Raw genomic sequence first — 53,526 nt, forward strand, 5'->3', positions numbered from 1 at the left:
GAGGGCAATCGAAGCGCTCTATCGCCGCCCAGACGAGGTGGAAGTAGTAGTTGAAGACGACGGCCGGTCCAAAGTCCTTGCTCTCCAGACAGCATAGCCTGCAGGATTCGCCCTCAACAACGCCCACCATTGCTGCCTTAAGCCTGCAGAGGTCACACTGCTGGAAGTTTTCATCCTGAATCTCGGAGGAGACCTTTGACATGGGTCCGACGGGATAGGTTCCAGGGTGCATGGAGGCGAGGGGTGCGCTTCCAATCGATGCCGAAAAGCCCGAGTAACCGGGACCGTTGCGGAGGAGTGCGTTCACCCCGGGGAAGAAGGGGACAGTCATGTCCCTGTCCTCCGCCATGGCTATCTCAAACCTGGTCTCGACGCCCCCGGATTGAAGCCTAACTTCGTGAAGCCCGTAATCAACGGGAATCTCAATCCTGCCCCTTTTGTCGGTTTTTCCAGCCTCCTCCCCGTCAAGAACAACAGTCACGTTGGCGGCGTAAAAACCTGGAGGCGTGACAACCGTCAGCGACAGGCGGAGTGGTTTTTCTCCCTCGGAACCCTCGGGCGGCGTCGGAGCCGTGAGGTAAAGTGCGAGCAGGATCAGGGCAATTGCCACCATCGCATAGCCCTTTCTCTCCTTTCTCAGGAGGAGTATCACGCCAGCCGCCCCGAGCGGAAGGGCAAGTATCAGCAACGCGGCCCCCCAGGGGACTGATCCTTCCCCTTCCACGGCCGGTGTTCCTGTTTCGGAGGTGTTTTCAACGAAGAATGAGAAGTAGCCCCTGCCGTCTGTCCACACTATTTTTTCGGACACGTTTACAGGCGCCCCCGGGACGCTGGCCATCCCATAGATGACCGTTCCGCCATCAACCTTTACCGACCGGCTCCAGAGAACTTCAGGCCTTAAATCACTCACGACGGTAGTTGTGTTCAGGTAAACATCCTCACCATCGAAGTAGACCGCGGTGAGGTTGTATCTCCCCTCAAGAAAGGTTGCGTTCCATGTTATCCTGTTCCCCCACCTCACAAGCTTCTCGTTGACGTAAAGAAAAACCGGGCCGGTGAACAGTTCCTCCGGAGTTACCCATGCTATCACGGTACCGTTTTCGTAAAGAATATGAACTTTTGGCCGAAGTTCCTCCACGAGAACCAGCACACCTCCCGAGCCAACGTAACCACCGCCAAAATCATGGGTGATGTCGATTTCATAGAAGGCGATTCCGTCAAGGTCTTCCCTGCGAACGTCCACGTATTCCGGAGCTATTTCCAGCTCCTCCCGGGTGAGGTTCTCGGTGCGGGTGGGAGGTCCAAGGAACTTCTCGTCGAAGGTATACTCTTCAGGCTTCAGAACGGCCTCGAACGTCCACACTACGCTTGAAGCGTTTATCAGGGTCAGAAAACCCATTGAATCCATCAGGAGGAGTTTATTTCCAAAAGCCTTCACGTGTAGGGGCCTCTCACCGAGCTCCAAGAAGAAGAAGCTGCCGTTTTCAGGGGAGAACCGCACCAGCCCCACCGCTTCACCGTCCATTACAGCCGCGTAGAGAAAGCCGTCGTGGGCAAGGACGATACCATCGGGTATGAGCTTCGAGTAGTTGGCCGGAAACATCCACAGGAGGAAGGTCCCATTTTTCGGGTGAAGAAGGCCGATGGTCCCGTGGGGCCTCTCCTTCAGCTCGGCGGTAAAGTATACTCCCTCGGTGGTTGCATAAGTGTCGTAGACCTTCACTATTCCGGCGGAAGAAAGGTCGTAGAACGTGAGGAGGTTCCCTTCAAGAAAGCCTATCCCGCCGCTTTCGTTCACGCTTCCAGCGTAATAGGCGCTTCCCTTCACGGCAAAGACGTGGATGAACGAAACCCCTTCGTAGTCCCAGATGTAGAGGACGTTTTTGCCCGGATCGAGAACTGCCGGCGGGCCCAAGTCTGCCGAAATGTAGACCCTATCGCTCACGGACATGCCGTTTGGGAGAAAGGGGAGCCTCCAGAATATGAAGTGCGTTTCGTTGGTTTTCAGGCCAATTCTACCGCTGTAATCAGTGAAATAAAGCCCATCCGGAGAGAGTCTCGGGTGGAGTATTGAGCCCCCCGCGTGCCACACGGCAACCTTCGAAGAGGACGCAATCGGCAGGGAAAATATCACCAGAAGGAGCACCCAGAGAAAGGCTTTCCTGCTGGCGGACATATTCTCACCATCCCGCATTTAAGACCTTTGGATTTTGAAGTTTATATGGGTTTTTATTCAACTTTTGTCAATCCTGGGACCAAAGTAAGTTTGCCTGTACCAACAAAGACCACCAAAAGCCTAATGTATGAAAAAGGCATCAGAAGTTGCGGTGGTAGAAATGAGGATTGCCCTTCCGGCCCCAAAGCGCAGGGGGGAGATAAGCCTCGAAGAGGCGATAGACCTTAGGAAGAGTGTAAGACTCTACACCGACGAGCCGCTGACCCTTGAGGAGGTTTCACAGATCCTTTGGGCGGCATACGGGATTAACAGGTGGGGGAGGAGGACCTCTCCGAGTGCAGGCGCCTGCTATCCATTCGAGGTTTACGTGGTTGCAGAGAACGTCCACGGCCTGGCCCCGGGCATATACCACTACCACGAGGAGGACCATTCGCTGGAGCTGATCAAAAGGGGACACTTCGGAAAGACTCTCGCAGAAGCCTGCCTAAACCAGCGGTGCGTTGCCACCGCGCCGGTGAACGTAGTCATCGTCGCCCACTACGAGAGAACCACGAGGCGGTACGGCGAGAGGGGAATAAGGTACGTCCACATCGATGCCGGCCACATGGGTCAGAACATTTACCTTCAGGCAACGGCCCTCGGCCTCGGCACCGTTGCGGTTGGTGCCTTCAGGGATGAGGAGGTAAAAAGGGCAATGAACGTGCCCGGAGAACCGCTCTACGTCTTCCCCCTTGGCGTCCCCGGGGAGTAGTCAGAGCCTCCTGAGCTCCTCAAACCTTATGAGAACCTCCTCCTTTTTCCTGATTAGGTTCTGCCTCGCTATTTCCTTTCCGTTCTTAAGGTAAATCAGCGTCGGGACGTTGAGGACATCGAAGCGGTTCACAAGGTCGTTCCATTCCTCGGCGTTGATGTGAACGATCTTTATCTCGGGAAATTCCCTGCCGAGATCCTTCATGAAGCTTTCGACTATCCTGCAGGGCGGACAGCCCGGAATGGAAAACCACAGGACGGTTTTTCCAGACTCAAACTCAAACTTTCCGTCGTATTCGACTATCATATCCGCACCTCCGGGAAATAAAAATGGTGGTCAGATCCTAGCCCTCTTGAGCAGGAGCGAGTTTGTGACGACGCTGACGCTGCTTATGCTCATCGCTCCGGCCGCCCACTCCGGCTGGAACTCCACGCCGAATAGCACGAAGGCAAGCCCCGCCGCGAAGGGAATCAGCATCGTGTTGTAGAACATTGCCCAGAAGATGTTCTGCTTTATCTTCGCCAGCGTCTTCTGGCTCAGCTTTATTGCCTTGACCACGTCCCTTGGGTCGTTCTTTATGAGAACCATGTCCCCGCTCTCCATCGCTATGTCCGTCGCGTTGCCGACAGCGATCCCAACATCCGCCTGTGCCAAGGCCGGAGCGTCGTTTATTCCGTCGCCAACGAAGATAACGACTTCACCCTTCTCCTGGAGCTTCTTGACCTCGTTGGCCTTGTCCCCCGGCAGAACCTCGGCGAGGACGTAGTCCACCTTGAGCCGCCTTGCTATCGCGTTTGCAGTTCTCCTGTTGTCGCCGGTTATCATGCCGACCTTCTTGCCCATCCTGTGGAGCTCCTCGATGGCTTCTTTTGCTCCTTCCTTTATCGTGTCGGCTATGCCTATTACTCCCACTATTCTGCCGTCTATGGCGACGGTTATGGCAGTCTTCGCCTCGTCCTCAAGTCTGTGGAGTGTTTCCTCAACCTCATTCACAGAGTAGCCGTTCTCCACCATGAGCTTCCTGTTGCCTGCCAAGATCTCCCTTCCACCCACGACTGCTCTAACACCTTTGCCGGTTATTGCCTCGAACTCCCCCGGCTCCTCAAGCTCAAGGCCGAGTTCCTGGGCCTTCCTCACGATAGCATCTCCAAGCGGGTGTTCAGAGCGCTTCTCCGCCGAGGCAACGAGCTTTATGAGCTCCTTCTCATCCATGCCAAAGGATATAACATCAGTAACCTCGGGCTTTCCTTTTGTGAGCGTTCCGGTCTTGTCGAAGAGCACAACCGTCGCCTTCCTTGCTATCTCAAGCACTTCACCGTTCTTGATGAGTATTCCCATCTCTGCACCTTTGCCCATTCCAACCGTCAATGCCGTTGGCGTTGCAAGGCCGAAGGCACAGGGGCAGGCTATAACGAGGACGCTGAGGAGGGTTGTAAAGGCAAAAAGCAGGGGTTCGCCCGCTACAAAGTACCAGTATGCAAAGGACAGGAGTGCTATAGTGAGAACCGTGGGTATGAAGTATGCAACTATTGTATCCGCCAGCCTCTGTATCGGCGGCTTTGTATTCTGAGCTTCTTCCACGAGTCTAATTATCTGGGCCAGAACGGTGTCCCTTCCGACGCGCCTCGCCTCTATCCTGAGCACGGAGTTCTTGTTTATGGTGCCCCCTATAACCTCGTCTCCTTCCCCTTTGAGGTTCGGAACGGGCTCGCCTGTTATCATGGACTCGTCCACGTAGCTCTCGCCCTCAAGCACAATACCATCGACGGGAATCCTCTCACCGGGTCTCACTATCACGACGTCCCCGACCCTGACCTCACCTATCGGAACCTCGACCTCTTTTCCGTCCCTTATTACCGTAGCTTTCTTTGCCTGAAGCCCCATAAGCTTCTTAATGGCCTCGCTGGTTCTTCCCTTGGCCCTCGTTTCAAGGTATCTGCCAAGCAGGAGGAAGGCCATCAGCAGGACGCTGGCCTCGTAGAAGTTGAAGTCCTCCGGAATGACCCCTACCGTTGCGAGGACGCTCGCCAGGTAGGCCGAACCTATGCCGAGGGAGTACATGACCTCCATGTTGAGGGTTTTATGCTTGAGCGAGCCCCAAGCTTTGTCGAATATCTCCCTGCCAGCGTAGGCTATGGCTACCGTCGCAAGAACGAACTGAATTGGAAAGATGTAAGGTATATCCACGCCAAAGCGATGGGCCTGCATGGAGGCGAAGAGGGCTATTCCAATACCCCACGCAACGGCGAGCTTTCTCTTCATGTCGCGAAGGTGCCTCTCCCTTAGTTCTCTCTCGAGATCGTGGGTCTCCTCCCCCTCAACCCCGATGAACTGGTAGCCAACTTCTTCAATGGCTTTTTTGATGTCGTCAGTGGTTACGAGGCTAGGATCGTAGCTCACCCTGGCGCTTTCAGTCCCCAAGTTGACGCTGACATCCAGAATGCCGGACACTTCCCCGAGTGTGGCCTCTATGGTTCTGGCACACATCGCGCACGTCATTCCGCCTATCTTAATTACCGCGTCTCTCCTCTCTCTGACGACCCCATAGCCCAGCTCCTCGATGGCGGCTATAATTCTGTTCAGTCCAATCCGAGACTCATAGAACTCGACGTAAACGTTCTCTGAGTTCAAATTAGCCCTGGCTTCCTTCACTCCAGGAAGTTCTTTCAGGGCCCTCTCTATGGTTTTAACACACATGGCACAGGTCATACCGTTAACCTTCAGCGTGAGCTTCATTTCTTCCACCGTTACTTACTACGTTTGAGGATTTATGGGGATTATTTTTTACAATCTGGAAAGCCTAACCAGAGAATTTTTATAGTTTGAAGGCCGAATTTGGATGGTGAAAGAAATGAGGCTTGACGAACTGGACTTGAAGCTTATATACCTCCTCATGGACAACTCCCGGCTGAGCATCTCGGAGCTTGCGGAAAGGCTAGGCGTCAGCAGGCCGACCGTTAAGTCCCGCCTCGAAAAGCTGGAAAAGGAAGGAGTCATCCTCGGCTACACCGTAAAGCTCAACCCGGACCTTTTGAGGGCCCACAACGTAGTGGCACTCATAGTTAAGACAGACAAACCCGAGAAGATGGAGGAGTTCAAGGAGATCATTGAGATAAACCGCTTCACGAGCAGGAAGTACCTCATAAAAATCGCCGTTGACAACATGGAAGAGCTCAGAAACGTCATCGAAGGGGCTGGCTTCGAGGTCATCGAGATAATGCCAATCCTTGAAAGCATTGAAATTACAAGACCACCCAAGGTCAAGGTTCCCTTCAAGTGCGACTACTGCGGGAAAGAGATAGTTGGAGAACCCATCGTATACAAGTACCACAACAGGGTTTACTTCCTCTGCTGCCCCACCTGCCTGAGGGAGTTCAAGAAGACGAGGGAGAACATAGAGAAGGTCAGGCTAAAAGAAGAAAAAGCGACCCATGCCCACGAACACAGTTGAGGGCTTACTCCTCGCCTTCCTCCTCAATCCCCATGGCTTCCTCACAGGCTTCGTGCATTTCCTTCCAGCCCTCACCCATGTACTTCTCCATGAGAGGTTCCATCTCCTCCATTTCCTCGTGCATCTCAATGTAGGCTCCCTCGTCCATCATCCCCTGGCCGTGCATGTAGCCGCCCATGGGACCGAAGCCCCAGTGGGGGTCTTTATCTTCCCCAGAGACGTTGAACCCTCCGGTGTGGGCCAGTCCAAGGGGAACCGCCACGAGCACTCCGATAAGCAGACCTATGAACAGGGATTTCCAGTCCATCTCTCATCACCCCCACCTTTTGTTTCCGTGTACTCCTATGCCCGAAGAGATAATAGGCTTATTATTCACAAAGTGAGAACTGCCAAATAGGAAATTTCCAGAAATGAAAATTCCCAGCGGGCCAAAAAATAGGAAAATGAAATGCATCTTCAGCCCCCAAGAAGCTTCCTCTTTCTTCTCTCATACTCCTCGTCGTCTATCTCTCCCCTCGCGTACTTCTCATCGAGTATCTCAAGGGCACGCCTTTTCGAAGTACCGGCGCTTCCACCTGAGCCCTGCTCGACGAGCCACTTGACAAACCAGACAACGCCGGCTATTATCAGCACCCAGAACAGGAGCATGAATATTGCCCCAAAGATTCCAAAGTAGCCGAATCCCATCATCTCATGCCACCCCCATTCTCCTTCTCCAGCATGGGCCAGGAACCGGCCTCCCAAACTTTCGAACATCATTTTGATCTCCTTAAACACTACTCAGTGGTAAGGGATATAGGGCTTATTATTGGCAAAAAGGAAAGAAATACGCGAAGATTTTCACAAAAGATAAAGTAAGAAGCCTCAGACCTTCAAAAACCTCGCGTTGATGGCAACTATCACCGTGCTCAGGCTCATGAGCAGGGCACCGAGGGCGGGGCTCAGGAGTATCCCGTAGCCGTAGAGAACGCCTGCCGCCAGGGGAATCGCGAAGGTGTTATAGCCAGTCGCCCATGCTAAATTCTGCACCATCTTTCTGTAGGTGGCCCTAGCGAGGTGTATGGCGGTTATGACGTCTCCAGGGTCGTTCTTGACGAGGATTATGTCCGCGCTCTCTATTGCCACGTCCGTTCCAGCTCCGATGGCTATCCCAACATCGGCCTGAATCAAAGCCGGAGCGTCGTTTATGCCGTCGCCAACCATTGCAACGACGAACCCCTGCTCCTGAAGCTCCTTGACCTTTTCAGACTTCTGATGGGGCAGAACTTCGGCGAAGAAACCGTCTAGACCGAGCTCTTCGGCAACCCATTTGGCAACTTTGGTGTTGTCGCCGGTGAGCATGTAGGCCTTTATCCCCATCTCGTGGAGCTTTTCAACGGCCTCCCTCGATTCCGGCCTTATCTTATCTGCCAAAGCCAGAGCACCCACGAGCTTTCCATCGATGACCAGGAACACCACCGTCTTGCCCTGCTCTGAGACCTCCTTAACGCGCTCGTCCTCTCTCCACAGCCCGTTCTCCTTCAGGAAGCCGGGACTGACCACGAGGACTTCTTTACCGTTAATAACTCCCCGGACGCCCTTGCCCGGAAGGACCTTCGATTCACTGACCTCATAAACCTCAAGGCTGAGCTCTTTGGCCTTTTCCACTATTCCCTGGGCTATCGGGTGGCTGGAGTGAGCTTCGAGGGCGGCGGCGTACTTCAGAATCTCCTCCTCGCTCAGCTTGCCCAGCGGGATTACCTCAGTAACCTCAAACTTACCCTCGGTCAGCGTTCCCGTCTTGTCGAAGACAACGACCTGCACGTCTTTGGCCCTCTCAAAGGCTTCCCTGTTCCTGATGAGTATGCCCTTCTTGGCCGAAATTGATGTCGAGACCGAAACTACCAGCGGGACTGCCAGGCCAAGAGCGTGGGGACACGTTATGACCATGACGGTTACCATTCTCTCAAGGGCAAAGACGAAGGGCTTGCCGAGGTAGAGCCACGCCCCGAGCGTTACCGTTCCGGCCGTTATGGCTATGAGCGTGAGGTAGAAGGCCGCCCTGTTCGCCAGATCCTGCGTTCTTGAACGCGTTTCCTGCGCCTGTCTGACGAGCTCAACGACCTGCATGAGGTAGGTGTCCTTTCCAGTCTTCTCTATCCTGACCTTTATTGCTCCCTCAAGGTTTATCGAACCGCCGATGACGGTGTCGCCGGGCTTCTTGTAAACGGGCTTCGATTCGCCGGTGAGCATCGCCTCGTTGACGCTCGTTTCACCCTCGACTATGACGCCATCGGAGGGCACCTTTTCGCCGGGCTTGACTAAAACTATGTCGCCCTTCTTCAGCTCGCTCACAGGGACGTCCTTTATCCCTTCGGGCGTTACCAGGTGGGCATCGGTGGGCATGAGCTTTATGAGTTCCTCAAGGGCCCGCGATGCTCCAAGGACGGAGCGCATCTCTATATAGTGCCCTATAAGCATGATGTCGATAAGCGTCGCGAGTTCCCAGTAGAAGGTTTTCCCAGAGAGGCCGAAGGTGACGGCGGCGCTGTAGAAGAAGGCAACCGTGATTGCCAGAGCTATGAGCGTCATCATTCCTGGGAGTCTCTTCCTCAGCTCGTCAGCCATCCCCTTGAGGAAAGGCCAGCCGCCGTAGAAGTACACCACCGCTGAGAGCGCAAACAGGACGTAGTGGTCGCCCGGAAAAGTCAGCTCAAAGCCGAAGAAGTTCTGTATCAGCGGCGAGAGGAGAAGTATCGGAACGGTGAGTATCGCAGAAACTATGAACCTCCTCTTGAAGTCCTCCATCATCATTTCATGGTGCTTTGCATGAGAATGTCCCCCGTTATGGGTGGAGTGCCCTTCATGGGGGTGTTTTTTATGGGTTTTCTCCTCAGTCACGGCATTCACCTGAGCCAGTCTAAGCGTGAAACGTTAATAGACTTCTTATTTCCAAAATGGAAAATTCTCCCGGATAGAGCTTGGAAATGTAACAAGTCCATGCAAGGATCGTCCAACAACCCGGAGCACCGAGTTTCAACAGGACGTTTCCGACCGATAAGGTTTTTACCCAATGGAAAGAACCCACAATATTGGAGTGAGAAAAATGGGTGACGTCGTTGTTGAGCCAGCCAGGGGGACACCCGAAGAGGCGGAACATTTCGCAGAGCTCATGGAAATGTCCGCCCCCGAGTATTTTCCCGATTTGCTCGGAAGAAAGTTCAAGGAGCTCTTCAGGGCACTTTTCCTCGAAGAAGAAAACCTCTTCAGCCACGAGCACGTGATTTTTGCGGTCTATGAGAACCGAATAGCTGGAATGCTCCTGGGCTACGACTGGAAGGCCAAGGAAAGGGAGGAAAAGAGAACCGGCTGGCTGATGCTGAAAGCCCTCGGCTTCGACTTTTTAAGGCAGCTTCCAGCTTTCATAAGCGCCGCTTCCGGTTCAGGAAAGCTTGAGGAAGGGGACTATTACATCAGCAACGTCGCCGTTTACCCGGAATTCAGGGGAAAGGGCATCGGAAAGGTCCTCATGCTGAAGGCCGAAGAACTCGCCGAACAAAGCGGGGCGAGGAGAGTCGCACTGGACGTTGAAAAGGACAACGAGAACGCGATAAGGATATACAAACGGCTCGGCTACTCCATTGAGAGGGAACACTCCATAGAGCTCGGTGGGAAGAAGTACAGGTTCTACAGAATGGTTAAAGAACTCCGAGCTACCTCAGAATCCTCATCGCGTTAAAGACCGCTATCAAGGCCACGCCGACGTCGGCAAAGACCGCCTCCCACATCGTAGCCTCCCCAAGGATTCCGAGGCCGATAAAGGCGAGCTTAACGCCGAGGGCGAAGACTATGTTCTGCCACACTATCCGCTGGGTCTTTCTGGCTATCCTGATGCCCCGGGGGAGCTTCGAGGGCTTGTCGTCCATTATGACGATGTCTGCCGTTTCTATGGCAGCATCGCTTCCGAGCGCTCCCATGGCAACGCCAACGTCCGCCCTAGCCAGTACGGGAGCGTCGTTTATCCCGTCGCCGACAAAGACCACCTTTCCGTCCCCCTTCTCCTTCTCAAGCTCCTCTATGGCCCCCACCTTGTCCTCCGGCAGAAGCTCGGCGTAGAAACCGTCGAGGCCAAGCTGCTTCGCTATCTCCTCCGCGACTTCCCTGCTGTCGCCGGTGACCATCACGACCTTCTTGACTCCAAGGCGCTTGAGCTCCTTTACAGCAAGCGGGGCGTCATCTTTTATCTCGTCCGAGATTATTATGTACCCGGCGTACTTCCCGTCGATAACGACGTGTGCCACGGTTCCCTTAACCCTGCACGTATCGTGTTCGATGTTGAAGCGGTGTAACAGCCTGTCGTTGCCCACGAGAACCTCGATTCCGTCAATCCTCGCCCTGACGCCGTGGCCGGCTATCTCTTCGTACTCGACTATCTCTGCCTCGTTGATTTCCTTGCCGTATGCCTCGCGTATGGCCTTCGCTATCGGGTGGTTCGAGTGAGCCTCGGCAAGGGCCGCGAACCTGATGATCTCCTCCTCGCTAAATCCGTTTCTCGTTTCCACCTTCGTGACCTTGAAAACGCCCTTTGTCAGCGTGCCGGTTTTGTCGAAGGCGACGATGCTTGCGTCCTTGAGTGCATCGAGGTAGTTGGAGCCCTTGACGAGTATCCCCTCCCTGGCGGCCTTCCCAATGCCCCCGAAGTAGCCGAGCGGGATCGAGAGCACGAGGGCGCAGGGGCACGAAATCACGAGAAGGACCAGCGCCCTGTAAACCCACGTTGAAAACGGGTCTCCCGTAATCAGCGGCGGAACCGTGGCTATGAGCGCCGCTATTCCGACCACCGCTGGAGTGTAGTAGTGGGCGAAGCGGGTTATGAACTTCTCGGTCTTGGCCTTTCTGGCGCTCGCGTTTTCGACTAGTTCCAGAATTCTCGATATCGTTGACTCGCTAAGCTCCCTGGTAACCCGGACCTTGAGGACGCCGCTTAGATTGACCATGCCGGAGAGGATTTCCTCCCCTTCCCTTACCGTCCTGGGAACGCTTTCGCCCGTCAGGGCGGAGGTATCTACGGTTGATTCACCCTCTATGACAACGCCATCAACGGGAACCTTTTCCCCCGGCTTTACCAGGATTGTATCGCCGACCTTCAGCTCCTCCGGCTTCACCCTAACGACCTCGCCGTTCCTGAGCAGGTTAGCGTGCTCGGCCTTGAGCGCAAGCAGTGCCTTTATGGAGCGCCGTGACCTGTCCACAGCTAGGTCCTGGAAGAACTCCCCTACAACGTAGAAGAGCATGACCGCCACTCCCTCTGGATACTCCCTGATGGCAAAGGCTCCCAGCGTGGCCACCGCGATGAGGAAGTTCTCGTCGAAGACGTTGCCGTGCAGGGAGTTGATGATGGCACTTCTAAGAACCTTCCAGCCAACGAGGAGGTAGCTCGCAACAAAGACCCCGAAGACGAAGGCGTTGTCCATGCCGTAGTAATAGCGGAGTACCACCCCGATGCCAAAGAGCATGAGCGACGGGATCATGAAGTAGAGAGCCTTTTTGGGGTCCTCTTCACCGTGCTCGTGGTGGTGGCCGTGGTGTGAGTGACCGTGCTCGTCCGCTTCTATGACCTCAACGTCCGGCTCGACCTTCTTGATTATCTCCTTGGCCTTCTCAACGTCGCCCTCTATAACCGCCTCCTTGGTGGCGAAGTTGACCAGTGCGAACTCAAAGCCCTCCTTTTTGAGGGCCTCCTCTATCTCGTAGGCACAGCTCGCGCAGTCGAGGCCCTTAAGGACGAGCTTTTTTGCCATCATTTCACCTCCGAAAGGTGCTCAATGGCCGTCCTCAGTATCTCCCTGATGTGCTCGTCGTCCAGGCGGTAGAAGACGTTCTTGCCGTCCTTGCGGTAGGCTACTATCTTCCTGTCCTTGAGAATGCGTAGCTGGTGGGAGATTGCCGAAACGGAAAGCTTGGTTATCGCCGAGAGGTCACAGGTGCACAGCTCCCCAGCCTCCATGAGAGCGAGGAGTATTTTGAGCCTGGTTGGGTTGCCCAATGCGTCGAAGAAGTCCGCCATTTCAAGTATGCGCTCCTCCTCGGGGAGTTTTGCCTGGGCCTCCAGGATTTTATCCAGATGCTCCTCGTAGACCTTACACACCTCAGTCATTCTCCATCACCTCTACATTTGAGCAGTTGTGCAAATGTTCTTATAAACCTTCCCATTTCGAAACCGGTCGAAAAATCAGAGCAGGATTATCAGAATCGAAACCCCGAGGGCGAGCAGAAAGTACGGAATCGAAAACCTGTGGAAGTCTGCCATACCAATTCCGGAGATGCGGAGGGCTATGAGGTTCGCAAGGGAGCCGACTATAATCCCCGTTCCCCCGATGTTCACACCGAGGGCAAGGGGGAGCCAGTCGGGCCTGCCCGATGAGACCAAAACAACTGTGGCAGGGACGTTGCTTATCACCTGGCTCATCCCGGCGGAAGCGAAGAGGAGCCCCACGCCATCCACCGGAAACTCCATCCCGGAGAGGGAAATCAGACGGGCAACCTCTCCGAAGTCCACGAAGATGAGGGCGAAGGTGAGAACCAGCGCCCAGTCAAAGCCGAGCAGGGCTTCCCTTCCGGCTATGAGGAGCACAACCAGGGTCAGAGGAAGCGTCCACAGCCCCCTGCCGGCCTCGGCGAGAATCACGTCCGAAACCAGAAGGCCGAATGAAGCAACGAAGAGCCTCCTTTTAACCGCCACGGGAGGCAGCCTCCCAATGGATACAGGCCCTTCCCGTATCGTGAGTGTAAAGAGCAGCAGGACAGCGAGCCAGATGCCCACCGGGAGGAGCATCGCCCGGACAAATCCCAGAAAGGAGATGCCATAGGCGTTCCAGATTATGATGTTCTGGGGATTGCCGATTGGCGTCAGGGCAGAACCGACGTTCGCCGCTATGGCCGAAAGCGTAACGGCGCGGGCGGTGTTTATCCCGGCCAGACGGGCGGTGATGACGACGAGGGGGATGAACACGAGCATCGCGGTGTCGTTCATTATCACTGCGGAGGAGAGGGCTATGATGGGGATAAGGAGAAGCATCAGCTTCCTCTCCGAGCCGCCGGAGAGCGAGATGAGCCGTATGGAAAGGCGGGTGAAGACCCCCGACAGCTCAAGGCCCTTCGAGACCAGTATGAGCGACGTTATCAGGGCCAGGCTCCTCCAGTCCACCCGCCCCGGGGTTCTGCCGGGAAGGGTGGGGTCGTGGAGAACCAGGACTAGGTAGAGCAGCAGTAGCGCTGTAAGGAACCACTCCCGCCTGGCGAAGTCCTTCAGTCTTTCAACCGCCGTGTCTCCTAACCTCCTCTGTAAGGCCGTAGTCCGGGATGAGCTCCCTGCCATCAGCCGAGACGCGGACATGCAGGATTATAAAGCTTTTCCAGGCCACCGGGACAACCCAGCAGTCCTCCGGCCCGCGGAACTCGCAGGCATCGAGAACGTGGAGCTCCTTCAGGAGTTTCTGAGTCCTCTCCCTCACTCTGCCCGGGCTGACCTCCCCGCCCGAAGAAACCGCTGGCATTCCCTTGGGAGAGGGCATTCCCGTTTTGGGGTCGTAGTGAACCCTGTCAACGGCAAAGTTCAGGTACATCACAGGGACGTCCACGTGAACATCCCCTCCTGGTGCGCGGTGAATAATCGGCATTCCCGCGGTGAAGAAGGGAAGGGCGTTTCTCACGGTCTCTATTGCCCTCTCTGCAAGTTCGGGGGTGAGTTCCCTTCGCTCGGGTCTTCCCCTTATGGGTGGCGGTACGGGTGACATGGCGAGACCACCTCAATGAATACCTGCCTACATATTGGGTGTGAAAAAAGGCCGTATAACTTTTTGGGAGCTCAGCCGTTCCTTCGATGGGCCTTGAAGAACTCCCAGATGATTTCGCTGGCGTCCATGTCCCTGCTCGTCCTTCCAATGATGCTTCTGGGAAGATACTGGTATCCACCGGGCCACGTGTGACCTCCGCCCTCTACACCGTAAAGGACTACCTCCGCGCCGTCGGTACAGTTTGAGTACCTCTCGACCCAGACCCGCGTTCCATCTTCAGGATCGGCGTCCGGAAGGTATTCCCTCCCATGCCTCACTGTACAGCCGTTTCTGGCCGCCCAGTACTCAACGGTCTCTCCGATGGAAACAGCCTCTCCAAGTTCAACCGGCCCAAAGTGGAGCTTTCCCCCATTCCACGGAACTATGGGGTCGTCAGTTCCAAGAATTATTAGAATCGGCAGGGGTGTTGCGGATGAGCAGTTTCCGTACAGGTTCTCGGACATGGAGACGCCGACAATGGCCACCGCGGCCAGCCTTTCAGGAATCTCACAGGCGAGTCTGTAGGCCATCAGCCCGCCGTTTGACATTCCGGTGATGTAAACCCTGCTTCTGTTCACGCCGTATTCATTCACAAAGAAGTCAATGAGGGCCAAGATAAAGGCCACATCGTCTATGTTCTCCCGCTGGGCGCGGTAACGTGAGAGGTTCCGGCCGTCGTTCCAGTGCCTTTCTATTCCGTCGGGATAAACCACGACGAAGCGATCCCTATCGGCGAGCTCGTTAAAACCGCCCCTGGTGAGGCGCTCCATGTCAAAACCCGTCCCTCCGCCGCCGTGGAGTGCTATTATAAGGGGCAGGTGCTCGTCCTCCGAGAAGTTCGCTGGGAGGTGGAGGATGAAAGTCCTCTCCAGCCCGTCCACCACAATCGAACCCCTAACATCACCCGGATATAGGCGGTTTTCCCTGAGAACCCGGTTGTAGCTGAACAACGCCAGAAGGAGCAGGATGAGCACTGCAAGGAGGATTATTTCCCGCTTATGTTTTCGTTCCATCGCCGCTTCCTCATTATTCTTTTGGGATTAGTGCTATATGAGGCTTTGGGGGAACTACTCCGCGGACAGCAGGTAGACGCCGGAGAGCATGAGGACGCCGAAGAACGCTTTAAGGGCGGTGAAGCTCTCACCGAGAACAAGAAAAGCGAAGAAAGCACCAATCAACGAGGACGTCGAGAAAATTGCCCCCGTTCTCATCGCCCCGATCTCCCTAAGGGCAAACAGGAACAGCACGATGGAAAAGCCAATGCTGAAGGCCCCGACCGTCAGTACATAAGGAAGGCTCCCGAGCGGAACACTCATGGGAATTCCCAGGAGAAACGCCAGGCCCAGGAGGGCGGTTCCCCCAAGTAGCCCCTTCAGGGACGTCACGAGCAGCAGGTCCCGCTTGAGGCTCAGGAGCTTGCTCAGGTTGTTGTCCACAGCCCAGAAAAATCCGGCCAGAACGACCAGAATGTTGCCTATGAGGTTTTCTGCCAGCTGGACGGCCCCCAAATTTTCCGTTGAAACCACGACCGCCCCAATCAGGATGAGCAGAATGCCTGCAACGCCCCGTCTGTGTGCCTTCTCCTTGAAAACAGCTATGGCAATCAGCACGGTGAAGAGCGTTTCCGTGTTAAGGAGCAGGGAAGCGTTGACCGCGGTGGTCCTCTCAAGGCCGAACATGAAGAAAATCGGGGCCAGGAATGAGCCGAAGAGAACCACCAGCGCCAGTATCTGAAGGTCGCGTCTTGAAAATGACCCCTGTGTTTTGACCTTGAACTCGAGCCTCCTGAGGAGCCTCTCTTTAATCGGGGTGAAGCGGAGGAGCATGAGGACGACTCCCGCCGTCAGATAGATGCTCCCGGCGACCACCATCGGGTGAACATCCCTGAGGGCGATCTTGTTCAGGGTGGAGCTTACCCCAAAGAGAACCGCAGCTAAGAGGGCCCCCACGTAACCGTAGTGATGTGTCATGCATTACTGTTGAAAAAGGAGCTTTATAAGGTTGATTCACACGAAGAGAAAGAAGATAACACCGAATCACACGATCCGAAGATTTTTCACATCACACAGCACGGCATTTTTGAGACGTCGCCTTTGAATGAAAGTGCCACAAGCTTTATCGCCTCGCTCATTGTCGGAAAGACGTGAAGCGTGTCTACAACATCACCCACTGTCATTCTGTTTCTTACTATCATCACCGCCTCGTGAATCATCTCCGCGGCATTATGGGCAAGGATATGAACCCCGAGGATTTCTTTTGTTTCCGCATTGATTACCATCTTTATCAGCCCTCTCTCCTCGCCGGTTATGAGGGCTTTCGGGACGTTTGAGAACTCCACTGTGCTGCACAGGCACTTCGTGAGCTTTTGTGCTTCTCCATCGGTTAAACCGACGCTGGCAAGCTGTGGATCCGTGAAGACGACCCTCGGCACTATTCTGTAGTCCAGCTCAATATTCCTATCCTCCAGAGCATTTGTCGCCGCAGTAAACCCCTCCTTGGCGGCGACGGTTTCAAGCATCGGTTCACCCACAACATCTCCCGCGGCATAGATATTTTCGCCCGCCCTCAGCGTTTTATCGACTACCACAAATCCCTTTTCGTTGGTTTTAACATCCGTGTTTTCAAGGCCAAGATCAGGAGTGTTGGGCTCCCTTCCTGTTGCGAAGAAAAGGTACTGCCCCTCAAACACCTTTACCCTTCCCATGACTTCGGCATGAACTTTAACCCCATCCTCCGTCCTCCCAAGGGAGTTTATTTTCACGGAAGTGGCCACATCGACACCTTCTTCGCTTAGGATGTTCTCAAGCTCTATTGCCAGCTCGGGCTCCGCCTGTGGCATTATCCTGACACTCCTCTGTAAAAGGGTTACCTCAGCTCCAGCTCTCGCAAAGATCTGGGCAAATTCCAGCGCCTGAGTCCTTCCCCCAATAATTATAACGGACTCTGGAAGTTCTCCAAGCTCAAGGGCCTCAACGTGCGTTAAAATCCTTTCTCTCACTTCTTCCACTCCTTTTATGGGGAGGATTTTCGCTTTTGCCCCCGTCGCAATGAGAGCCCTCTTAAACCCAACTTTCTCCCCATTCACCAAGACTTCATGGTTTGATTTGAACTTTGCGAAACCGTTGATGTAGTCGACGTTTTCCAGACTTCCCAACACCTTCTCATATTTTTCTCTTCTGAGCTTCTTTACGAGGTCATTTTTTCCCTTTAACAGTTTGCTAAAATCAAATTCATCAACTTTGAAGCTCAGGCCCGGGTAGTGGTTCATCAAAGCTTTTTTCTTGAGCCCCAGGGCGGTTAAAAGATACTTCGTTGGAACACAGCCAACGTTTACGCATGTGCCCCCGATTGGGCCATGATTAACCATGAGGGTTTTTACACCGAGTCCATCAGCTTTTAGAGCCGCGGCAAAACCCGCTGCACCTCCGCCGATAATAAGAAAATCATACTCATCCATTATACACACCCTGCATCAGAACTCTCAAAAATGGGAAAGACGAGTCAGTGACAACATCCGTGTCTTTTGTGGCCGTGTTCATGTCCATGGGAGTGCATCCCGTGTCCTTGCCTCATACCCTCGTCCTTAACGTATTTTTCGGGATTTGCTTCAAACTGGGCTTCGCAGTGGGGGGAGCAGAAGTAGTAGACCTTCCCGCCGTATTCGACCTTGAGCCCGGTGTCCTCACTTACCTCCATTCCACAGACGGGGTCAATCGGCATTCAGGCCACCTCCACTTCGTAGCCGTACCTCTCTATAGCCTTGATTATCTCCTCTAGGCGAACCCTTCCCGGGTCGAACTGGACAACGGCCTTCTTTTCCTCAAGACTGACTTCACCCTTTGCCCCGACGCTCTCTATGGCCTTGGTTATCCTCATAACGCAGTGCTTGCAGCTCATGTTCGGTATCTTCAATACAACCTCGGTCATCTACATCACCAATAGGAGCTAAGAAGGAAAGCTTATTGCGCTTATTGTTGGCAAGATAGAAAGAAGACAGAGGCCAAAGTTCAATCATTGAAAACTATAACGAATCAATAATCTCCTTCACCTGCTCCTCCATCGGGCGCATCAGCTCGACGACCCTCTCGCCGGCGATCTTCCAGGCAACGCTCGGAAGGGTAACGCCGAGGTAGTTCCCGTCCTCCCTGCGGTAGCCGAAGCCGGTGCAGGGAAGGAGAGCGCCGATGTTGGGGTCTATCTTGACCAGCTCCTCAACCAGCTCACTGTGGCAGATGAAGAGAAGGTGGTAGTCCGCTATTATTCCACCCTTACCCTCAGTTATCGCAATGGGGATACGTTCGCCAATGAGCAAAAAGCCCGCTTCCTCCAGCTTTTTCTTAAAACGCTCCCAGAGGAAATCCAGATCCTCGTCAAAACGTCTGACGTAGTAAAACTCCATCCCATCACCCCCAAACATTTACATGGTCTCGACCATTATGCACCTTCCAAAGCTGTACTCCACACCTTCCCCATCGAGAAAACTGGCTATTTCATCGCTTTCGGCTCCAGGCTGAAACCACAGTCTCCTGAATCCCGCTTCAACAGCCTCCCTTGCCACATCTAGGCCCGCCCGGGAAGGAACCACGAAGACTATAACGTCCACGTCTCCGGGAAGTTCCCTGACGGAGTGGTAGCATTTAAGGCCTTCAATTTCGTCGTACTTTGGATTCACGGGAAGGACTTCAAAGTCCTTCTGCAGGAGGTCTTTCAGTATTACGTTTCCGTACTTGTCCGGATTGGGGGTTGCCCCCACAAGGGCTATCTTTCCGAAGGTTCTCACGTCCATCCTCTCCACCAAAGATGAATCCCCCTTCATACTTTTTATGCATTTCTGGACAAAAATGCATAATGATGTTGCCAGGGGAGTTAAAGACGCCTCTTAACCAAAACCGCCAGAGGGACTAAAAGCAACAGGCCCGGTCCGCACACTGAATTTGATGGAGTACTGGAGGTTCTCTCGGGGGATTGAGCCGCGTTCTCACCCCCGGAATGGCCACTGAGGAATATCTCCTCCAGCCTTTTGGCATCTTCTCCTTTGACAAGGTAAGCCTTACCACCCATGAAGAGAAGAACACCATCGCTGTGTTCTGCCTCAACTATTATCTCTTCTGTCTTTGACACATCAAAGGCTCCCTCGATCACGGCGTAGAGTTTTTCCTCGTGGAAGATACCGGTTACAGGAATGCCGCTTATTCCCGTCATTTCATGGAGTTCAGAGAAGAGCCGTCTGTTGTGTTCGTTTCCTTCAAGCTCATAGTAAACCATGCTACCCGAACCAAAGTTCTCCAAGATTCCTTCCTTCACTTTCTTGCAGCTCGGACACCAGTATGCCCCGTAAACGTAGAATGAGAGCCTGGAATCGTCCACCTCTTCGAGAGACAGAGCCCCCGTATTTGGAACCAGCGGGCCCACCAGCATCAGGAGCAACAAAACACCGGCTTCAGCCTTCATGTTCATCAAGATGGAATTCATAGCAAATCCAATAAGGGTTATCCCTCCGAAAATCAAAAAAATTGTGGAGGAAGGCTTCAAAATGAAAGCCTAATGGGGCTCACGAGCTTTACATTTTCTCTTGAAAGTCTCGCCCCTCACTGCGGGGAGGAGGTCAGGTCACACTCCTTCTGCCATCCGCCCTGCGCCCCACTATGAGCTCCCGGTTATATGCTTTAATCACGAAATAGAGGGCCAATAAAAGATAACCAAACTGTACAATCACCCTGCCCCACTCCATGCTGGTGGAATAGCCGAAGAGCACGGCAAAGACCGAGCCGACAGCCCCTTTGTGGTGCCAGATGCTACCGCTCGGAATCCCGAGGTCGTAGGCTTCAGCAGAGAAAACCCCGAGGGAATAACCCTCCTCCTCTGCCCATTCTATCAGCTCGTGCGTGCCGTATCCGGCAAGTCCCGCGGCAACGAATACCAGCAGGATGGAGCTGTAGTAAAAGAACCTCTTCAGGTCTATGCGCATCCCCACGCCGTATATCAGATAAGCCAGCACGAGTGCCCCCGTCAGCCCCCCGATAAGGCCGAGGAGCGTCCCCGTCAGATTCTGGGTCATGAAGGGCGTAAGGAACAGGACTGTCTCAAGCCCCTCCCTGAAAACCACGATGAAAGTGAAGCCTATCAGGGCGAGCGGGGATATTGACCTCCTTACCCTGCTCTCTATCTCCACCCTGATGTCCTTCCCCTTTGTGGCCATCCAGTAGATCATGCTTGTGAGGACTATCACGGCGAGGTAAGAGGCCACCCCTTCAAAGAGCTCCTTCTCGGCCAAACCGCCGTAGAACTTTAGTATGCCAGCTCCAAGGAGGACGCTGACGCCAACCGACAGAGCGGTGCCTATCCACACGTCCCTTATCTGGTTCGCCCTGTTTGTCCTTCGCAGGTAGGCTATTATTATCGCCACGATTATGGCCGCCTCAAGGGCCTCCCTGAAGGTTATGAGGAAAGCGCCAACACTCATTGGGTTCACCCCCGATTTTTTAGGCCAATCTAAAATCACTCGGCCAATTTATGAATTTTATTTTTACCAAATTGAAATCTATCGAAACGAACGCAGTACTTCTCCCCTTGTCACCGGAATATACCACGTGTCAAACTCAAGAGGTTCGAACTCAGCATTCCAAGAAATAAAATTCGGCTGAACTACCCAAATCTGTGAAAAAGAGGAAAAGTTTGAGTCTATGCTGGCAAAAATGGGATAGAAAAATTTACAGAATGGAAAGGCTCATCATATCTTTCCTACCAGATCGAGACTGACTTCGAGTGTCTCCTTACCGGGTTCCCAGCTCGCCGGACAGACCTGACCTGGATGCTCCCTTACGTATTTCGAAGCCCTAAGCCTTCTCAAAATTTCCTTCGCACTCCTGCCTATGCTCAAATCGTGCATCTCCATGTGGACGACCTTTCCATCGGGGTCTATTATGAAGGTCGCCCTCCATGAAACACCCTCGTCCTCTATGTAGGTGCCGAAGAGCCTGCTCACTTTTCCGGCCGGGTCGGCGAGCATGGGATAGCGTATCTTCTTTATTGCAGGAGAGGTGTCGTGCCAGGCCTTGTGGACGTAGGCGGTATCGGTGGAAACGCTCAGGATTTCAGCCCCTTCTTTCTTGAACTCTTCGTAATACTCAGCCAGCTCCTCAAGCTCCGTCGGGCAGACAAAGGTAAAGTCCGCAGGGTAAAACGCCAGAACAACCCACCTGCCCCTGTAGTCCGAAAGCTTAACCTTCCCGATGTCGTCCTTCTCCGGGAAGTAGGCATCGGCCTCAAAGTCGGGAACGATTTCTCCAACCTTCACCATTTCTGCATCACCGTCTTCTATTAGGCATCCCTAATTTAAAAAGGTTGCTTTTACAAAGTGAAAAGTTCAAAAATCAAAGATATTCAATTCTGAAAGACAAATTTAAATATCTTAAAAACGAACCAAGTCAGGTGATGAGATGAAGCTCAAGATACTTCTCGGAACGGCAAGGGAGGGGCGGAAGAGCGAGAAGGTAGCGAGGTACATCACCGCAAAAGCCCGGGAGCTCGGCTGGGAAGCGGAGCTGATAGATGTCAGGGATTACCTCCTAGCCTATACGCACCGCTGGAAGATAACACCGGAGACGGAGCGGTATCGGAAAAAGATTCTCGAAGCGGATGCGCTCATCATAGTCGCACCCGAGTACAACGGAAGCTATCCCGGCGAGCTTAAGATACTTCTTGACACAATATACGAGGAGTACGAAGCCCTGCCACTTGGCATTGTTACGGTATCAAGCGTTACCGGAGGGGTGAGGCTCCTGCAGGAGCTCAGGCTGGCAAGCGTGAACTACCGCATGCTCCCGGTGGGACAGGTTCTTTTCTACAACGTTGATGACCTGTTCAAGGATGGAGAGCTGAGGGACGGAAAATACAAAGAAAGGGTTGAACGGCTTTTGGGAGCCCTTGAGAAGTACGCCAGAGCTCTGAGGCCGATAAGGAATGAAGTACGAAGGGAACTTGGAGAGGAAATTGGAAAATGAAGTAAAATCCAAGGGTACTGCCAAGAAAGACAAAAGACAGGGAAAATTAGCCCCTGCCGCATAGCCTTTTCAGTCAGTTCTCTTCCACACTTTCCGGTGCAAAGACGCCGATTCTGACGGGTTTGTCTTTAACAACGGCCATTGTCCTGATGGAGACCTTTCCATCCTCATCGAGAACCTTGAGGGCAATTACGGATATCTCCCTGCCGGTCTGAGGGTTTCTGCCCGTCCACACCTCAAGGAACGTACTCCCCATGTAGGCTGGGGGTGTTTTGGAGTTTACTGCGGGACCAGTTACCGCCACGAGAACCTCTCCGCCCGAATCCACGACCGTCAGCTCGACGGGCGGAATGAACGGGCCCGTTCCAAAGTCCGTTACGTTGATGTACCTGAACTCAGGCAGGGGCGTCGGATCAAAGGGCCCCGTGCCGAAACCTTCAAGGACGCCGCTGAGGAACGGACCGGTGCTCCCACGCTCCGCGAGGAAGGCTGTGTACTCGCCGGCTCTCATCCGGGTAATCCCCCTGACGCCATCCATTACTTCACTCATGAGGGTATCCTTCACCCATCCCATGCCGGCCGCTCCCCCTGCAAGTCTTCCCGTTTCGGCCCTGAAGTTTACGAGCTGTTCCGCCAGCTGTTTAAGGTCCGCCCTCTGGTTTGAAACTGGTTCAAAGGTGCTGTTGGAAGAGGGCTCGAAGATGATGGGCATCATCGTGAACTCTTCCTCGCAGACCTCCATGGGCTCCAGAGTCGTGTCGATGTTGAGCTCAAGCGGCCTGTAGCAGAACCCCCCATTCGGCGGATCTGCTTCCGCGACTATGCCGATGACCTCTTTGTCGAATCCGGGTATGCTGTAAACCCTCTTCCTGTCGGAGGTTAGAGTTCCTATCTCCTTTCCCGTCTCCGGGTCGATGAGAACCATAGCGCCGGGCATCGAATCGCTGCCGGTGACCTGTATCTTCGTCCCTCCCTCAGGGACGCCGACCATCAGCATTTCGGACGTAGCGAGTGGGGCCACTGCGAACTTAAAGGTCACTCCCGTGAGGTCATTCCCTTCAAAGTAAACCTCTTCAAACGGAACGGGCTCAGGAGTAGTGTTTCCAGTGTCCGGTTCAAATATAAACGGCGCCAATCCGGGTGAAGGGCATATGAGAGGATCCTCTGGCTCCTCCGGAATTGTGTTCATAGTGTTGCTGTCGAGGGGAAGCGGCCGGTAGCAGAAGCCCTCATCGTCAGCCATCCCAATGAGGGTGGTGTTTACGGGCGGAACCTGATAGACTCCGTTTCCATCGGGCTTGACCCGCAAAACGGTTTTCCCGGTGTTGGGATCAACGAGGCGCATGACCCCCGGCGAGTCTCCGGTGGCCTGAATCATGAAACCCTCCTTCGGGACCCCGATTCTAACAGCAATTAGCTGGCCCGCTCCAACGGTTCTTCCTCCCTCCCGGATTCTCAGGAGTGAGCCGCTTGAGATGTGGTATATCTCAATGCTCTGGGTCTCATAGCCCCTGGTGAGCTCCATCATTCTTGCCACCATCCTCTCTCTGCTTAGGGGTCTCATCTTTCCGTTATCCACAATGAAGAGCTTCCCGTCCGGCCTGTAAAAGGCCTCTATCGGTTCGCCCGTGGTGGCGTTCTCCCAGTATGCGTTTTCAACCGCCGCTATAACCATCAGGTTTCTGAGCTCGGCCAGCTGAAGGAACTTTAAATGAGCCAGCCTTTCGAGGTTGATGGTCTTTTCTCTCCCTGTGGAGTGCACTGCGTCGCGCTCAAGGTTTTCGGCTTCAATCGTGAGACCGCTTAGAGTGACCGGAGTGAGTTTGCCTTCGATTTCCTTGATTTCCCTCTCGTAGGAGGTGATTGTTTTCAGAAGGTCGTCCTGATATTTCTCCTCGCCCGAGACTTGGGGCGAAGATGTGGTGGGCTGAGAAGTTTTCCCAGTTTTAGTCTGGGTCTCGGTAATGTTTCCCTGGTCTATGCAGCCCGATATAAACGCACCGAGCATGACAATGCTTAAAAGCAGGGCAAGGCCTGCGAGCTTTCCAATCTTCATTTTTTACACCTTTTTCAGCCACGAAACGCTAAAAATCGAGAAAAATCGTCAAGTGACTTGTAGCTAAAGTTAGTCGAGAGGGTTATTAACCGTTATGCTTTCAAAGTGGAAAGGATTAAGCGAAAATGCTTTCACCCCCAGCGAGCAATGAGGAGCGAAAAGACCATTATCAACGCTATCTCGTAGGTCTCTATGAGAGCCGCCGAGGGCCAGTCTATGAAGGTTCCGAGGAGAGCAAAGGCAAACAAAAGGGTGGAGCCATGCCTTATTAGCCTCCCCTTCGTTCCGGCTCCGTATATCAGCATCCCAAGGAAGAACTGGACAAAGAAGTAGGTCGAGACGAAGACATGGGGCCTTGTCCCGCCGTGAAAGATTCCGATCAGGGCAAGAAATATCGCCGAGATGCTGATGTAGGCCCCACCAACCGTCTGGATCTTGTTCTCTGCCGCAAGGATAAGGTAGAGTGAGAATCCAAGGACAAAGACCGCCGTAACCATCAGCCCGTAGTTGTATATCCACGGTGAGGAAGCCTTTGATGGATCACCCAGGTCGCTGAGCGCGTTATCAAAGAAAGAAAACCAGGGATTTCTGCCTATGCTCCATGCCACGAAGAGCCAGTATACTATTCCGCCCGCAATTCCGGAATACCCGAGAACCTTCAGCATTGAACTCCCCACTTTAAAAATCGAGGGCATGCACTATAAGGGTATCCAAAAGAAAGGGCTCAGAGGAGCCGTTCTATGAGCTCCCCGACGTTTCCCCTGGCCTTGCCGCGGAGCCTTTCGAGGTGACTGCTCAGGGCCTCGCCGATGCCGTGGACGAAGAGGCTGAGCGCTTCGTCCCTGTCGAGTCCCCTGCTCCTCAGGTAGAAGAGCGCGTCCTCGTCGAACTGTCTCACCGCAGAGGAGTGGAATGCCGACTCGATTTCTCCGGTATCGACCTCAAGCATCGGCACGCTCACTCCAAGTGAGCCCTCGTCCATTATGGTTACCTGAGACACGACACCGCTCGATGAGTTCCTGGCGCTCTCAAAGACCTTGGCAACCCCCCTGTGCACGGTCCAGCCGTTTTCGTAGGAGAAGCCGTGAACTCTCGTCTCGCTCTCAGTCTTTTCGCCGTACTGGAGGACGTTCGTGAGGTAGTCCACGGCTCTTCCAATGGCTATCGGCATGCCCCTGAGAATCAGCTCGCTTCCCTCACCTTCAAGGGAGTAGTCCTCGCGGTGATGGCTCATCTCCCCTGCGCTTACCCCCGTGAAGGCCCTGACTTTGCTTCCCTCTCCGAGGCTCGCCCTGAGGAGATAGTGGGAAAGGCCCTTGTGCCTTCCAACGGTCAGAATCTCAAGCTCAGTGTTTCTGGCTTTGAGCTCGACGACAAGGGACTTTGTTCCCTTTTCGGCCATGTCGTAGATTATTATCGGGGCTTTAACGTTCTCGGCCTCGATGCTGACGTGGTGACTGATGAATGCCTTGCCCGAGAGATGGGAGACTATGATGAGGGGCTCCACCAGATCCCCGGTAATCCTCAGCCGATAGGCCTTCCTGAGAGCGTAGAAGTGGAAGCCAAGGATTCTGGATTCCTCCGGTTGTGAGAGGCCGAGCGTCCCTTCGCTCAGCTGGACGTTGGCGGGAAGGTTGAACTCCGCTTTGCTTCCGGAGAGAACAACGTGTCCTCTTACTGGAACCTCCCCTTCTTTCGCCTCTGTTGGAAGCCTGAGCGGTGAGTTCTCCTCGAAGAGCTTCCACTTGGTGTAGCTCTTTACGGTCGGACTGTCCCCGTACTTCTGGTAGGTGAGCCTTTCGAGGGCCCCAGGAGTTATCGAGGGAACGTTCTCGTGAGACATTAGCCAACACCCCCAACCTCGCTGAACTCCAGCTCTATGACCTTCTTGAGAACCTCGACGTACTCGAAGGGCAGCCCCTCAAGGATTTCGCTGATGAAACCCAGCACTATGAGGCTCTTCGCCTCTTCCTCGCTTATGCCGCGCGAGTTCATGTAGAAGAGCTTGTCTTCGCCGAGTTTCCCGGTCGTGGCCTCGTGAATTATGCTCGCGCTCGGCTCATCGCTCTGGTTGTGGGGATAGGTGTAGGCCCTGCTCTCCTCGTCGAGGATTAGCGAATCACACGAGACCGTCGCTGTGGAGTTTCTTGCCCCCTTGAGGATTCTCACGAGCCCGCGATAGATGTTTATCCCGCCGTTGGCGCTTATGCTCTTGGAGACTATCTTCGAGCTCGTGTTTGGAGCCAGATGCCAGGTTTTGGCTCCGGTGTCCTTCATGAATGGCCCGTTGCTCAGCGAGACGACGTACTGGGCTGTTCTGGCACCTTCGCCCTTCAGAACGCTCGACGGGTAGGTGTAGGTTATCCTGCTGCCTATGCTGCCCTCTATCCACTCGACGTAAGCTCCGCTTTCTATTATCGCGCGCTTGTTGTTGAAGTTGATGACGTTCCTGCTCCAGTTCTGTATCGTGGTGAACTTGACGGTGGCATTTTTGTGAGCGTATATCTCGACCATACCGTCGTGGAAGGAGAATCCCTTGTACATCGGTGCCGAGCAGCCCTCTATGAAGTGTATGTAGCTTCCCTCGTCAGCTACGAGCAGTGTGTGCTCGAACTGCCCCTCCAAGGCGGAACCTATGACGAAGAAAGCCTCGACCGGAAAGGGAATTCTAACTCCTTTCGGCACGTAAACGAAGACTCCCCCGCTCCAGAGGGCGTGGTGTAAAGCTGAGAACTTGTGCTCTCCCGCCGGGAAGACCCTGCCGAAGTACTTCTTCACCAAATCCGGATACTTCTGAACCGCTTCCTCCATGGGAAGCATTATGATCCCCATCTTCTCGAATTCGGCCTTGAGGTTGGAGTAGACGCTCTCGCTGTCGAAGACGGCCGTCAGGCCGGACAGAAACTTCTTCTCTATCTCCGGGATGTTCAGCCTCTCAAACGTTCTCCTAATGTTCTCTGGTAAATCATCCCAGTTCCTAACCTCATTCCCTATCTCGGGCTTTGAATAGAGGACTAAGCTCTCTAAATCGAGCTCTTCAACACCGACAACCCATTTAGGCATTGGCAGCTTATAGAAAAGCTCTAAAGCCTTGAGCCTGTGCCTGAGCATCCACTCCGGCTCGTTCTTTATGCGCGAGAGCTCCTCCACCATATCCCTCGTCAGTTCGCCCTTGAGCTCTATCTCCTTTGGATATGGAACTGCCGTTCCAAGGATTTCCTCAAGGGAACCGGCCCTGAGTATCTCCTCAAGCCTTGACTGCTGCCCCATTGCCCTCCACCGCCGCGAAGCCTTCCTCCTCAATGAGCTTTACAAGCTCCATTCCACCGGAAATCGCCATCTTCCCGTCCTTCAGTACGTGTACCCTCTGAGGGTTTAGGTACTCAAGGATCCTGCCGTAGTGCGTGATGAGGAGAATTGAAGTTCCCCCACTGTGGAGCTTGGCTATTATCCCCGCTATGACCTTGAGGGAATCAACATCAACACCGCTGTCGGGCTCATCGAGGATAAGGAGCTTGGGCTTTACGAGGTAAGCTTGAAGCATCTCGAGCTTTTTCCTCTCGCCACCGGAAAAGCCGACGTTCAGCTCCCTGGAGAGAATTGAACTGTCAAATCCAAGCTCTTCAACCGCCTGGAAAATCCTGTCGTAGGCCTCTACCTCGTCTATGCCCCGGAGGTTCCTGAGCGCCCTCTGGAGGAAGTTGATGACCTTGACGCCCTCGACCTCAACCGGATGCTGGAAGCTGAGGAAGATGCCCTTCCTGGCCCTCTCCTCGGGCTTTGCGGTTGTTATGTCTTCCCCATCAAAGAATATCCTGCCCTCAGCCACCTCGTACTTCGGATGTCCTGCAATCGTGAGGGCGAGGGTCGACTTCCCGCTCCCGTTGGGACCCATGACGACGTGAAGCTCCCCCTCGCCAAGATGAAGGTCTATTCCCCTCAGTATTTCTCTATCCGCAACCTTAACGTGAAGGTTTTCCACCTTAAGCATGAACGTCACCTCTTTTTCCTACACGATTTTGGGTAGAAACGTACACCTTTAAAACCTTTCTTCACAGATATGAGTAATAAAGGGCAAGCATTATCCCGAAGGCCTCCCTATCCCAGGGCCTTTAGGACTTGTGGGACTATTCAGACGTCCTCGGTTACATCAACCACCCAGGTAGCGGGCGAAGAAGTTCTTGGCTTCCTTCTCATCTTCAGCTCCCTGAATTACCATTCTGCCCGTCTTGAACACCAGTATCTCGGCGTAGTCGTCCTCGAACTGAATGAACTGGCTTGTCTTCAGGTACTCGATGCCGAGCTTCTCAAGCCGCTCCGCGAACTCGTCGAGGTTTATGCTCATCGGTTCTGGGGGTGTTACCTGCATCGAGCCGTCGCACATGTGCTCGACCTTTATCCGCTTTTCAAGGAAGGTGAGCTCTTTCCTCACACAGGCGGGACAGTCCTCTCTCCTCGGTATCTTTACCTTCTCGAAGTCCATGTTCTTGAGGTCAAAGAAGAACAGCTCGCTCTCGACCTCCTCGCCGAGAAGTATCTTCGCCGCCAGTGCAACGGCAAGAGATGCCGCAAAGCTCGGTACGTAGCTCATTATACCTGCTATCGCGCAGGTCGGCAGGGGCCTCTCCGGGAGCTTGGGCATCAGGCAGCGGAAACAGGCGGTTTTTCCGGGGATTACCGGCATTATGTTGCCGTAGGTTGCTAGAACACCCACGTAAATCCACGGCTTGTTGTTTTTGACTGCGTAGTCGTTTATCACCTGGCGGGTATAGATGTTGTCGGTCCCGTCGATTATAAGGTCTGCCTCGTCAAGCAGGCTTACCGTTCCGGGGTTCAGGTCTTCGAAGTGACCGGTGACCCCGAACTTCTCCTTTAGCACCTCGACCTTCGGCTTTCCGACGTCCTCCTTGGTGTATACAGTCCTAGGAAGGTCGCCCTCATCGACGAAGTCCCTGTCGATAACGATTATCCTCCCCACGCCGAGCTTGTGGAGGAAGTAAACCTCCCAGCTGCCCAGTGCACCCGCCCCCACTACTGCAACGGTGCTCTCGCTCAGCTTCCTCTGTCCTTCGATTCCTATGATCGGGAAGTGCCTCGAAAAGTCCATTTTTACATCCACCATGCTCTCACCATTGGGAAGTTTTAAAGCCCTCAAAAAAGGCTTTTGAAAACCAAAAGTTCTGGACAGTTCTGGGAAATACCAAAGCTGGGAAAGGGTATTAAACGGGTTTTCAGGAAATCCTTCTCGGTGGTGGCATGGAGTTCTTCGATGTTCTCAGAAAAAGGAGGAGCGTGAGGCGCTTCCAGGAGAGGCCGGTTCCCCGCAAACTTGTGGAAAAGCTCCTTGAGGCGGCTTTCCTGTCACCGAGTTCTTTCAACAGGAGGCCGTGGCACTTCATTTTAGTTGACGATAGAGAAAAGCTCCTGGCACTCTCAACGGCCAAGCTCGGCGCCTCCGGTCTGGCAACGGCACCAGTGGCGATAGTTGTTACCTCCGACGAAAGCAGAAGCGACGTCTGGGTGGAAGACGCGGGCATAGCAGCAGAACACATACAGCTGGCGGCGTTCGACCTCGGGCTGGGGGCCTTCTGGGTGCAGATAAGGAACAGAATGAACGATGAGAAGAGGACCGCGGAGGAATACGTGAGGGAGCTCCTTGGAATTCCCGAGAACTACCGAGTGGTGTGCATAATAGGCGTCGGCTACCCGGCCGAGAGGAAAGAGCCCCGCGGTGAGGAGGTCCTTGAGTGGGGGAAGGTGAGCCACAACCGCTTTGGTGAAGCGTGGAAGTGATTCCATTGTGTCAACCGTTCTTCCATCGAATTTTTCACAGTGCAAAAAATAAACGCCATAAAGGGGCTGGAGTAGAAAGTTCTGGTGGAGCAGGTGGAGGCTAGGGTGTGCAAATTCTGTGCCGGCGAAAGGCTTGAAGAAGTCGTTGACGTCCTCAGGAGGGCTGGCTACGAGGTGAGCGTGGAGGGATGCATAGGGCTGTGCACCAAGTACGACTGCGGAAGGATAAACGTCATCGCAGGTGAGGCTGAAATCTCGGCATCGGACATGAAGGAACTTGCAGCCCACCTCGGCACAGCGGAGGTGGGTGATGAGGGTACTGATCATAATATCAAGCCCGGATGAAAGGGCAATCCCGGCTTTATGTGGGCAGTCAACGCAATAAAGAACGGGTGGACGGAGGACGTCGAAGTGGTGCTCTTCGGTCCCATTGAAGGAGCAATTGCGAGGGAAAACGAACGCTTCATTGGATGGATAGAACGGCTCAGAGAACTGAGAAAGCTTCCGAGGGCATGCAGGAGAATAGCCGAAGAGGAAGGCTTCGAAGAGATCCTTGGAAAGAACTCCAGAGTCGGGTACGTCGGTGCGATAATTGCCGAACTTATTAGAAGAAGACTACGTTCCGGTGACATTTTGATGAAAAAAGCTTCAAAAAAATGCTTTTTAAATGTCGTTTCAACCTTTTTTCAGGTGAAAGGGGTGCGCAGGGCACTTTTAATGCTCGTGGTTCTATCGCTCTTCATACCACTGGCCAGCGCGGGGACCGTCAAATACGGGAACCTGTCGTTCCATGACGTCACAACCGAAAAGGAACTCCAGGAGCTGGTTTCCTCGAACAGCGGAAGGTACTTCTTCGTCTTCTATCACTCCGAAAGCTGCCCGGCATGCCAGTACATGAAGAGGAACGTCTTTCCAAGCGAAGAGGCAGGGAAAGCCCTAGACGGACTTGTTCTCGTCTCGGTGGATGTCTACCGGGGACGTTCAATAACCACTCTCCGCTACAGGGTCTACGACCCGGTGATAGTCATTCAGCCGGACAATGCAGGCTACTACAGGCCCAAAAACCCCGGGGAGGAAATAAGCGTCGGCGTCCCGGGAACGCCAACGATGGTGATATTCCAGGCCGTGAACGGGACGAGGGTCCTCAAGGGTGTCGCCGTGGGTGCATTGAGCCCGGAGGGGCTGACTCACTTCGTCGAAAAGGCAACGGAAGGGGAAGAAACCCAAACTGCTATCCAGTCCGATGACCAAAAGCCTCCGAGTGCCCAAGATGTTTCAGAAACCGCGAACGGAGGAAGCAACCTCAGCTTGGCCGTTCTCCTGCCGATATTCTCCGCGGGAATCGTCAGCGTGTTCTCTCCCTGCGTCCTCCCGGTAATAGTCGGAACCCTCTCCCTGACCTTCGCAAGGAGGAAGGTCGAGGCGATAATAGCCGGGATGATAGTCTCCTTCGCCCTACTCGGAGCGCTCGTTGGAAGCCTCGGCTCCTACGCTTCCCAGATACAGGGGGCGCTCTACCTGATAGGGGGGATTGGCTTCATCGTGGTGGGCATGAGCTTTGTCAGCGAGAGGTTCAGCTCCAAACTCGAGAGGTACCTGAGCTTCTCGCCGGCGGATAAGATGGCCGGCAGGAAGGGGCTGGCGTATGACTTCGCCCTCGGCTCTGCTCTGGGAGCGACGTGGCTCGGCTGCATAGCGCCATACGTCGGCTTCGCGGTGATAACTGCTGCCCTGAGCGGGGACACACTGAGCGGGGTTGTTGTAATGGGCACCTACGGCCTCGGGATGGGGCTGACGGTTTACCTGCTGACAGCATCGAAGGACCTCGGCGGGTGGGTAAACAGAAAAGTCCTCTCGAACCGGCTGTCGCTGAAGAGAGGCGCCAAGGCGAAGTGGGAAATTGTCCTTGGGGCGGTACTCATCATCCTAGGCCTGCTGATGCTGACGGAGCTTACTCCTCTCAAGCTCTGGAGCTCGCTCTTTGAATCGCTCTCAACCCTTTGAGGAGGTGATTTGATGTACAGGTACAGGAGGAAACTCAATCTGGGCCTCAAAGAGGCCGAGGAGAAGTTCAAGGCAAAGCTGGAGGAGAAGGGCTACAAGGTTGTTCTTGAGTTTACCCCGAGCGACGTCGTTAAATCCAAGGTCGGGGCTGATATGGAGCCCTACAGGATACTCTGGGTGTGCAACCCAAAGGTGTTCTACGAGATGACGAAGGAGGACTACGAGATAGGCTCCTTTGCACCGTGCCCGGTGCTCTTCTATCAGAAGAACGGCGAAACCTACGTCGCCATAAACACCGCCGACGACGTGCTGGAGATAATAAAGGAGCCCCTTGAGGTCGTCAGGGGAGTCATAGAGGAGCTTTGAGCCTCTCTTTTTATTTGAAGAGCCCCTCGTAGGCCACGTAGCCGTACCTCACCAGCTCACTGCGGGGGATGAACCTCAGGGAGGCGGAATTTATACAGTAGCGCCTCCCTGTTGAGGTGGGCTCCTCGAAAACGTGGCCGAGGTGAGAGCCCGCGAAGCGACTCCTAACCTCACGACCGCAGAGGAGCCCTTCACACTCCTCCGCCTCCACCACCGCCCACTCTTCCAGGGGACGCGTGAAGCTCGGCCATCCCGTACCGGAGTCGAACTTGTCGGCGGAGCTGAAGAGCGGCTCTCCCGAGACCACGTCCACGTATATCCCCTCATCCTCGTTGTCCCAGTACTTATTCCTGAAGGGTGGTTCCGTTGCTCCCAGCTGGGTGACGGCGTACTGGAGGAGTGTAAGAAGCCTTCTAAGCTCGGAATCACTTGGCTTCCTGTAGCCGAGCCAGTACCGTTCCCTCTCAGGAAATAGGCGGAAGTGCCCGTTTCTTTCCCAGACGGCCTTTATGAAGCCGAGCCTCCCTGAGTACATCTTGTACCTTTTGTAGTGCTTCGGAAAGCTGAGGTAGTAGCCTTGATGATAGTCCTCAGCAGGATAGAACTCTCCCGCTGGAAGGATTTCTGTAACTATCGGCCCGTCAAAGATTCCCGAAAGCTCAATTCTCCTCTTTGATTCCTCCGCAAGGGTCCTTTGCACATCTCCAAGGTAAAAAATCGCCGTCCTGTACTGCTCGCCCCTGTCTGCGAACTGGCCATAGGGGTCAGTGGGGTCGATATTCTTCCAGAAAACTTCAAGGAGCCTCTTGTAGGAGACCAGGGCCCTGTCATAGACCACCTTTACAGCCTCACGGTGGCCCGTTTCACCCGAGGAGACTGTTTCGTAGGCGGGGTTTTCCACCCATCCACCGGTGTAGCCTGAAATTGCCTCAATAACTCCGGGAAACCTCTCGAAGGCCTCCTCCATGCACCAGAAACAGCCGCCGGCAAATATTGCCACGCCAGGTTCTCCTTTCTCACCAGCCATAGCACTCATCTAAACTTAATCGATAAGCTTTATATATGTTTGGGCATAATTACATGTTGGTGGTTAGAAATGAACAAATTTGTTCGAAAACGCCCGCGGAGGATTTTTTGTTTTGTGATGGAAGTTCTGAAGAGGTTAACGAATGCCAAACCCACGGGAAGAGCGATCCTGGAAGTGGTGCCTCATGGTTGAGTTCCGTGATGAAGTCTCCATAGTTCTCGGCGGAGCGGCCGGACAGGGAATCCAGACCGTTGAGGGAATTCTGACGTACTCGCTAAAGCGGTCCGGCTACCACGTCTATGCCAACAAGGAGTACATGTCCCGCGTGAGGGGCGGAATCAACACGACCGAGATAAGGGTCTCTTCAAGGCGCGTTAGAGCTTTCGTGAGGCGCATAGATATCCTCGTCCCCTTCAAGCAGGGCGTTCTGAGCTGGGTTTCCGACAGGATATCCGGCAGCACCATCGTCCTTGGAGAACGGGAGAACGTTGAGGAAAGCTTTCTTGGGAAGGTAAACCTCGTAGAGGTGCCCCTTACAAAACTCGCCCTCGAAACCGGCAGTCAGCTCTATCTCAACACGACCGCGGCAGGCCTGATAGTCGGCCTCTTTCACGGCGACTTCGGGGCGGTGGAAGAGTACATAGGGAAGCGCTTTGGGGACAAGGGCGAAAAAATCGTCCAGAAAAACATTGAAGCTGCAAGGAAAGGCTACGATTTAGGGAAAAAGCTCTGTGATGAGGGAACGATAAGGGTGGAAGTCGAGAGGGACGAGAAGGTCAGAGACGAGATTCTGCTGAGCGGCACGGAAGCGGTGGGAATAGGGGCCCTTGCCGGGGGCATGAACTTCCTGTCTTTCTACCCCATGAGTCCCTCCACGGGAGTTTCAACCTTCGCGGCGCAGAAGGCAGAAGAGTTCGGGATAGTCGTTGAACAAGTGGAGGACGAGATAGCGGCGATAAACATGGCGCTTGGGGCCTGGTTTGCGGGAGCCAGGGCGATGGTGAGCACTTCTGGCGGCGGCTTTGCCCTCATGAGTGAGGCTTTAAGCTTGGCCGGAATGGCGGAGAACCCAGTCGTAATACACCTTGCCCAGAGACCCGGGCCGGCCACTGGCCTGCCAACGAGAACCATGCAGGGGGACTTAAACCTCGTCCTCTACGCCGGCCATGGAGACTTTCCAAGGATTGTCCTCGCCCCGGGAAGCATGGAAGAGGCGTTTTACCTGACGGCTGAAGCCTTCAACCTCGCCGACCGATATCAGGTTCCGGTGATAATTCTGACCGACCAGTACTTCGTCGACACCTACTACAACCTGCCCAAGCCTGACGTTGGAAGGGTGAAGTTCGAGAGGTACATCATTGAGGCTAAGCCCGGCTACCGGAGGTACGAGCTGACCGAGGATGGAATCTCACCGAGGGCCGTTCCAGGCTACGGCGAGGAGGTCGTCATAGCCAACGGCAACGAGCACGACGAGTGGGGCGATATAACGGAGGATGCGGAGCTCACAAGGCTCATGCAGGAGAAGAGAGCCGTTAGAAAGTTCGAAACGATAAGGGAGAACGCCCCATTTCCAAAGCTAAGGGGAAGCGAGAACGCCAAGTATCTCGTCGTTTCGTGGGGCTCAGCGCTTCACGCCGTTGAGGAGGCCCTTGAGAAGCTCAACCGGAACGACGTGGCTCTTCTCCACTTCAGCTGGGTCTACCCGCTCAACCCGGAGACAAAGCGGTTCTTCGAGGGCAAAACGGTCATCGCCGTTGAGAGCAATATCACCGGCCAGTTTGCCGACCTGCTGAGAAAGGAGCTGGGCGTTGAGGTTCACCACAGGGTTCTGAAGTACGACGGGAGGCCGTTTTCGGTGGAAGAGATTTTTGATGCCCTGAAGGGGGTGATAGAATGAATCTGCCCACTGGCAGGGAGGCCTTTGAACCCAGAAGGCCGGGAAGCGAGGACGTCGCCTGGTGCCCGGGCTGCGGCAACTTCGGCATAAGGAACATACTCATCTCAGCCCTTGCTGAGCTTGGACTGAGGCCGAGTCAGGTGGCGATAATCAGCGGAATAGGACAGGCTGCGAAGATGCCCCACTACATCAACGCCAACGGCTACCACACGCTCCACGGCAGGGCGATACCCATAGCGACCGGCCTCAAAGCGGCAAACCCCCAGCTGACGGTCATAGCTGAGGGTGGAGACGGCGACATGTACGCCGAAGGCGGCAACCACCTGCTCCACGCGATAAGGAGAAACCCGAACATAACGGTTCTTATCCACGACAACCAGATATACGGCCTAACTAAGGGACAGGCTTCCCCGACGACCATGGTCGGGATGAAGACCCCAACCCAGCCGTGGGGAGTTTTTGAAGAGCCATTCAACCCCGTGGCCCTGGCGGTAGCTATGAACGCATCCTTCGTGGCAAGAACCTTCATGGGCTACTTCAGGGAAAGCGTAGAGATAATCAAGAAGGCAATTCAGCACAGGGGGTTGGCTATAGTTGACATCCTCCACCCATGCGTCAGCTTCAACAAGGTGAATACCTACGCCTGGTACAGGGAGCACACCTACTGGATGGACGACCATGACCCTCACGACAGGAAGGCCGCCTTCAAGCGCGCGATAGAGACAGACCCGCTACCGCTGGGGATATTCTACATTAACGAGAGGCTGACCTTTGAGGAGAGTGTCCCGGCTTACAGAACAGACAAAAAGCCCCTCTGGGATCGTGAGCCGAGGTTTGACCTCGTAGAAAGGTTCTTTGAGGGTAAGAAGCTGTGAAACCCCAACTTTTCTTTTTTAGCCCTTTGGCAGTTTAAGGCTCTGGAGGTGTGAGTTATGAAAGTTGGAGAAAACGCCCCGGATTTCGTTCTGAAGGACCAGAACGGTGAGGATTTCAGACTGAGCGATTTCAGGGGGAAGAAGGTTCTGCTGTCCTTCCACCCGCTCGCCTGGACAGGGATATGCGAGAAGCAGATGAAAGCCCTTGAGGAAAACCATGAGAGGTTTGAGGGCCTGAACGCTGTCCCCGTGGGGATAAGCGTCGATGCAGTACCGAGCAAGAAGGCGTGGGCCGAACACATCGGGCTTAAGAAACTCAGAATCCTGAGCGATTTCTGGCCGCATGGGGAGGTCGCAAAGCTCTACGGCCTGTTCCGTGAGAAGGATGGCTTTTCCGAGAGGGCGAACGTCCTCATAGACGAAAACGGCAAGATAGCGTTCTTCAAGGTGTATCCAATAAGGGAAGTGCCCGACTTGGAAGAAGTCTTTGAAGTCCTACGGGATTGAGCGCCTCTTTATTCATCCCTCTTTGCAGAAAAAACCGAAAGAAAGAATCACTGCCCGGGCTGCATCAGCAGTGACCTCAGCTTCGGGCCCCTCTGGCCAAGCTCCCTGTCGAGCATGAAGAGGCCGTTCGGATTGTCGCCTATAATCCTGAGCTTGTCCACGATTGCCTTGGCGGTGGCCTCCTCTTCGACCTGCTCCTCCACGAACCACTGTAGGAACTGGTATGTCGCGCGGTCCTTCTCCTCCTCCGCGATGTCCACGAGCCTGTAGATGGACTCGGTGACGCCGACCTCATGCAGATAAACCGCCTCAAAGGCCTTCAGCGGGCTCTCAAAGTCCTGCTTCGGCTTCTCAATCCTTCCCAGCTCGACCCTGCCTCCTCGGTCGAATATGTAATCGTATATTCTCATCGCATGCCCGAGTTCCTCTTCGGCCTGGGCCTCCATCCAGGTGGCAAAGCCGTCAAAGCCTTTCTCCTTGAAGTAGGCCGCTATGCCAAGGTAGAAGTAGGCCGAAAAGAGTTCCTTCGTCACCTGCTCATTGAGAGCCTTAAGCATCCTTTCACTCAGCATTGTTCATCACCACTTCTATTTGAAAGTCAAACCTTTTAAGTTTATCCTTTGAACCTGACTTTTCAAGTTGAGTTCCATTCCCGAATTGTTAGAGGCATAAAATATTGTTAGGAAAACCGAAAGAGTTTTATTCCGAACCTTGATATGCAGAATTGATAAAAAATCCGCAGAAGTGGGTAGGGAGGTGATGTTATGGCCAAGACCACCTTTGAGGAGGAGGTATACCTGAGGGCCCTGACCGGAAGGCTCGTTGGAAAGGCTCTGGCAGATCTCGGCCTCAACAAGGTGGCAGTCGTTGCCAGCAGGAACATAATCTGCTCCAGCATAGCCACAGCGACCGAGGCTACCTTCCTGACACTGAGCGGAGGCGTTACCTACCACTTCCTCGCGGAGAAGGGCAAGGAGGCCGAGCTAGCGGAGCGTGTGAAGGCCTTCGCTCCACAGGTCACCGTCCTCCAGTTCGGTGGCGAAACGCCAATAGAGGAGACCACGGAGGTATTCGTCGAGACCCTGAGACAGTTCGCCGAGAAGGACGTTCCTGGAGCATTCGTCGTTCATGTCAGGATATTCGCCGCCGGCGGTCTTGCCAAAGCTTTAGAGGACGAGAAGATAAAGGGGTACCTGAGCAAGAAAGACCTTTTCGTATACACCGTCGGCTTCGACGAGGGTAAGGTCTACGTCAACAGAATACTCCTTGAGGACGGTGAGATAAAGCTGGAGAAGCTCGCCGAGTACCAGGTCACCCTGGAGCACGCCGACCTGTTGAACCGCTCGCTGAAGGACAGGAGCGTTACCTTCGCCTGATCGTTCGAGCTTTTAATTTACCCATTTCTGTCCTTAACTTTTTGGTCAAGAAAGACTTTTTATCCTTCCGCACCAAATAGGTTCGGTGATAGGAATGCCCGATGTGAAAGTTGAAAGGATTCTTGAGGATCCGGAGCTCTACATAATCCGGGTCGATGATGACAGGATAAAGTACTTCGAAGCAACGTGGGACATCCCCGAGGGGATAACCTACAACGCTTACCTGATGAAGCTCAAAGATGCCGTGGTTCTCTTCGACCTGAGCAAGAGGGAATACACGGAGCTCTTCATGGAGGCCCTCGAAAAGCTGGTCGATCCAAAGGAGGTAACCCACGTTGTAATCCACCACACCGAGCCCGACCACACAGGGGCGCTGCCGGCCTTCCTTGAGGCCAACGGCTACAAAGCCAAGCTCATGGGCACGAGTTTCGCCAAGCGTTTCCTGGAGGGATTCTACGGCGAGAAAGTCGTTGAGAACTTTTACACAATCAAAGATGGAGAGGAGATGAAGATAGGGGGCAGGACCTTCCGCTTCATAACCGTCCCCTGGCTCCACTGGCCGGACACGATGATAACCTACGTGGTCGAGGACAAGCTAATCTTCTCCTGCGACGCCGGCGGCGGCTACGGAATCCCCGAGACCATCGACGACAGCAATGAAGAGGTCGTCCAACGCTATCTCCCCCACGTAACCAAGTACATAGTCACCGTCATCGGACACTACCACAAGTACATCGTCCAGAACATCAAGAAGCTCAAGAGCCTTGGCATAGTCGAGGAGGCCAGGATGATACTCCCAGGTCACGGCCTCATCTGGCGTAAGAACCCCATGAGGATATTCGAACACTACGAAGCTGTCGGCGCAGGAAAGACCACGAAGGGCAAGGTCCTTGTCATCTATGACTCCATGTACGGCTTCGTGGAGAGGAGGATGAACATCGTCCTAGACGAGCTGAGGAAGCACGGACTGAAACCAGTCGTCTACAAATTCACAGACAAGGAGGCACCAGCTGTCAGCGACATACTCGGTGAAGTCCCTGACAGTGATGCGATAATCATCGGCGCCTCGACCTACGAGGCCGAGATACACCCGCGCATAAGGTACGCCCTCTATGAGATAGTGGACAAAGCCAACTATGAAAAGCCCGTCCTCATCGTTGGCGCCTTCGGCTGGGCCGGTGTCGCGGGCAAGAAGATAGAGACACTGATAACGCGCAGCAAGTTCGACCACGTTGACACCGTTGAGAGCAGGGGAATGCCCCGGCCGGAGGACGAGGAGAGGCTCAGGGAAGGGGTCAGGAAGCTCGTAGCATGGCTCTCCTGAGTATTTCTTGAAGGTGGAAGAATGGAACTCGTCATAGTCGGCAACGGGCCGGGCGGGGTCGAGCTGGCCAAGCGCTTGGCCGGGGAGTTTGACGTAACAGTGGTGGAGAAGGAAAACATCCCCCACTATTCAAAGCCTCTCCTGAGCCACTACATAGCGGGCTTCATTCCCGAGGAGAAGCTCTTCCCATATTCCAGGGAGTGGTACGAGGAGAGAGGAATAAACCTTTTGCTCGGAACCGAGGCGAGGCTCATCGATAAGTCCCGGAAGGTTCTCGTGACAGACAAGGACGAGATACCCTACGATACCCTCGTTATAGCGACCGGAGCAAGGGCCAGGGAACCATCCATCCCGGGAAAGGAGCACATATTAACCCTCAGAACGCTTAACGACGCAAAGCTGATAAAAGAGCGCCTTGAGGAGGAAGGGGAAATAACGATCCTCGGTGGGGGCTTCATATCACTTGAGCTTGCCGGAAACCTGGCCAAAGCGGGCTACACTGTGAGGGTAATTCACAGAGGAAAAACCCTGCTCGGCCTCGATGGAGATCTGAGCGAGCGTATCAGGGTAGAGTTAGAAGGAGCGGGCGTTGAGTTCCATCTGGAAACGAACGCTCTATGGGCTGACGAGGAGGGCCTAAAAACCGATAAAGGTTATATCCAGGGCAGGCTAAAGGTCTGTGCCTTTGGCATAGTGCCGAACAGGGAGCTGGCAGTGAAGAGCGGCATCCACGCTGGCAGGGGGATACTCATAGATGACCGCTTTAGAACCTCCGCGCGGGATGTCTACGCGATAGGTGACTGTGCCGAGCACGGTGGCGTCGTTAGGGGAACAGCAAAGGCCGCCGTGGAGCAGGCAAAGGTTCTCGCCAATCTCCTGAGGGGCGCTGACGACCGCTACGACTTTTCCTTCAGGTCGGCCTTCTTCAAGTTCGCCGACTTCGGTGTGGCGATTATCGGAAGAACTGGGAGTGCCGGGAGCTGGCTCGACGAAGATGTCAAGATTTTTTATGAGGGTGAACGGCCGGTTGGAGTCGTTGTCCTGGGTAATACGCAGAAAGCATTCCGGATCGAAAAAGCCATCAAAGAGGGACTGCCTATTGACTGAAGTGCAGATGTTGTCAAACCTTTGGTTTGGAAAATCGTTATATACTCCAATCCCGAAGATGGTAGTGCAGCACCGTTTGTTGGTGATATCGTATGGTAGTGGAAAGAAAAATGACCCGGAAGTTTCTGGAGGATGCCTTCGCTGGCGAAAGCATGGCCCACATGAAGTACCTGATTTTCGCGGAGCAGGCCGAGAGGGAGGGTTTCCCGAACATAGCCAAGCTGTTCAGGGCCATAGCCCACGCCGAGTTTGTCCATGCCAAGAATCACTTTATCGCCCTTGGACACCTGAGCAAAACCCCTGAGAACCTTCAGGCGGGAATAGACGGCGAGACCTACGAGGTTGAGGAGATGTACCCTGTCTTTAAGAACGCCGCCGAGTTCCAGGGCGAGAAGGACGCCGTCAGGACGACACACTACGCCCTGGAGGCCGAGAAGATACACGCCGAGCTGTACGTCAAGGCCAAAGAAAAGGCCGAGAGCGGGAAGGATATCGAGATAAAGAAGGTCTACATCTGCCCGGTCTGCGGCTACACAGCGGTTGACGAAGCCCCCGAGTACTGCCCGGTGTGCGGTGCTCCCAGGGATAAGTTCGTGGTCTTTGAGTAAACGTTTCGCTTTCCCATTTCTCAAGTTTGAGGCGCAAACCTTATAAGGACGGGCTAATAACATTAGGGTGGTGGAAAAAATGGCAAAATGGAAGTGTATAGTCTGCGGCTACATATACGACGAGGATGAAGGTGACGAGGATGCCGGGATTGCCCCGGGAACCAAGTTTGAAGACCTCCCCGAGGACTGGGTCTGCCCGCTCTGCGGTGCTCCCAAGGACATGTTTGAAAAGATAGAGTGAGGTGGTTGAGATGCTTAGCGGAACCATAAAGAGTGGGGACTGGAAGGGGGAGAAGCACGTCCCCGTTATAGAGTACGAGAAGGACGGCGACCTCGTGAAGGTCGAGGTCTCTGTTGGAAAGGAGATACCACACCCGAACACGCCTGAGCACCACATAGCCTGGATAGAGCTCTACTTCCACCCCGAGGGGGAGAACTTCCCGATTCTCGTCGGCAGGGTTGCCTTCACCAACCACAGCGACCCGCTGACCGAGCCGAGGGCGGTCTTCTTCTTCAGGACTGCCAAGAAGGGCAAGCTCTACGCCCTCAGCTACTGCAACATTCACGGCCTCTGGGAGAACGAGGTCGCGCTCGAGTGATTCCCGTGCCCCAACCCCCTTCTTTTATATCTTACCACTTTTATCCGGAAGGTTTATCTATGTTGGGAGCAATTTTAATGCATCACTGGATGGATGCCTAAAAGATGAGGGAACCTTGGTATGATGTAATAATGAGCGTTAGCGGGATCTTGATTCTCGCTGGTATTGTCCTTACATGGATGGTACGCCGGAAGATAGAGCGAGTGACCGGCGAATCGAAAACGTCCTCCCTCCTGTTGCTTATTGGGGGGCTGTTAACCTCGCTGGGCTTTTCACTCGGTGTGCTCAACGGTCGGAACATGAGCCAGGCAATGCTCACACTGATACTAATCGGTCCCGCCATGATAGGTTATGCCCTCTACGATATGGGCTTTAAAGGTGTGAGCGTGAGGTTGCTCCTCCAGAGCGTTGCCCTGATGCTCAGCCTACTCGGTGCAGGACATTACTCCACTGTGACTGTTGACATAGCCTACGTGGGGCCGTTTCTGGCGGTTCTGCTTCTGATGAACGCCCAGATAATGGTAACCGAAGGGAACAGAAGACGGCTCCTGGTGGCCGCTTCCTGGATGATCGTGATCTTCTCGTGGACCCGCTACTGGCTGGACGATACCTCCGGGCTGGTCAAAGCGCTTATAGTTGCCCCCTACTTCCTATCGGTCCTTATGTGGGTTGCCGTTCTGGTATCAATGTACATTTCAGTTTCTCCGGACTACCTTCCCATACCCAGAAGTGGCCAGGAAGGCTTATAACTGGACACGAGAAAGGCCTTTAGGTGAGAAAAATGAAGGTTTACATGCCGGGCAGGGAATGGCCGGAGCACTACCGGGTGGTTCTGGACGAGCTCTCAAAGATAACCGACCCAGTTACTGGAGGCGATATTCTTGACTCCGGTGTCGTCGCCGGACTGGAGGTTGGAGAGGACACCCTAAAGGTCTGGCTCAACTTCGAGAGCCATGCAGAGTACAACATAACAGGAGCAAGTGCGATAGCATACTCCAAGATTATCGGCGATATCATCGAGCGCTTCGCCCTCGTGAAGTTCCAGAACGTCTACGTCTACGACCTCAAGAACAACCCCGTTGGAGTGTTTGAGAACAAAAAGGGCTACACCATCGAAGACATAAGTCAGGAGAAGGTCTGAGAGTTGAGCCTTTTTAACTTTCTCAGACCCCAAAAAACACCAAAACGAGGTCCGAGGAACCTTCCACCGGAAGTTTCCGAAGTTGTTAGAATCCTGGAAAAGGTAAAGGACCCCGAAACAGGGCTGAACATCGTGGAAGAGGGTCTTCTCTACGGTTTAACGGTGAAAGAAAACACCGTTGAGGTTTTTCTTTTAATGGCCCGTGCAACACCGGAGTGCCATGCATGCCAGATGCTGGCCATCAACGTTCAAAGCAAGATTTTGGACGGCATAGTTTCCGTTCTAAGGCGGGAAGGGTTTAATAAGATAAAGGTCTACAATGAACTTGGACTGTTACTTGCGGAGGGATGATGTATGGTTCCAGAGCTTGAAGAGGGGCTCCCCCTCGAAAGGGTTAAGGAGTTCTCCATTGAGGAGCTCCTCGGCATGGCCATAAAGGCTGAGATAGGCGCCAGAAAGTTCTACGAGAGCCTCGCGGAGAGGGTAGAAATTGAGGCCCTGAAAGAGAAGATAGAGTGGTTAGCAGGGGAGGAAGCCAAACACGAGGCACTGCTCAGGAAGATGTACGAGACCATGTTCCCGGGAAAGGAGATTGTTTATCCAAAGGAGCACATAGGGCCCGAGCTGAAGCCGGTCGCGAGAGAGCTGAGCGGTGTTCAGGACATCATAGACCTGATACGATGGGCGATGAAGGCGGAGGAGATAGCGGCACGTTTCTACGAGGAACTTGAAGAAATGGTCGATTCGGAGGACAGGAAGAGGCTTATGCGCTATCTCAGCGACATGGAGAAGGGCCACTACTACACTCTCAGAGCGGAGTACGAGCTTCTCCTTGACTGGGAGATGTACAGCCAGATGATGCACGTCGGTCCGTGATTTGGTCCCTTTTCTTCGTCCTGATTTTCAAATTCCTTCATGTTTCCACTATTCAAATGGAATGGAATACTTCGGACGTAAAACTTATAAGTATACCACACAATGGCAGTAGAAAGCGAGGGATTCAAATGACAACGAACCTCGAATTGTTTATAGTGTTTGTCAAACTCGGCATGACCCTCGTATTTCTGAGAGCGTTTATCAAGAGTAAGAGAAGATCAGCCCTCCTTCTGTCCCTTGGGTGGCTGACGAGCGCCACGCTACCAGCGAGAATCCCCAGCTTTTACGGAATTCAGATAGCTCCGATTTTAATGGGCGTCGCCACATCCTTCACACTCCTTGGAATACTGCTTTTGGTCGAGGAGGAAACCGGAAGACGGTCACCCCTCGCTATGCATGTAACCCTGCCCCTCATACCGGCGGCATACGGTACACTCGAAGCCACAATGAGTAGGAGCTGTGCCAACACCTATGCGGTTTCAGGGGCCCTGCTCCTAATCGGAGGCGTTGTCCTCATAGAATTCCTCTCACGGTACTACCACGAGAGAGCCAAGCTCTTTGGGATGGTTATTGTTATATCGGGAATGGCGAGTATGGTGTATCCCCTGATATATTTTAACGGCTTCATCTCTGATGACATGGTGGTATACTCGGCAGCACTCTTGGCTGTTCTAACGGCATACGCATACTATGAGCTCATATACAGCAGACGGTTCTTAGCCGTGGACAAAATCAGGTCCGAGGATGGCCTCTCAAAAGTAGATATCCCAGCTGGGGTACGCATCATGTCTCTCAAAGAACTCAAGGAGGTCTCTCCAAGGCTGAAAGGATTCCCTGTGCTTGCGTTTTTGAGAGGTATTGAACCTGGGGAAGGATGGATAACGTATTGGATAAGGTCAATCGACGGGCCCAACACAATCCCGCCAACGTCCCTCTACAAGATAACTCAACTCACGTCACAGTATTTCCACGAGATGAGGGCCGTTGGTAAGCAGGGAATCGTAATAGTTGAGGCCCCAGAATTCCTGAGACTTTACAATGACCTCAGGGGTGTTCTGAAGATGCTCTCAGCACTCAGGGACATGGCGCTTCTGTTCAACGGCACGTTAATCATCGTCACTGAGAAGGATGTCTGGAAAAAAGAAGAGTGGAGCCTGCTAACCAGGACGCTCCAGTGACCGATTTACTCCTTATATTTCGCTATGAGCTCTGCCAGAATTTTGTGGTGCTCCTTCTCGTTTTCGACCAGCGCCTCAGCCAGTCCCTTGAACAGGGGGTGTGTCATCTTCTCGGCCATCTTCTGATAGGTTTCTATCATGTCCTTCTCTATCTCAAGGTGCATCTCGGCGAAGCGCTTAACCAGTGCCCTCTGCTCGGGAGAAAGCTTTATCTCCTTAACTTCAGATATCGGCCCCTCGCCGGCGAGCTTTTCCAACTCATTCTGGGCATCGAGGATGGCTTTCATCAGGTGTTTGTGGATTATCGTATCAACGGCTATCCTGCCAACAACCTCTTCAACCGTGGTGTACCTTAGACCCTGGCCCCTGATGAGGCCAAGACCATCAGTGTAGCTTGCAGCGGCCTTCTTTTCTGTCTCGTATGCCCTCTTAACGAGTGGTTCAACCATGCACATCACCAGAACTATATGAACATCGAACCTTAATAACGCTTTTCATTGAGCGTAACAGTGTATCAAACTACTGCTTAGTGCACGAGAATCGAAGGAAAGGGATGGAAAAGAGGAAGGAAACGGTCATAGTTCGACCTTTATTCCCGTCTCCTCCTCAACCTCGTCAAAACCTTCCTTCATGTACCTGCCGAGCTCTTCATCAACTTCAAGGAGCGCCGCCAGAAACTCCCCAACGTGCTCCTTCTCCTCGTTGGCGACGTCGTAGAAGATGTGCTTTATCCTCTCATCTTCAACAAGCTCGGCCAGCTGCTCGTAGAAGCTTATGGCATCGAGCTCGGCCTCAATTGCCCAGCGGAGGGCCTGGGCGATTTCCCTCTTCGAGAGGGGTTTCTCCCGTCCGATAAGGTAGGGTTTTTCGGCGAGCATGGTATCACCCCAGTACAGTACACCCGGAGGCTAATAACCTTTTCACCTCAGGAATTTCGACACAAAGGGGCTCTCCCCCGGTTTGGCCCGTCTGAAGTGGCCGCTCGGTTTGCCGGTGAGGAGCTCCTCAAACCAGGCCTCGTGCTCTATCTCCTCATGAAGGATTGCCAGGGCCAGGTCGTAGGTCCTCGGGTCTTTTCCGAAGGTGTATTTGCATATCTCGGTGTAAACACCGACCGCACAGCGTTCCGCCTCCAGGAGAACCTTCAGGATGTTTTCGACCGTTGGCTCCTCCGGCAGGTAGGCGTCACGGCACCATGCCATCTTTGAGAAATCGACGAGATCCTTTGGAAGCTCCCCGCCGAGTTCGTATATCCTCGGAACGAGAGCCTCAAAATGGTTCCTGTCCTCAAGGCGGGCATCCTCAACTATTTCCTTTATAGTTTCGCCCTCCATCCCAGCGGCGTGGTTTCTCAGGACAGTGTAGTAGTAATAGGTCGTAAACTCCGCGGCTGCAGCTTTCAGCAGCATGTTCAGGAGTTTCTCAACGTCTATTCCGGCCTTCTCAACAAGTCTTCGGTTGTGTTCAGACATAGTTTTCACCATAGACCGTTGGCATTTCTACTTAATAAAGCTTTCTATTTAGAAGTTATTTCTAATTAGAAAAACTTATAAGTTCATCCGCTTACGTTAGACCATGTGGAAGGAAAAGGCCATCAAACGGCTCAAGGAGAGTGGCTACAAGCTCACGCCTCAGCGGCTCAAACTGGTGGAGATACTGGAGAGAATGGGAAGCGAGCATCCCTCGCTTAAGGATGTTCTCGCTGAAATCAAAGCCGAATTCCCCACCATGAGCTTTTCCACCCTCTACTCCAACGTCCTGACGCTGAAAGAGCTCGGACTGCTCGAACTTTTCTCGCTGGACGGGGAGACAAGGTTGGAGCTCAACACCGAGCCGCATATCAACCTGATAACCGGGAGCAAAGTTATCGACCTCAACGACCCGGAGATAATCGAAAGGATCAGGAAAAAGATCGGTCGGGACGTTAAGCTGGTCAATGTCTGGGTGGAATGAAGCCTTAGAAAAGGGCAGAGATAGTCTTCGAGACAAAGCCTTATATAGTGCCGTTCCTCTACACCAGCTCGGACGTGGTATTATGAAAGTTATGGTTCTTTCCACACTGCACCAGTTTCATGGCCACGTGGATTACTACACATATGAACACCTGGCGAATATAATTTGGAGTTTTTCACCGGATGTCCTTGCCGTTGAACTGACGCCGTCCGACGTTGAAAGCAGGACACCGCAGACGATAAAGCAGGAATACCAGAAAAGCGTTTATCCCCTGATTGACAAACTAAACTGTGAGGTCATCCCGCTTGAACCACCCGAACCGAAGTATTCGGAATTGATAGGGATGGCAAGGGAATCTATGGAAGACGTGAAGAAAAATAACCCGGCCGCGCTGGAGCATTTCAAGCTCTACGTGGAAGCCCTGTATGGGGTGCTTTTTAGCTGGTGGAGTTCAGTCCTTGATGTCAATTCTCACGAGACAGACCGTCATTTTGAGATCAAGCGCAGGTACCAGAACTCATTATTCGGGGATAAAGAGAGAAGGGCATGGGAAAAATGGAATCAGCATTTTCTGGAACAGATCATCAAAGCAAATGAAGGAAGAAAGGACGGCAAAATGCTGGTACTTGTTGGGGTGGAGCATTCGTACTGGCTGCGCGGGGAGCTCCGTAAAAGACCTGACCTCCAATTACTGGAAGCACCTGACGTTTTGTCCGAGATTATAAAGGCCATGACGTTCCCACGAGACATGTAATTGGATAAAAGCAGGGAACAGGAGCCCAGCTCTTTCAGTTCACACCCCACATCTCGGTCGGAATTTAATCCACCTCAAGGCTGAAATCCTGGTAGTCCATCCAGATGCCGGTCTTCATGACGGAATCATACTGGGCCTTCAAAAGCTCGTAGTGAGCCTTTTCGATTTTTGCCAGCTCCTCAAACACGTGCTTAACGTCCTCGTGCTCCGCCTCCCTCGCGGCCTTCTCGTAGAACTCCCATGTCTTTTTCTCCTGCTCCATACCTATTCTCACTGCGTCCACTTCACTCAGATTTCTTTCATCGGCCTTCACAAGAAGACTCTCAAGGGCAACCAAGTCAACTGCGGGGAGTTCGCATTTCTCTATGAGCTTCTCGACGAACTTTTCCTCGAACAGCTCCCAGTGGTCGGCCTCCTCCATAGCAAGGAAGAGGAACATCCTCCTCGCCCTATTGTCCTCGGCCTTCTTGGCCAGCCTTATGTAGAACTTCAATTCGGCCTTCTCAACCTCAAGGGCCAAGGCCAAAGCCTGGAGTTCGTTCATAACACCACCAAAAAACTTTAGGAACTCGGGCATAATAACCTTTGGTGGACAGGTATGAGTATCGAAAAGGTTCAAGAGCCCCTCTCGCTTAAGGACGAACTGCTCCACTTTGTTTTTCGAGTTTATCAGGGCACTAAGGGGGCCTACCCTGCACTGGAGTGGGTGGAGGAGAAGCCAAGCATCGATGACTTCGAAGGCTTCGGGGAAGTCTACGAGCCGTTCCTTGAGTTCAGACTGGGGAAAGAGTTCGACGAGCTTTACATACTGAGGGACGAAGAGGGCAGAATAACCGGCACCGTGGCCTTGGTTTACAACCTTGAAGGCAAGAACGTCTGGTGGGTGCCGGACGAAATCAAGGACGGAAAGACGGGACTCATCGAGTTCTTCATGGTTGACCCAACATACAGGGGCAAGGGATACGGCTCCCGGCTGCTGGAGTTTGCGACCCAACGCCTCAAGGAGCTTGGTAGAGAGGCGTACGTTATAACGTTCCCTGAGCTTGAGGCTTATTCATATTATATAAGAAAGGGCTTCGTCAAGGTGATGGACTACAGGGAGTTCGTGGTGCTGAAAAGGAAATGACTGGGCAGATGTGCCCAGGAATCCTTTTATATGTCCGCAGAGAAGCCAAATTAGTGAGGTTTATGAAAAAAGAAATCTTTGCGGTTCTCGTCCTTCTTCTCCTAATCGGCGGCACCTACCTTCTGGCGGGAAAGGAAAGGGGAGGGCCGGTTGACGATTACACCGTCCTGACAGGGAGCATCATCCAGGTCACCGGTCTGGTCGAGAGGTCGTACAACATCACCTACGATGAGCTATCCAGACTCCCGGCAAAGAACGTGGAAGCCCCCCTCTACTGCGTCGGCGAACCCGGAAAGGTAAGGAAGAACGGGACATGGAAGGGCGTCCCCCTGAAGACCGTTCTTGAACTCGCTGGCCCACAGGGCGGGGCGTACAAGGTGGCCCTCTACGCCAGTGACGGATTCACCACGGACTTCTACCTCAACACGGTGATGGGGGACGAGAACATCATCATAGCCTATGAGTTCAACGGCGAGCCAATAACACCCAGAATAGTCGCCCCCGGAAGGTGGGGCTACAAGTGGATAAAGTACCTTACGAAAATTGAACTTGTGAGCTATGACTTCAAGGGCACCTGGGAGAGCGCCGGCTATCCCGACGACGCTTACATAACCGACGGTTCATCCCCCGGCAGGTGAGGAGATGAAGGCAAAAACCGCCCTAACCCTGGTCGAGTGGACTTCCCTGCCCCTGCTCCTTCTGGCGGGGCTGCTTGTCATCAGTGGCTACGGGCTGACGAGTGAAGCCGCGAGAAACGCATCCCTGGGAGTTTTGACGTTTCCACTCTCGCAGACTATACACCTGAGCAGAGCGATCAAGCTCGGCTTTGTCTCCCTCCTTCTCCTCCACACCTACGCAGGAATAGGGATGCTGGCAAAGAAGGTGGAAAAGAGAGGCCATTCGAGGCTTGCGGCACTGCTGGAGTACGCCGTGCTGGCCTTTCTAATCTATGTCGGCTGGATAGCGGTGAACGGGGAGTTTGGAGGATAAGCCCATCACAAATCCCGACCCCTGTTATCTCCCACGGGCCGGAACATTTTCGCTATGTCTTGAGTTATCTGCCCGAATTCCCCCTCCAGATAAACCTTTCCGCCGCTGATGACCACCCCATAGTCGGCAAGCGCCTCAAAGGGCTCCCATATGTGGCTTATGATGACGAAACTCCTGCCCCGTTCTTTCCATCTTTTGATTATGCCGACGATCTCGGGGACGCTCTCAAAGTCAAGGTTGGCCAGCGGCTCGTCGAGGAACACAACCTCGGGTTCCCCCACGAAGGCCTGCGCGAGGGAGAGGCGCTTCAGCATTCCGGAGGAGTAGCCGTCTATCCTCCTGTCGAGGGCTTCCTCAATGCCGAAGAGCCTGGCCGCCTTTTCGACATCACCCGGATTCGCGCCCCGCGCCCGGGCTATGAACTCCAGCCACTCCCTCCCCGTGGTGAGCTTGGGAAACCTGCCGGGATCGAAGGCCACGCCGATGCTCTCCCTCGTCTCAGGGTAGCGCCAGGGGTCCTTTCCGAGGAGCCTCACGGTTCCTTTCGTTGGCCTATATAGGCCGAGCGAGACCTTCATGAAGGTGCTCTTTCCGCCGCCGTTTGGGCCAAGTATCAGGGTCAGACCTTCCGGTATTTCCACCGTAATCCCCTGGAGGGCCTTTATCGGTCCGAAGTACTTGTGGAGGTTCTCAGCCTCGATTATCGCCTTCATTTTCTGACACCTCCGATGAGCGTCAGTGCCAGAAGCCCGCCGAAGGCCGCCGAAGCCCATAGATGGGCCGACTTCTGCTCTCCAGGGAACCCAACATCGACGGGGGTTATCGTTATGGTGATGCCCTGAGTGGAGTTCCCGCTGAACTCGTAAAAGCCGGGGTGGGGAAAGACCAGCGTGAAGGCTCTGTTGCCGTTCACCTCCCCGGTGAATATTACCTCCCCAGTCTGGACGTCCCGTATCCTGAACTCACCAGTTCCAACGGCGTAGAGCTTCACCGAGGCCATTGAAGATATGTATACAGCGCTTCTTTCCCGCCCTGCCACGAAGGCGGTTTTGTAGTGAACGTCGCTCGGCTTGAGGTTCGACTGCAGAGCCAGGGAGACCAGGGAGAGAAGCATAAGGGCAAGGAGGAGCGCTCGAAAGAGCCTCATCTCACGTCCCTCCAGCAGCCGATGAGCAGATAGAGAGCCACCAGCACCAGCGCCGGAAGAAGGGTCAGTCTCAGAAAACCCCAGGAAAACACTGGATCGCTCAGGATCGAGATTGTGGCCGACTTGTAGTCCACGAGGAGGTTTCGCCACGGTACCGGCCCGTACCATGTTGTTCCCAGGAAGATGGGAAGGTATAGTGCCACGAAGCCCCCAAAAATCGAGACGTAGGTGTTCGGTGATGCTATCGCTATCACCGCCGCAACCGAGGTCATAAAGAACAGCACCGCGAGGTAGAAGAACACCATTGGGACGGTGTAGACCCTCAGAACTCCGGTCACTGCATCGGGAGTGGCCGCGAAGTGGAGGGCAAAGACGAGGACGTGAACCGAGAGAAGGAAGAGAAAGAGAACTAGGAGCACCGCCAGAAACTTAGCGAGGAGTATCTTAACCCTAGAAACGGGGAGGGAATAGACTGAGAGAGCTACGCCCTCGTCCCTTTCCAGCCTCACGGCCAGCGTTATGATGAAGGGAACCAGTATCGCCAAGAGCAGGTAAACGTCGCCGGTGAAGGCCTCTCTAAAGATTGAACCCAGTATCTCAACCCCGTACGGCCCCCCGTGGAAACCCGCGCTCCAGGTGAGGTAGTACCTCTTCATCACGGTTCCAACGAGAACGGCCCCGGCGGAGGCGAGGGCCAGATTTAAAGGGGAGCGGAGCTCCCAGCGAAGGATTTCCTTCACCGCCTCCACCTCCAGAGGACAAGCACACCAAGGACGACAACGATTCCAGCCACGGCCATGATGGCCGTTTTCGAGGGGCCCTCCTCGGGGAGCTCCGCCGGTTGGGTGAAGTCTATGTTGGTCTCTGCCAGAGCAAGACCGAAGGGCGGCATCTTGTTGCCCTTCTTGATATCCTCCTCGTGTTCCCTCGCGAACTCCGTATCCTGGAGCACGGCGTTGCTTATGCCGAGGGCCTTCCACACGGGGCTGAAGGGCGTAAAGAAAGCTATCGCCAAGCCGCTCGACCCGTCGTAGAGGATAACATCCTTCCCGACGGTCCCGTTGAGGTTCATCATGTTCGTGTAGGCCATATAGACCGGGGCGTTGAAGTCGCCGTAGTAGGTCATCGCCGTCGAGTTTATCATCTTGACCGTCTCCACCTTCAGGCCGGGCAGTATCTCAAGCCCTGTAACGTTGGCCGGGCTTTCAGTCCAGAAGAAGTTCATTCCTTCGTAAATTCCGTTGACGTAGATATCGCCCGTTTTCAGGTCAAGCTCGAAAGTTCCGCTCCGGGTGAAGTTCTCGGGTATGTACGAGTCGTTGAAGAGGTTGCCCCTGCCCTCAACTACCACCAAACCCGCCCTGTAATGTTCAGTCTGCTCCGTGTAGCTATCCTCGCACACCGTAACGTTTCCGGTTTCGGAGGTTATCCTTACACACTCCCCGCCGCTGAAGCTGTATTTCTCCTGATACTGCCGGAGAAGTTCCCTGGCGGTCTCTTCGTCCATAACCTTAACGACCTTCCTCGTGCAGTTAATCCCCTGAAGCAGAACACCAACCTGGGCTTTATCGCCGGTGACCTTGAGAACGCGCCACGTGAGCTCGACGTAGGGGCAGTAATAGCTGATAGAGCCGTTTTGCTCCCAGGGAATCTGTATAACATTCCCCCCTCCAATATTTGCCCCGGGCCCGCTGTTCGCCGGAGAGCGGGAAACGTACTTGGCGTAGATGCCCTCTTTGAACCAGTAGGGAGTTGCCGAAGTTAGAGGCGCCAGCAATAGAAGGAGAGCTAGAACCGCCGCCAACCGTTTCATGTTACCTCCCCCAAGGCACGAAAACTGCCCAAAATCCATCGCCCCCCAAATGGGGGTTCTGCACATGATGTTACGTTTTTACAATTTATTAGCCTTTCGGTGTTCGGGAGTTCTGGTGAAACGATCACATAGCGCAGAAAACAAAGTCATGCCATTAAAATCAAAAATAAATACAGAAAAAAGTAACAGGCGGACGGGAGCCTCAGAAGTTGAAGTTTATGTCCTTCATCAGCTGGTCGTAGAACTCCTCCTTGTAGATGTCGGGATAGCGGGTTATGTAATCATACTGCTTCTTCAGGATGTTGTAGTGGTTGCGTTCCATGTCCGAGAGCATCTCGAGGATGAGCCTCGTCTTTTCGGTGGCGGCGTAACCGGCCAGCTCCCTATAAAGCTTCTCGCTGACCAGCTCCGCCTGCATGGCTATCTCGTAAATCTCATCGATGTTTAGGTTCGGCCTCTTGATGACCTCTCCCATCTTCTCGGCGATAACTTTGAACTCATCCGTAGCTTCTCCATTAACGTTGCTGAAGGTCAACGTTATCATTCCGTCATATACAAGCCACATCTGCCCGCGGTGATTGGATATACGCCGATAAAAAGGTTGAATCCCCGCAAATCTGACAGAAAATTTTCGAATAACGTTTTAAACATCCAACCAGAAGCGGGCATAATGGAGGTGACAGAGATGACCGCAGAGAATTCGAAAAAAATTCGAAGGTTTGACCCATTGAGCGCAGAGATACCGCTCCTTCCGGTGAGTTACTGTCATCATCGTCTGTTCTGATGTCCTTTACAACCCAAAAGCCCCAGCAAA

At 53.8% G+C, this 53,526-nt stretch carries 63 protein-coding genes and 1 pseudogene (1 of these 64 cut by a window edge); 27 read left to right on the plus strand and 37 right to left on the minus strand.

Going from position 1 to position 53,526, the window contains the following annotated elements; translation table 11 throughout:
• On the minus strand, positions 1-2,194 hold the 5' portion of the coding sequence (locus E3E37_RS04290; protein WP_240921898.1) for a hypothetical protein. 275 nt of this gene lie to the left of the window's left edge; only the first 2,194 of its 2,469 coding nucleotides appear in the window; it begins with the start codon at positions 2,192-2,194; its stop codon lies off the left edge, out of view.
• 142 nt (positions 2,195-2,336) lie between these two features.
• On the opposite strand from E3E37_RS04290, the gene E3E37_RS04295 reads away from it, so the two are divergent.
• The gene (locus E3E37_RS04295) at positions 2,337-2,927 is read left to right on the plus strand and encodes a SagB/ThcOx family dehydrogenase (protein WP_167715433.1); all 591 of its coding nucleotides are present in this window, start codon (positions 2,337-2,339) and stop codon (positions 2,925-2,927) included.
• On the opposite strand, the gene E3E37_RS04300 is transcribed toward E3E37_RS04295, so the two are convergent.
• Both E3E37_RS04300 and E3E37_RS04305 read right to left on the minus strand, forming a co-directional pair.
• Positions 2,928-3,233, minus strand: a complete 306-nt coding sequence (locus E3E37_RS04300; RefSeq protein ID WP_167715065.1) for a thioredoxin family protein — start codon at positions 3,231-3,233, stop codon at positions 2,928-2,930. It lies immediately after the preceding gene.
• A 30-nt stretch (positions 3,234-3,263) separates the two neighbouring features.
• Positions 3,264-5,663, minus strand: a complete 2,400-nt coding sequence (locus E3E37_RS04305; RefSeq protein WP_167715435.1) for a heavy metal translocating P-type ATPase — start codon at positions 5,661-5,663, stop codon at positions 3,264-3,266.
• Between the two features lie 115 nt (positions 5,664-5,778).
• Between E3E37_RS04305 and E3E37_RS04310 the strand changes: the two genes are divergently transcribed.
• On the plus strand, positions 5,779-6,378 hold the full coding sequence (locus E3E37_RS04310; RefSeq protein ID WP_167715437.1) for a TRASH domain-containing protein: 600 nt from the start codon (positions 5,779-5,781) through the stop codon (positions 6,376-6,378).
• A 4-nt stretch (positions 6,379-6,382) separates the two neighbouring features.
• Here E3E37_RS04310 and E3E37_RS04315 read toward each other — a convergent pair whose 3' ends face one another.
• The 3 genes from E3E37_RS04315 to E3E37_RS04325 form a co-directional block, all read right to left on the minus strand.
• The gene (locus E3E37_RS04315) at positions 6,383-6,685 is read right to left on the minus strand and encodes a hypothetical protein (RefSeq protein WP_167715067.1); all 303 of its coding nucleotides are present in this window, start codon (positions 6,683-6,685) and stop codon (positions 6,383-6,385) included.
• A 149-nt stretch (positions 6,686-6,834) separates the two neighbouring features.
• Positions 6,835-7,068 (minus strand): SHOCT domain-containing protein, encoded by a 234-nt coding sequence (locus tag E3E37_RS04320; RefSeq protein WP_206204005.1) that lies wholly within the window; start codon positions 7,066-7,068, stop codon positions 6,835-6,837.
• A 174-nt stretch (positions 7,069-7,242) separates the two neighbouring features.
• Entirely contained in the window at positions 7,243-9,165 is a 1,923-nt protein-coding gene (locus E3E37_RS04325; RefSeq protein WP_371731684.1) for a heavy metal translocating P-type ATPase, read from the minus strand.
• 298 nt (positions 9,166-9,463) lie between these two features.
• Between E3E37_RS04325 and E3E37_RS04330 the strand changes: the two genes are divergently transcribed.
• Entirely contained in the window at positions 9,464-10,096 is a 633-nt protein-coding gene (locus tag E3E37_RS04330) for an N-acetyltransferase (RefSeq protein WP_167715441.1), read from the plus strand.
• Here E3E37_RS04330 and E3E37_RS04335 read toward each other — a convergent pair.
• The 14 genes from E3E37_RS04335 to E3E37_RS04400 form a co-directional block, all read right to left on the minus strand.
• Positions 10,071-12,158, minus strand: a complete 2,088-nt coding sequence (locus E3E37_RS04335) for a heavy metal translocating P-type ATPase (protein WP_167715071.1) — start codon at positions 12,156-12,158, stop codon at positions 10,071-10,073. The two genes, E3E37_RS04330 and E3E37_RS04335, sit on opposite strands and share 26 nt — an antisense overlap.
• The gene (locus tag E3E37_RS04340; protein ID WP_167715073.1) at positions 12,158-12,514 is read right to left on the minus strand and encodes a helix-turn-helix transcriptional regulator; all 357 of its coding nucleotides are present in this window, start codon (positions 12,512-12,514) and stop codon (positions 12,158-12,160) included. Before E3E37_RS04340 ends, E3E37_RS04335 begins: the two co-directional genes overlap by 1 nt.
• A gap of 75 nt (positions 12,515-12,589) precedes the next feature.
• Complete coding sequence (locus E3E37_RS04345) at positions 12,590-13,735, minus strand: SLC13 family permease (RefSeq protein ID WP_240921900.1); 1,146 nt, start codon at positions 13,733-13,735, stop codon at positions 12,590-12,592.
• Positions 13,674-14,153, minus strand: a complete 480-nt coding sequence (locus E3E37_RS04350) for a hypothetical protein (RefSeq protein WP_167715075.1) — start codon at positions 14,151-14,153, stop codon at positions 13,674-13,676. Before E3E37_RS04350 ends, E3E37_RS04345 begins: the two co-directional genes overlap by 62 nt.
• A 71-nt stretch (positions 14,154-14,224) precedes the next feature.
• A complete protein-coding gene (locus tag E3E37_RS04355) occupies positions 14,225-15,205 on the minus strand; it encodes a PHB depolymerase family esterase (protein ID WP_167715077.1) in 981 nt (326 codons plus the stop codon).
• Between the two features lie 54 nt (positions 15,206-15,259).
• Positions 15,260-16,162 carry a DMT family transporter gene (locus E3E37_RS04360; RefSeq protein WP_167715079.1) on the minus strand — a complete coding sequence of 301 codons (903 nt, stop codon included), beginning with the start codon at positions 16,160-16,162 and terminating at the stop codon, positions 15,260-15,262.
• An 86-nt stretch (positions 16,163-16,248) separates the two neighbouring features.
• Positions 16,249-17,649, minus strand: coding sequence for a mercury(II) reductase (merA, locus tag E3E37_RS04365; RefSeq protein ID WP_167715081.1), 1,401 nt, complete (start codon positions 17,647-17,649; stop codon positions 16,249-16,251).
• A gap of 44 nt (positions 17,650-17,693) precedes the next feature.
• Entirely contained in the window at positions 17,694-17,912 is a 219-nt protein-coding gene (locus E3E37_RS04370) for a YHS domain-containing protein (protein WP_167715083.1), read from the minus strand.
• Positions 17,913-18,119 carry a heavy-metal-associated domain-containing protein gene (locus E3E37_RS04375; RefSeq protein WP_148882265.1) on the minus strand — a complete coding sequence of 69 codons (207 nt, stop codon included), beginning with the start codon at positions 18,117-18,119 and terminating at the stop codon, positions 17,913-17,915. It abuts the gene before it with no gap.
• A gap of 94 nt (positions 18,120-18,213) precedes the next feature.
• The gene (locus E3E37_RS04380; RefSeq protein WP_167715086.1) at positions 18,214-18,591 is read right to left on the minus strand and encodes a DUF302 domain-containing protein; all 378 of its coding nucleotides are present in this window, start codon (positions 18,589-18,591) and stop codon (positions 18,214-18,216) included.
• Between the two features lie 18 nt (positions 18,592-18,609).
• A complete protein-coding gene (locus E3E37_RS04385) occupies positions 18,610-18,978 on the minus strand; it encodes a CoA-binding protein (protein WP_167715444.1) in 369 nt (122 codons plus the stop codon).
• Between the two features lie 80 nt (positions 18,979-19,058).
• Positions 19,059-19,649: a thioredoxin family protein gene (locus E3E37_RS04390; protein WP_167715088.1), complete on the minus strand. Its 591-nt coding sequence runs from the start codon at positions 19,647-19,649 to the stop codon at positions 19,059-19,061.
• Between the two features lie 148 nt (positions 19,650-19,797).
• Positions 19,798-20,655, minus strand: a complete 858-nt coding sequence (locus E3E37_RS04395) for an FTR1 family protein (RefSeq protein WP_167715090.1) — start codon at positions 20,653-20,655, stop codon at positions 19,798-19,800.
• Positions 20,656-20,922: 267 nt separating this feature from the next.
• Positions 20,923-21,492, minus strand: coding sequence for a peroxiredoxin (locus E3E37_RS04400; protein WP_167715092.1), 570 nt, complete (start codon positions 21,490-21,492; stop codon positions 20,923-20,925).
• Between the two features lie 139 nt (positions 21,493-21,631).
• Between E3E37_RS04400 and E3E37_RS04405 the strand changes: the two genes are divergently transcribed.
• On the plus strand, positions 21,632-22,195 hold the full coding sequence (locus E3E37_RS04405) for an NADPH-dependent FMN reductase (RefSeq protein WP_167715093.1): 564 nt from the start codon (positions 21,632-21,634) through the stop codon (positions 22,193-22,195).
• 73 nt (positions 22,196-22,268) lie between these two features.
• Here E3E37_RS04405 and E3E37_RS04410 read toward each other — a convergent pair whose 3' ends face one another.
• The 6 genes from E3E37_RS04410 to E3E37_RS04435 all read right to left on the minus strand — a co-directional run bounded on the left by E3E37_RS04410 (position 22,269) and on the right by E3E37_RS04435 (position 29,373).
• A complete protein-coding gene (locus E3E37_RS04410) occupies positions 22,269-24,251 on the minus strand; it encodes a hypothetical protein (protein WP_167715095.1) in 1,983 nt (660 codons plus the stop codon).
• Between the two features lie 131 nt (positions 24,252-24,382).
• A complete protein-coding gene (locus tag E3E37_RS04415) occupies positions 24,383-24,916 on the minus strand; it encodes a DUF998 domain-containing protein (protein WP_206204006.1) in 534 nt (177 codons plus the stop codon).
• 59 nt (positions 24,917-24,975) lie between these two features.
• Positions 24,976-26,094 carry a SufD family Fe-S cluster assembly protein gene (locus tag E3E37_RS04420; RefSeq protein ID WP_167715097.1) on the minus strand — a complete coding sequence of 373 codons (1,119 nt, stop codon included), beginning with the start codon at positions 26,092-26,094 and terminating at the stop codon, positions 24,976-24,978.
• On the minus strand, positions 26,094-27,521 hold the full coding sequence (gene sufB, locus E3E37_RS04425) for a Fe-S cluster assembly protein SufB (protein WP_167715099.1): 1,428 nt from the start codon (positions 27,519-27,521) through the stop codon (positions 26,094-26,096). Before sufB ends, E3E37_RS04420 begins: the two co-directional genes overlap by 1 nt.
• Entirely contained in the window at positions 27,499-28,242 is a 744-nt protein-coding gene (sufC, locus tag E3E37_RS04430) for a Fe-S cluster assembly ATPase SufC (RefSeq protein WP_167715100.1), read from the minus strand. The genes sufB and sufC overlap by 23 nt, the downstream gene beginning before the upstream one ends.
• A gap of 159 nt (positions 28,243-28,401) precedes the next feature.
• Positions 28,402-29,373, minus strand: coding sequence for a ThiF family adenylyltransferase (locus tag E3E37_RS04435; protein WP_167715102.1), 972 nt, complete (start codon positions 29,371-29,373; stop codon positions 28,402-28,404).
• A gap of 134 nt (positions 29,374-29,507) precedes the next feature.
• Between E3E37_RS04435 and E3E37_RS04440 the strand changes: the two genes are divergently transcribed.
• From E3E37_RS04440 to E3E37_RS04460, 4 genes are all read left to right on the plus strand, one after another.
• Complete coding sequence (locus tag E3E37_RS04440) at positions 29,508-30,044, plus strand: nitroreductase family protein (protein WP_167715104.1); 537 nt, start codon at positions 29,508-29,510, stop codon at positions 30,042-30,044.
• A gap of 93 nt (positions 30,045-30,137) precedes the next feature.
• The gene (locus tag E3E37_RS04445; RefSeq protein WP_167714343.1) at positions 30,138-30,389 is read left to right on the plus strand and encodes a hypothetical protein; all 252 of its coding nucleotides are present in this window, start codon (positions 30,138-30,140) and stop codon (positions 30,387-30,389) included.
• Positions 30,390-30,743: 354 nt separating this feature from the next.
• Positions 30,744-32,048, plus strand: a complete 1,305-nt coding sequence (locus E3E37_RS04455) for a cytochrome c biogenesis protein (protein ID WP_167715447.1) — start codon at positions 30,744-30,746, stop codon at positions 32,046-32,048.
• Positions 32,049-32,060: 12 nt separating this feature from the next.
• Positions 32,061-32,414: a DUF302 domain-containing protein gene (locus E3E37_RS04460; RefSeq protein ID WP_167715106.1), complete on the plus strand. Its 354-nt coding sequence runs from the start codon at positions 32,061-32,063 to the stop codon at positions 32,412-32,414.
• Between the two features lie 10 nt (positions 32,415-32,424).
• Here the strand turns inward: E3E37_RS04460 and msrA are convergent, their stop codons facing one another.
• Complete coding sequence (gene msrA / locus E3E37_RS04465; protein ID WP_167715449.1) at positions 32,425-33,441, minus strand: peptide-methionine (S)-S-oxide reductase MsrA; 1,017 nt, start codon at positions 33,439-33,441, stop codon at positions 32,425-32,427.
• Between the two features lie 184 nt (positions 33,442-33,625).
• On the opposite strand from msrA, the gene E3E37_RS04470 reads away from it, so the two are divergent.
• Genes E3E37_RS04470 through E3E37_RS04480 form a run of 3 tightly spaced genes read left to right on the plus strand, consistent with a single transcriptional unit; the run spans position 33,626 to position 36,720 of the window.
• Positions 33,626-35,338, plus strand: coding sequence for a 2-oxoacid:acceptor oxidoreductase subunit alpha (locus E3E37_RS04470; RefSeq protein ID WP_167715108.1), 1,713 nt, complete (start codon positions 33,626-33,628; stop codon positions 35,336-35,338).
• Positions 35,335-36,213, plus strand: a complete 879-nt coding sequence (locus tag E3E37_RS04475; RefSeq protein WP_167715111.1) for a thiamine pyrophosphate-dependent enzyme — start codon at positions 35,335-35,337, stop codon at positions 36,211-36,213. Before E3E37_RS04470 ends, E3E37_RS04475 begins: the two co-directional genes overlap by 4 nt.
• Before the next feature lie 57 nt (positions 36,214-36,270).
• Complete coding sequence (locus E3E37_RS04480) at positions 36,271-36,720, plus strand: peroxiredoxin (protein WP_167715114.1); 450 nt, start codon at positions 36,271-36,273, stop codon at positions 36,718-36,720.
• Between the two features lie 47 nt (positions 36,721-36,767).
• Here E3E37_RS04480 and E3E37_RS04485 read toward each other — a convergent pair whose 3' ends face one another.
• A complete protein-coding gene (locus tag E3E37_RS04485; RefSeq protein WP_167715116.1) occupies positions 36,768-37,292 on the minus strand; it encodes a ferritin in 525 nt (174 codons plus the stop codon).
• Between the two features lie 192 nt (positions 37,293-37,484).
• Between E3E37_RS04485 and E3E37_RS04490 the strand changes: the two genes are divergently transcribed.
• The 11 genes from E3E37_RS04490 (at position 37,485) to E3E37_RS04540 (ending at position 44,929) form a co-directional block, all read left to right on the plus strand.
• Positions 37,485-38,096 (plus strand): hypothetical protein, encoded by a 612-nt coding sequence (locus E3E37_RS04490; protein WP_167715118.1) that lies wholly within the window; start codon positions 37,485-37,487, stop codon positions 38,094-38,096.
• Positions 38,097-38,190: 94 nt separating this feature from the next.
• A complete protein-coding gene (locus tag E3E37_RS04495; protein ID WP_167715451.1) occupies positions 38,191-39,420 on the plus strand; it encodes an FprA family A-type flavoprotein in 1,230 nt (409 codons plus the stop codon).
• A 21-nt stretch (positions 39,421-39,441) separates the two neighbouring features.
• Positions 39,442-40,527, plus strand: coding sequence for an NAD(P)/FAD-dependent oxidoreductase (locus tag E3E37_RS04500; protein ID WP_167715119.1), 1,086 nt, complete (start codon positions 39,442-39,444; stop codon positions 40,525-40,527).
• A 92-nt stretch (positions 40,528-40,619) separates the two neighbouring features.
• Positions 40,620-41,135, plus strand: coding sequence for a rubrerythrin family protein (locus tag E3E37_RS04505; protein ID WP_167715121.1), 516 nt, complete (start codon positions 40,620-40,622; stop codon positions 41,133-41,135).
• Positions 41,136-41,214: 79 nt separating this feature from the next.
• Positions 41,215-41,376 (plus strand): rubredoxin, encoded by a 162-nt coding sequence (gene rd, locus E3E37_RS04510; protein WP_088180549.1) that lies wholly within the window; start codon positions 41,215-41,217, stop codon positions 41,374-41,376.
• Positions 41,377-41,386: 10 nt separating this feature from the next.
• Positions 41,387-41,734: a class II SORL domain-containing protein gene (locus E3E37_RS04515; RefSeq protein WP_167715123.1), complete on the plus strand. Its 348-nt coding sequence runs from the start codon at positions 41,387-41,389 to the stop codon at positions 41,732-41,734.
• 179 nt (positions 41,735-41,913) lie between these two features.
• Positions 41,914-42,483 (plus strand): hypothetical protein, encoded by a 570-nt coding sequence (locus E3E37_RS04520; RefSeq protein ID WP_167715126.1) that lies wholly within the window; start codon positions 41,914-41,916, stop codon positions 42,481-42,483.
• Positions 42,484-42,515: 32 nt separating this feature from the next.
• Positions 42,516-42,875 (plus strand): iron-sulfur cluster assembly protein, encoded by a 360-nt coding sequence (locus E3E37_RS04525; RefSeq protein ID WP_167715454.1) that lies wholly within the window; start codon positions 42,516-42,518, stop codon positions 42,873-42,875.
• Positions 42,876-42,878: 3 nt separating this feature from the next.
• Positions 42,879-43,226 (plus strand): iron-sulfur cluster assembly protein, encoded by a 348-nt coding sequence (locus E3E37_RS04530; RefSeq protein WP_088864769.1) that lies wholly within the window; start codon positions 42,879-42,881, stop codon positions 43,224-43,226.
• 3 nt (positions 43,227-43,229) lie between these two features.
• Complete coding sequence (locus tag E3E37_RS04535; protein WP_167715127.1) at positions 43,230-43,751, plus strand: ferritin family protein; 522 nt, start codon at positions 43,230-43,232, stop codon at positions 43,749-43,751.
• A gap of 128 nt (positions 43,752-43,879) precedes the next feature.
• On the plus strand, positions 43,880-44,929 hold the full coding sequence (locus E3E37_RS04540) for a DUF835 domain-containing protein (protein WP_167715129.1): 1,050 nt from the start codon (positions 43,880-43,882) through the stop codon (positions 44,927-44,929).
• A gap of 5 nt (positions 44,930-44,934) precedes the next feature.
• Here E3E37_RS04540 and E3E37_RS04545 read toward each other — a convergent pair whose 3' ends face one another.
• The 3 genes from E3E37_RS04545 to dps form a co-directional block, all read right to left on the minus strand.
• Positions 44,935-45,384 (minus strand): ferritin family protein, encoded by a 450-nt coding sequence (locus tag E3E37_RS04545; protein ID WP_240921919.1) that lies wholly within the window; start codon positions 45,382-45,384, stop codon positions 44,935-44,937.
• Between the two features lie 120 nt (positions 45,385-45,504).
• Entirely contained in the window at positions 45,505-45,807 is a 303-nt protein-coding gene (locus E3E37_RS04550; RefSeq protein ID WP_167715131.1) for a ferritin family protein, read from the minus strand.
• 42 nt (positions 45,808-45,849) lie between these two features.
• Positions 45,850-46,401, minus strand: coding sequence for a DNA protection during starvation protein (gene dps / locus E3E37_RS04555; protein WP_167715458.1), 552 nt, complete (start codon positions 46,399-46,401; stop codon positions 45,850-45,852).
• A 103-nt stretch (positions 46,402-46,504) separates the two neighbouring features.
• On the opposite strand from dps, the gene E3E37_RS04560 reads away from it, so the two are divergent.
• The gene (locus E3E37_RS04560) at positions 46,505-46,882 is read left to right on the plus strand and encodes a Fur family transcriptional regulator (RefSeq protein WP_167715133.1); all 378 of its coding nucleotides are present in this window, start codon (positions 46,505-46,507) and stop codon (positions 46,880-46,882) included.
• Positions 46,883-46,964: 82 nt separating this feature from the next.
• The gene (locus E3E37_RS04565; RefSeq protein WP_167715135.1) at positions 46,965-47,636 is read left to right on the plus strand and encodes a hypothetical protein; all 672 of its coding nucleotides are present in this window, start codon (positions 46,965-46,967) and stop codon (positions 47,634-47,636) included.
• Between the two features lie 64 nt (positions 47,637-47,700).
• Here E3E37_RS04565 and E3E37_RS04570 read toward each other — a convergent pair whose 3' ends face one another.
• On the minus strand, positions 47,701-48,180 hold the full coding sequence (locus tag E3E37_RS04570) for a ferritin family protein (RefSeq protein ID WP_167715137.1): 480 nt from the start codon (positions 48,178-48,180) through the stop codon (positions 47,701-47,703).
• Positions 48,181-48,234: 54 nt separating this feature from the next.
• Here E3E37_RS04570 and E3E37_RS04575 point away from each other — a divergent pair, with 54 nt between their 5' ends.
• The 3 genes from E3E37_RS04575 to E3E37_RS04585 all read left to right on the plus strand — a co-directional run bounded on the left by E3E37_RS04575 (position 48,235) and on the right by E3E37_RS04585 (position 49,752).
• Positions 48,235-48,762 carry a GNAT family N-acetyltransferase gene (locus E3E37_RS04575; protein ID WP_167715139.1) on the plus strand — a complete coding sequence of 176 codons (528 nt, stop codon included), beginning with the start codon at positions 48,235-48,237 and terminating at the stop codon, positions 48,760-48,762.
• Between the two features lie 62 nt (positions 48,763-48,824).
• Entirely contained in the window at positions 48,825-49,400 is a 576-nt protein-coding gene (locus tag E3E37_RS04580) for a molybdopterin-dependent oxidoreductase (RefSeq protein ID WP_240921920.1), read from the plus strand.
• 4 nt (positions 49,401-49,404) lie between these two features.
• A complete protein-coding gene (locus E3E37_RS04585) occupies positions 49,405-49,752 on the plus strand; it encodes a hypothetical protein (protein ID WP_167715143.1) in 348 nt (115 codons plus the stop codon).
• Positions 49,753-49,757: 5 nt separating this feature from the next.
• On the opposite strand, the gene E3E37_RS04590 is transcribed toward E3E37_RS04585, so the two are convergent.
• From E3E37_RS04590 to E3E37_RS04610, 5 genes and pseudogenes are all read right to left on the minus strand, one after another.
• Positions 49,758-50,465 carry an ABC transporter ATP-binding protein gene (locus E3E37_RS04590; protein ID WP_206204007.1) on the minus strand — a complete coding sequence of 236 codons (708 nt, stop codon included), beginning with the start codon at positions 50,463-50,465 and terminating at the stop codon, positions 49,758-49,760.
• Entirely contained in the window at positions 50,462-50,899 is a 438-nt protein-coding gene (locus E3E37_RS04595) for a hypothetical protein (protein ID WP_167715145.1), read from the minus strand. Before E3E37_RS04595 ends, E3E37_RS04590 begins: the two co-directional genes overlap by 4 nt.
• Positions 50,896-51,639, minus strand: coding sequence for an ABC transporter permease (locus E3E37_RS04600; protein ID WP_167715147.1), 744 nt, complete (start codon positions 51,637-51,639; stop codon positions 50,896-50,898). The genes E3E37_RS04595 and E3E37_RS04600 overlap by 4 nt, the downstream gene beginning before the upstream one ends.
• Positions 51,636-52,712 (minus strand): hypothetical protein, encoded by a 1,077-nt coding sequence (locus tag E3E37_RS04605; RefSeq protein WP_167715149.1) that lies wholly within the window; start codon positions 52,710-52,712, stop codon positions 51,636-51,638. Before E3E37_RS04605 ends, E3E37_RS04600 begins: the two co-directional genes overlap by 4 nt.
• Positions 52,713-52,914: 202 nt before the next feature.
• Positions 52,915-53,211, minus strand: a pseudogene (locus E3E37_RS04610) (ferritin family protein); the annotation flags it as partial.
• Between the last annotated feature and the right edge of the window lie 315 nt (positions 53,212-53,526).

The organism is Thermococcus sp. ES12, from assembly GCF_012027515.1.
In the GTDB taxonomy this organism is placed as follows: Archaea; Methanobacteriota_B; Thermococci; order Thermococcales; family Thermococcaceae; genus Thermococcus; species Thermococcus barossii.

What these genes read in the sequence shown, in the direction of transcription:
- E3E37_RS04295 (WP_167715433.1), top strand. Translation starts at nt 2,337, where the DNA reads ATGAGGATTGCCCTTCCGGCCCCAAAGCGCAGGGGGGAGATAAGCCTC.
- E3E37_RS04300 (WP_167715065.1), bottom strand. Translation starts at nt 3,233, where the DNA reads ATGATAGTCGAATACGACGGAAAGTTTGAGTTTGAGTCTGGAAAAACC.
- E3E37_RS04305 (WP_167715435.1), bottom strand. Translation starts at nt 5,663, where the DNA reads ATGAAGCTCACGCTGAAGGTTAACGGTATGACCTGTGCCATGTGTGTT.
- E3E37_RS04310 (WP_167715437.1), top strand. Translation starts at nt 5,779, where the DNA reads ATGAGGCTTGACGAACTGGACTTGAAGCTTATATACCTCCTCATGGAC.
- E3E37_RS04315 (WP_167715067.1), bottom strand. Translation starts at nt 6,685, where the DNA reads ATGGACTGGAAATCCCTGTTCATAGGTCTGCTTATCGGAGTGCTCGTG.
- E3E37_RS04320 (WP_206204005.1), bottom strand. Translation starts at nt 7,068, where the DNA reads ATGATGGGATTCGGCTACTTTGGAATCTTTGGGGCAATATTCATGCTC.
- E3E37_RS04325 (WP_371731684.1), bottom strand. Translation starts at nt 9,165, where the DNA reads ATGGAGGACTTCAAGAGGAGGTTCATAGTTTCTGCGATACTCACCGTT.
- E3E37_RS04330 (WP_167715441.1), top strand. Translation starts at nt 9,464, where the DNA reads ATGGGTGACGTCGTTGTTGAGCCAGCCAGGGGGACACCCGAAGAGGCG.
- E3E37_RS04335 (WP_167715071.1), bottom strand. Translation starts at nt 12,158, where the DNA reads ATGGCAAAAAAGCTCGTCCTTAAGGGCCTCGACTGCGCGAGCTGTGCC.
- E3E37_RS04340 (WP_167715073.1), bottom strand. Translation starts at nt 12,514, where the DNA reads ATGACTGAGGTGTGTAAGGTCTACGAGGAGCATCTGGATAAAATCCTG.
- E3E37_RS04345 (WP_240921900.1), bottom strand. Translation starts at nt 13,735, where the DNA reads ATGGCAGGGAGCTCATCCCGGACTACGGCCTTACAGAGGAGGTTAGGA.
- E3E37_RS04350 (WP_167715075.1), bottom strand. Translation starts at nt 14,153, where the DNA reads ATGTCACCCGTACCGCCACCCATAAGGGGAAGACCCGAGCGAAGGGAA.
- E3E37_RS04355 (WP_167715077.1), bottom strand. Translation starts at nt 15,205, where the DNA reads ATGGAACGAAAACATAAGCGGGAAATAATCCTCCTTGCAGTGCTCATC.
- E3E37_RS04360 (WP_167715079.1), bottom strand. Translation starts at nt 16,162, where the DNA reads ATGACACATCACTACGGTTACGTGGGGGCCCTCTTAGCTGCGGTTCTC.
- merA (WP_167715081.1), bottom strand. Translation starts at nt 17,649, where the DNA reads ATGGATGAGTATGATTTTCTTATTATCGGCGGAGGTGCAGCGGGTTTT.
- E3E37_RS04370 (WP_167715083.1), bottom strand. Translation starts at nt 17,912, where the DNA reads ATGCCGATTGACCCCGTCTGTGGAATGGAGGTAAGTGAGGACACCGGG.
- E3E37_RS04375 (WP_148882265.1), bottom strand. Translation starts at nt 18,119, where the DNA reads ATGACCGAGGTTGTATTGAAGATACCGAACATGAGCTGCAAGCACTGC.
- E3E37_RS04380 (WP_167715086.1), bottom strand. Translation starts at nt 18,591, where the DNA reads ATGGAGTTTTACTACGTCAGACGTTTTGACGAGGATCTGGATTTCCTC.
- E3E37_RS04385 (WP_167715444.1), bottom strand. Translation starts at nt 18,978, where the DNA reads ATGGACGTGAGAACCTTCGGAAAGATAGCCCTTGTGGGGGCAACCCCC.
- E3E37_RS04390 (WP_167715088.1), bottom strand. Translation starts at nt 19,649, where the DNA reads ATGAACATGAAGGCTGAAGCCGGTGTTTTGTTGCTCCTGATGCTGGTG.
- E3E37_RS04395 (WP_167715090.1), bottom strand. Translation starts at nt 20,655, where the DNA reads ATGAGTGTTGGCGCTTTCCTCATAACCTTCAGGGAGGCCCTTGAGGCG.
- E3E37_RS04400 (WP_167715092.1), bottom strand. Translation starts at nt 21,492, where the DNA reads ATGGTGAAGGTTGGAGAAATCGTTCCCGACTTTGAGGCCGATGCCTAC.
- E3E37_RS04405 (WP_167715093.1), top strand. Translation starts at nt 21,632, where the DNA reads ATGAAGCTCAAGATACTTCTCGGAACGGCAAGGGAGGGGCGGAAGAGC.
- E3E37_RS04410 (WP_167715095.1), bottom strand. Translation starts at nt 24,251, where the DNA reads ATGAAGATTGGAAAGCTCGCAGGCCTTGCCCTGCTTTTAAGCATTGTC.
- E3E37_RS04415 (WP_206204006.1), bottom strand. Translation starts at nt 24,916, where the DNA reads ATGCTGAAGGTTCTCGGGTATTCCGGAATTGCGGGCGGAATAGTATAC.
- E3E37_RS04420 (WP_167715097.1), bottom strand. Translation starts at nt 26,094, where the DNA reads ATGTCTCACGAGAACGTTCCCTCGATAACTCCTGGGGCCCTCGAAAGG.
- sufB (WP_167715099.1), bottom strand. Translation starts at nt 27,521, where the DNA reads ATGGGGCAGCAGTCAAGGCTTGAGGAGATACTCAGGGCCGGTTCCCTT.
- sufC (WP_167715100.1), bottom strand. Translation starts at nt 28,242, where the DNA reads ATGCTTAAGGTGGAAAACCTTCACGTTAAGGTTGCGGATAGAGAAATA.
- E3E37_RS04435 (WP_167715102.1), bottom strand. Translation starts at nt 29,373, where the DNA reads ATGGTGGATGTAAAAATGGACTTTTCGAGGCACTTCCCGATCATAGGA.
- E3E37_RS04440 (WP_167715104.1), top strand. Translation starts at nt 29,508, where the DNA reads ATGGAGTTCTTCGATGTTCTCAGAAAAAGGAGGAGCGTGAGGCGCTTC.
- E3E37_RS04460 (WP_167715106.1), top strand. Translation starts at nt 32,061, where the DNA reads ATGTACAGGTACAGGAGGAAACTCAATCTGGGCCTCAAAGAGGCCGAG.
- msrA (WP_167715449.1), bottom strand. Translation starts at nt 33,441, where the DNA reads ATGGCTGGTGAGAAAGGAGAACCTGGCGTGGCAATATTTGCCGGCGGC.
- E3E37_RS04470 (WP_167715108.1), top strand. Translation starts at nt 33,626, where the DNA reads ATGGTTGAGTTCCGTGATGAAGTCTCCATAGTTCTCGGCGGAGCGGCC.
- E3E37_RS04475 (WP_167715111.1), top strand. Translation starts at nt 35,335, where the DNA reads ATGAATCTGCCCACTGGCAGGGAGGCCTTTGAACCCAGAAGGCCGGGA.
- E3E37_RS04480 (WP_167715114.1), top strand. Translation starts at nt 36,271, where the DNA reads ATGAAAGTTGGAGAAAACGCCCCGGATTTCGTTCTGAAGGACCAGAAC.
- E3E37_RS04485 (WP_167715116.1), bottom strand. Translation starts at nt 37,292, where the DNA reads ATGCTGAGTGAAAGGATGCTTAAGGCTCTCAATGAGCAGGTGACGAAG.
- E3E37_RS04490 (WP_167715118.1), top strand. Translation starts at nt 37,485, where the DNA reads ATGGCCAAGACCACCTTTGAGGAGGAGGTATACCTGAGGGCCCTGACC.
- E3E37_RS04495 (WP_167715451.1), top strand. Translation starts at nt 38,191, where the DNA reads ATGCCCGATGTGAAAGTTGAAAGGATTCTTGAGGATCCGGAGCTCTAC.
- E3E37_RS04500 (WP_167715119.1), top strand. Translation starts at nt 39,442, where the DNA reads ATGGAACTCGTCATAGTCGGCAACGGGCCGGGCGGGGTCGAGCTGGCC.
- E3E37_RS04505 (WP_167715121.1), top strand. Translation starts at nt 40,620, where the DNA reads ATGGTAGTGGAAAGAAAAATGACCCGGAAGTTTCTGGAGGATGCCTTC.
- rd (WP_088180549.1), top strand. Translation starts at nt 41,215, where the DNA reads ATGGCAAAATGGAAGTGTATAGTCTGCGGCTACATATACGACGAGGAT.
- E3E37_RS04515 (WP_167715123.1), top strand. Translation starts at nt 41,387, where the DNA reads ATGCTTAGCGGAACCATAAAGAGTGGGGACTGGAAGGGGGAGAAGCAC.
- E3E37_RS04520 (WP_167715126.1), top strand. Translation starts at nt 41,914, where the DNA reads ATGGTACGCCGGAAGATAGAGCGAGTGACCGGCGAATCGAAAACGTCC.
- E3E37_RS04525 (WP_167715454.1), top strand. Translation starts at nt 42,516, where the DNA reads ATGAAGGTTTACATGCCGGGCAGGGAATGGCCGGAGCACTACCGGGTG.
- E3E37_RS04535 (WP_167715127.1), top strand. Translation starts at nt 43,230, where the DNA reads ATGGTTCCAGAGCTTGAAGAGGGGCTCCCCCTCGAAAGGGTTAAGGAG.
- E3E37_RS04540 (WP_167715129.1), top strand. Translation starts at nt 43,880, where the DNA reads ATGACAACGAACCTCGAATTGTTTATAGTGTTTGTCAAACTCGGCATG.
- E3E37_RS04545 (WP_240921919.1), bottom strand. Translation starts at nt 45,384, where the DNA reads ATGTGCATGGTTGAACCACTCGTTAAGAGGGCATACGAGACAGAAAAG.
- E3E37_RS04550 (WP_167715131.1), bottom strand. Translation starts at nt 45,807, where the DNA reads ATGCTCGCCGAAAAACCCTACCTTATCGGACGGGAGAAACCCCTCTCG.
- dps (WP_167715458.1), bottom strand. Translation starts at nt 46,401, where the DNA reads ATGTCTGAACACAACCGAAGACTTGTTGAGAAGGCCGGAATAGACGTT.
- E3E37_RS04560 (WP_167715133.1), top strand. Translation starts at nt 46,505, where the DNA reads ATGTGGAAGGAAAAGGCCATCAAACGGCTCAAGGAGAGTGGCTACAAG.
- E3E37_RS04565 (WP_167715135.1), top strand. Translation starts at nt 46,965, where the DNA reads ATGAAAGTTATGGTTCTTTCCACACTGCACCAGTTTCATGGCCACGTG.
- E3E37_RS04570 (WP_167715137.1), bottom strand. Translation starts at nt 48,180, where the DNA reads ATGAACGAACTCCAGGCTTTGGCCTTGGCCCTTGAGGTTGAGAAGGCC.
- E3E37_RS04575 (WP_167715139.1), top strand. Translation starts at nt 48,235, where the DNA reads ATGAGTATCGAAAAGGTTCAAGAGCCCCTCTCGCTTAAGGACGAACTG.
- E3E37_RS04580 (WP_240921920.1), top strand. Translation starts at nt 48,825, where the DNA reads ATGAAAAAAGAAATCTTTGCGGTTCTCGTCCTTCTTCTCCTAATCGGC.
- E3E37_RS04585 (WP_167715143.1), top strand. Translation starts at nt 49,405, where the DNA reads ATGAAGGCAAAAACCGCCCTAACCCTGGTCGAGTGGACTTCCCTGCCC.
- E3E37_RS04590 (WP_206204007.1), bottom strand. Translation starts at nt 50,465, where the DNA reads ATGAAGGCGATAATCGAGGCTGAGAACCTCCACAAGTACTTCGGACCG.
- E3E37_RS04595 (WP_167715145.1), bottom strand. Translation starts at nt 50,899, where the DNA reads ATGAGGCTCTTTCGAGCGCTCCTCCTTGCCCTTATGCTTCTCTCCCTG.
- E3E37_RS04605 (WP_167715149.1), bottom strand. Translation starts at nt 52,712, where the DNA reads ATGAAACGGTTGGCGGCGGTTCTAGCTCTCCTTCTATTGCTGGCGCCT.